57 protein-coding genes, 1 tRNA gene and 1 pseudogene (2 of these 59 cut by a window edge) are annotated in these 56,612 nt (G+C 59.4%); 25 read left to right on the forward strand and 34 right to left on the reverse strand.

The features are described from left to right. From C8264_RS03960 to fliF, 7 genes and pseudogenes are all read right to left on the reverse strand, one after another. Window positions 1–24: pseudogene (locus C8264_RS03960) on the reverse strand (putative quinol monooxygenase); its annotated part reaches 210 nt to the left of the window's first position; the annotation flags it as partial. A gap of 2 nt (window positions 25–26) precedes the next feature. Then, the gene (flhA, locus tag C8264_RS03965; RefSeq protein ID WP_108459665.1) at window positions 27–2,162 is read right to left on the reverse strand and encodes a flagellar biosynthesis protein FlhA; all 2,136 of its coding nucleotides are present in this window, start codon (window positions 2,160–2,162) and stop codon (window positions 27–29) included. Between the two features lie 119 nt (window positions 2,163–2,281). Further along, on the reverse strand, window positions 2,282–3,649 hold the full coding sequence (gene flbD / locus C8264_RS03970) for a sigma-54-dependent transcriptional regulator FlbD (RefSeq protein ID WP_108459666.1): 1,368 nt from the start codon (window positions 3,647–3,649) through the stop codon (window positions 2,282–2,284). Window positions 3,650–3,660: 11 nt separating this feature from the next. After that, window positions 3,661–3,951, reverse strand: coding sequence for a flagellar motor switch protein FliN (gene fliN, locus C8264_RS03975; RefSeq protein ID WP_245892949.1), 291 nt, complete (start codon window positions 3,949–3,951; stop codon window positions 3,661–3,663). 53 nt (window positions 3,952–4,004) lie between these two features. After that, window positions 4,005–4,661 carry a FliH/SctL family protein gene (locus tag C8264_RS03980; protein WP_108459667.1) on the reverse strand — a complete coding sequence of 219 codons (657 nt, stop codon included), beginning with the start codon at window positions 4,659–4,661 and terminating at the stop codon, window positions 4,005–4,007. Continuing rightward, window positions 4,658–5,734, reverse strand: coding sequence for a flagellar motor switch protein FliG (gene fliG / locus C8264_RS03985; RefSeq protein ID WP_108459668.1), 1,077 nt, complete (start codon window positions 5,732–5,734; stop codon window positions 4,658–4,660). Before fliG ends, C8264_RS03980 begins: the two co-directional genes overlap by 4 nt. 5 nt (window positions 5,735–5,739) lie before the next feature. Beyond that, complete coding sequence (gene fliF, locus C8264_RS03990) at window positions 5,740–7,368, reverse strand: flagellar basal-body MS-ring/collar protein FliF (protein WP_108459669.1); 1,629 nt, start codon at window positions 7,366–7,368, stop codon at window positions 5,740–5,742. A 158-nt stretch (window positions 7,369–7,526) separates the two neighbouring features. On the opposite strand from fliF, the gene C8264_RS03995 reads away from it, so the two are divergent. Then, window positions 7,527–8,144: a glutathione S-transferase family protein gene (locus C8264_RS03995; protein ID WP_108459670.1), complete on the forward strand. Its 618-nt coding sequence runs from the start codon at window positions 7,527–7,529 to the stop codon at window positions 8,142–8,144. A gap of 132 nt (window positions 8,145–8,276) precedes the next feature. On the opposite strand, the gene sciP is transcribed toward C8264_RS03995, so the two are convergent. The 3 genes from sciP to C8264_RS04010 form a co-directional block, all read right to left on the reverse strand. Further along, complete coding sequence (gene sciP, locus C8264_RS04000; RefSeq protein WP_035102845.1) at window positions 8,277–8,555, reverse strand: CtrA inhibitor SciP; 279 nt, start codon at window positions 8,553–8,555, stop codon at window positions 8,277–8,279. A gap of 368 nt (window positions 8,556–8,923) precedes the next feature. Beyond that, on the reverse strand, window positions 8,924–9,631 hold the full coding sequence (locus C8264_RS04005) for a flagellar hook assembly protein FlgD (RefSeq protein WP_108459671.1): 708 nt from the start codon (window positions 9,629–9,631) through the stop codon (window positions 8,924–8,926). Window positions 9,632–9,640: 9 nt separating this feature from the next. Then, the gene (locus tag C8264_RS04010; RefSeq protein WP_162783442.1) at window positions 9,641–11,128 is read right to left on the reverse strand and encodes a flagellar hook-length control protein FliK; all 1,488 of its coding nucleotides are present in this window, start codon (window positions 11,126–11,128) and stop codon (window positions 9,641–9,643) included. Between the two features lie 299 nt (window positions 11,129–11,427). On the opposite strand from C8264_RS04010, the gene mnmA reads away from it, so the two are divergent. After that, window positions 11,428–12,579, forward strand: coding sequence for a tRNA 2-thiouridine(34) synthase MnmA (mnmA, locus tag C8264_RS04015; RefSeq protein WP_108459673.1), 1,152 nt, complete (start codon window positions 11,428–11,430; stop codon window positions 12,577–12,579). 136 nt (window positions 12,580–12,715) lie between these two features. Here mnmA and C8264_RS04020 read toward each other — a convergent pair whose 3' ends face one another. After that, a complete protein-coding gene (locus tag C8264_RS04020; protein ID WP_108459674.1) occupies window positions 12,716–12,913 on the reverse strand; it encodes a hypothetical protein in 198 nt (65 codons plus the stop codon). A gap of 150 nt (window positions 12,914–13,063) precedes the next feature. Here C8264_RS04020 and C8264_RS04025 point away from each other — a divergent pair, with 150 nt between their 5' ends. Together C8264_RS04025 and C8264_RS04030 are read left to right on the forward strand one after the other, a co-directional pair. Continuing rightward, the gene (locus C8264_RS04025; RefSeq protein WP_108459982.1) at window positions 13,064–13,576 is read left to right on the forward strand and encodes an RNA polymerase sigma factor; all 513 of its coding nucleotides are present in this window, start codon (window positions 13,064–13,066) and stop codon (window positions 13,574–13,576) included. A gap of 203 nt (window positions 13,577–13,779) precedes the next feature. Further along, window positions 13,780–15,555 (forward strand): vWA domain-containing protein, encoded by a 1,776-nt coding sequence (locus tag C8264_RS04030; protein ID WP_245892927.1) that lies wholly within the window; start codon window positions 13,780–13,782, stop codon window positions 15,553–15,555. Between the two features lie 18 nt (window positions 15,556–15,573). On the opposite strand, the gene C8264_RS04035 is transcribed toward C8264_RS04030, so the two are convergent. Together C8264_RS04035 and C8264_RS04040 are read right to left on the reverse strand one after the other, a co-directional pair. After that, window positions 15,574–15,885 carry a hypothetical protein gene (locus tag C8264_RS04035; RefSeq protein WP_108459676.1) on the reverse strand — a complete coding sequence of 104 codons (312 nt, stop codon included), beginning with the start codon at window positions 15,883–15,885 and terminating at the stop codon, window positions 15,574–15,576. A gap of 66 nt (window positions 15,886–15,951) precedes the next feature. Continuing rightward, complete coding sequence (locus C8264_RS04040) at window positions 15,952–16,902, reverse strand: ring-cleaving dioxygenase (RefSeq protein WP_108459677.1); 951 nt, start codon at window positions 16,900–16,902, stop codon at window positions 15,952–15,954. A gap of 214 nt (window positions 16,903–17,116) precedes the next feature. Here C8264_RS04040 and C8264_RS04045 point away from each other — a divergent pair, with 214 nt between their 5' ends. From C8264_RS04045 to C8264_RS04060, 4 genes are all read left to right on the forward strand, one after another. Beyond that, window positions 17,117–18,352, forward strand: a complete 1,236-nt coding sequence (locus C8264_RS04045) for a putative DNA modification/repair radical SAM protein (protein ID WP_108459678.1) — start codon at window positions 17,117–17,119, stop codon at window positions 18,350–18,352. Further along, window positions 18,352–19,800: a UdgX family uracil-DNA binding protein gene (locus C8264_RS04050; RefSeq protein ID WP_108459679.1), complete on the forward strand. Its 1,449-nt coding sequence runs from the start codon at window positions 18,352–18,354 to the stop codon at window positions 19,798–19,800. The genes C8264_RS04045 and C8264_RS04050 overlap by 1 nt, the downstream gene beginning before the upstream one ends. A gap of 82 nt (window positions 19,801–19,882) precedes the next feature. Next, window positions 19,883–19,959, forward strand: a tRNA-Met gene (locus C8264_RS04055). Window positions 19,960–20,166: 207 nt separating this feature from the next. Continuing rightward, window positions 20,167–21,408 carry a tyrosine-type recombinase/integrase gene (locus C8264_RS04060; RefSeq protein ID WP_245892928.1) on the forward strand — a complete coding sequence of 414 codons (1,242 nt, stop codon included), beginning with the start codon at window positions 20,167–20,169 and terminating at the stop codon, window positions 21,406–21,408. On the opposite strand, the gene C8264_RS04065 is transcribed toward C8264_RS04060, so the two are convergent. Then, a complete protein-coding gene (locus tag C8264_RS04065) occupies window positions 21,405–22,487 on the reverse strand; it encodes a Shedu immune nuclease family protein (protein WP_108459681.1) in 1,083 nt (360 codons plus the stop codon). The two genes, C8264_RS04060 and C8264_RS04065, sit on opposite strands and share 4 nt — an antisense overlap. A gap of 142 nt (window positions 22,488–22,629) precedes the next feature. Here C8264_RS04065 and C8264_RS04070 point away from each other — a divergent pair, with 142 nt between their 5' ends. The 3 genes from C8264_RS04070 (at window position 22,630) to C8264_RS04080 (ending at window position 24,232) form a co-directional block, all read left to right on the forward strand. Next, the gene (locus C8264_RS04070) at window positions 22,630–23,076 is read left to right on the forward strand and encodes a hypothetical protein (RefSeq protein WP_108459682.1); all 447 of its coding nucleotides are present in this window, start codon (window positions 22,630–22,632) and stop codon (window positions 23,074–23,076) included. Window positions 23,077–23,111: 35 nt separating this feature from the next. Continuing rightward, a complete protein-coding gene (locus C8264_RS04075; protein WP_108459683.1) occupies window positions 23,112–23,483 on the forward strand; it encodes a hypothetical protein in 372 nt (123 codons plus the stop codon). A gap of 506 nt (window positions 23,484–23,989) precedes the next feature. Further along, window positions 23,990–24,232 carry a helix-turn-helix domain-containing protein gene (locus C8264_RS04080; protein ID WP_162783443.1) on the forward strand — a complete coding sequence of 81 codons (243 nt, stop codon included), beginning with the start codon at window positions 23,990–23,992 and terminating at the stop codon, window positions 24,230–24,232. A gap of 206 nt (window positions 24,233–24,438) precedes the next feature. Here the strand turns inward: C8264_RS04080 and C8264_RS04085 are convergent, their stop codons facing one another. Further along, the gene (locus C8264_RS04085; protein ID WP_108459685.1) at window positions 24,439–25,422 is read right to left on the reverse strand and encodes a hypothetical protein; all 984 of its coding nucleotides are present in this window, start codon (window positions 25,420–25,422) and stop codon (window positions 24,439–24,441) included. Window positions 25,423–25,693: 271 nt separating this feature from the next. Here C8264_RS04085 and C8264_RS22885 point away from each other — a divergent pair, with 271 nt between their 5' ends. Further along, window positions 25,694–25,999: a DUF6626 family protein gene (locus C8264_RS22885; RefSeq protein WP_108459686.1), complete on the forward strand. Its 306-nt coding sequence runs from the start codon at window positions 25,694–25,696 to the stop codon at window positions 25,997–25,999. Between the two features lie 438 nt (window positions 26,000–26,437). Here C8264_RS22885 and C8264_RS04095 read toward each other — a convergent pair whose 3' ends face one another. The 18 genes from C8264_RS04095 to C8264_RS04180 all read right to left on the reverse strand — a co-directional run bounded on the left by C8264_RS04095 (window position 26,438) and on the right by C8264_RS04180 (window position 41,872). Further along, complete coding sequence (locus C8264_RS04095; RefSeq protein WP_108459687.1) at window positions 26,438–27,166, reverse strand: glutathione S-transferase family protein; 729 nt, start codon at window positions 27,164–27,166, stop codon at window positions 26,438–26,440. Next, window positions 27,163–28,110: a 3-hydroxyacyl-CoA dehydrogenase NAD-binding domain-containing protein gene (locus C8264_RS04100; RefSeq protein WP_108459688.1), complete on the reverse strand. Its 948-nt coding sequence runs from the start codon at window positions 28,108–28,110 to the stop codon at window positions 27,163–27,165. Before C8264_RS04100 ends, C8264_RS04095 begins: the two co-directional genes overlap by 4 nt. A gap of 16 nt (window positions 28,111–28,126) precedes the next feature. Next, window positions 28,127–28,927, reverse strand: coding sequence for an IclR family transcriptional regulator (locus C8264_RS04105; RefSeq protein ID WP_108459689.1), 801 nt, complete (start codon window positions 28,925–28,927; stop codon window positions 28,127–28,129). A 20-nt stretch (window positions 28,928–28,947) separates the two neighbouring features. Further along, on the reverse strand, window positions 28,948–29,373 hold the full coding sequence (locus C8264_RS04110) for a cupin domain-containing protein (protein WP_108459690.1): 426 nt from the start codon (window positions 29,371–29,373) through the stop codon (window positions 28,948–28,950). 3 nt (window positions 29,374–29,376) lie between these two features. Next, entirely contained in the window at window positions 29,377–29,730 is a 354-nt protein-coding gene (locus C8264_RS04115; RefSeq protein ID WP_108459691.1) for an NIPSNAP family protein, read from the reverse strand. A gap of 16 nt (window positions 29,731–29,746) precedes the next feature. After that, a complete protein-coding gene (locus C8264_RS04120) occupies window positions 29,747–31,258 on the reverse strand; it encodes a tripartite tricarboxylate transporter permease (protein WP_108459692.1) in 1,512 nt (503 codons plus the stop codon). 3 nt (window positions 31,259–31,261) lie between these two features. After that, a complete protein-coding gene (locus tag C8264_RS04125) occupies window positions 31,262–31,711 on the reverse strand; it encodes a tripartite tricarboxylate transporter TctB family protein (RefSeq protein WP_108459693.1) in 450 nt (149 codons plus the stop codon). Window positions 31,712–31,767: 56 nt separating this feature from the next. Further along, on the reverse strand, window positions 31,768–32,745 hold the full coding sequence (locus C8264_RS04130; RefSeq protein WP_108459694.1) for a Bug family tripartite tricarboxylate transporter substrate binding protein: 978 nt from the start codon (window positions 32,743–32,745) through the stop codon (window positions 31,768–31,770). A gap of 36 nt (window positions 32,746–32,781) precedes the next feature. Then, a complete protein-coding gene (locus C8264_RS04135) occupies window positions 32,782–33,555 on the reverse strand; it encodes an SDR family NAD(P)-dependent oxidoreductase (RefSeq protein WP_342748682.1) in 774 nt (257 codons plus the stop codon). A 16-nt stretch (window positions 33,556–33,571) separates the two neighbouring features. After that, window positions 33,572–34,633, reverse strand: a complete 1,062-nt coding sequence (locus C8264_RS04140) for an SDR family oxidoreductase (protein ID WP_108459696.1) — start codon at window positions 34,631–34,633, stop codon at window positions 33,572–33,574. Window position 34,634: 1 nt separating this feature from the next. Next, on the reverse strand, window positions 34,635–35,267 hold the full coding sequence (locus tag C8264_RS04145) for a hypothetical protein (RefSeq protein WP_108459697.1): 633 nt from the start codon (window positions 35,265–35,267) through the stop codon (window positions 34,635–34,637). Window positions 35,268–35,693: 426 nt separating this feature from the next. Further along, window positions 35,694–36,737, reverse strand: coding sequence for a glycosyltransferase family protein (locus tag C8264_RS04150; protein WP_108459698.1), 1,044 nt, complete (start codon window positions 36,735–36,737; stop codon window positions 35,694–35,696). Beyond that, window positions 36,737–37,297, reverse strand: a complete 561-nt coding sequence (locus tag C8264_RS04155) for a hypothetical protein (protein WP_108459699.1) — start codon at window positions 37,295–37,297, stop codon at window positions 36,737–36,739. The genes C8264_RS04150 and C8264_RS04155 overlap by 1 nt, the downstream gene beginning before the upstream one ends. 97 nt (window positions 37,298–37,394) lie before the next feature. Then, window positions 37,395–38,657 carry a hypothetical protein gene (locus tag C8264_RS04160; RefSeq protein WP_108459700.1) on the reverse strand — a complete coding sequence of 421 codons (1,263 nt, stop codon included), beginning with the start codon at window positions 38,655–38,657 and terminating at the stop codon, window positions 37,395–37,397. Continuing rightward, complete coding sequence (locus tag C8264_RS04165) at window positions 38,650–39,783, reverse strand: hypothetical protein (protein ID WP_108459701.1); 1,134 nt, start codon at window positions 39,781–39,783, stop codon at window positions 38,650–38,652. Before C8264_RS04165 ends, C8264_RS04160 begins: the two co-directional genes overlap by 8 nt. A gap of 52 nt (window positions 39,784–39,835) precedes the next feature. Continuing rightward, complete coding sequence (locus C8264_RS04170) at window positions 39,836–40,810, reverse strand: hypothetical protein (RefSeq protein WP_162783444.1); 975 nt, start codon at window positions 40,808–40,810, stop codon at window positions 39,836–39,838. 90 nt (window positions 40,811–40,900) lie between these two features. Continuing rightward, complete coding sequence (locus C8264_RS04175; protein ID WP_108459703.1) at window positions 40,901–41,263, reverse strand: response regulator transcription factor; 363 nt, start codon at window positions 41,261–41,263, stop codon at window positions 40,901–40,903. Between the two features lie 66 nt (window positions 41,264–41,329). Continuing rightward, complete coding sequence (locus tag C8264_RS04180) at window positions 41,330–41,872, reverse strand: recombinase family protein (RefSeq protein WP_108459983.1); 543 nt, start codon at window positions 41,870–41,872, stop codon at window positions 41,330–41,332. 315 nt (window positions 41,873–42,187) lie between these two features. Here C8264_RS04180 and C8264_RS04185 point away from each other — a divergent pair, with 315 nt between their 5' ends. Both C8264_RS04185 and C8264_RS04190 read left to right on the forward strand, forming a co-directional pair. Next, window positions 42,188–42,616, forward strand: a complete 429-nt coding sequence (locus C8264_RS04185; RefSeq protein WP_108459704.1) for a fumarylacetoacetate hydrolase family protein — start codon at window positions 42,188–42,190, stop codon at window positions 42,614–42,616. Between the two features lie 18 nt (window positions 42,617–42,634). After that, window positions 42,635–44,254 carry a bifunctional 3-(3-hydroxy-phenyl)propionate/3-hydroxycinnamic acid hydroxylase gene (locus C8264_RS04190; RefSeq protein WP_108459705.1) on the forward strand — a complete coding sequence of 540 codons (1,620 nt, stop codon included), beginning with the start codon at window positions 42,635–42,637 and terminating at the stop codon, window positions 44,252–44,254. A gap of 18 nt (window positions 44,255–44,272) precedes the next feature. On the opposite strand, the gene C8264_RS04195 is transcribed toward C8264_RS04190, so the two are convergent. Continuing rightward, complete coding sequence (locus C8264_RS04195; protein ID WP_108459706.1) at window positions 44,273–45,397, reverse strand: NADH:flavin oxidoreductase/NADH oxidase; 1,125 nt, start codon at window positions 45,395–45,397, stop codon at window positions 44,273–44,275. Window positions 45,398–45,523: 126 nt separating this feature from the next. Here C8264_RS04195 and C8264_RS04200 point away from each other — a divergent pair, with 126 nt between their 5' ends. The 11 genes from C8264_RS04200 to C8264_RS04255 form a co-directional block, all read left to right on the forward strand. Then, window positions 45,524–46,300, forward strand: coding sequence for a GntR family transcriptional regulator (locus tag C8264_RS04200; RefSeq protein WP_108459707.1), 777 nt, complete (start codon window positions 45,524–45,526; stop codon window positions 46,298–46,300). 105 nt (window positions 46,301–46,405) lie between these two features. Then, window positions 46,406–47,635 (forward strand): CoA transferase, encoded by a 1,230-nt coding sequence (locus C8264_RS04205; RefSeq protein WP_108459708.1) that lies wholly within the window; start codon window positions 46,406–46,408, stop codon window positions 47,633–47,635. Next, window positions 47,632–48,693, forward strand: a complete 1,062-nt coding sequence (locus C8264_RS04210; RefSeq protein ID WP_108459709.1) for a TAXI family TRAP transporter solute-binding subunit — start codon at window positions 47,632–47,634, stop codon at window positions 48,691–48,693. The genes C8264_RS04205 and C8264_RS04210 overlap by 4 nt, the downstream gene beginning before the upstream one ends. A 57-nt stretch (window positions 48,694–48,750) precedes the next feature. Then, window positions 48,751–50,700, forward strand: a complete 1,950-nt coding sequence (locus C8264_RS04215) for a TRAP transporter permease (RefSeq protein WP_162783445.1) — start codon at window positions 48,751–48,753, stop codon at window positions 50,698–50,700. Continuing rightward, complete coding sequence (locus C8264_RS04220; RefSeq protein ID WP_108459711.1) at window positions 50,697–50,930, forward strand: hypothetical protein; 234 nt, start codon at window positions 50,697–50,699, stop codon at window positions 50,928–50,930. The genes C8264_RS04215 and C8264_RS04220 overlap by 4 nt, the downstream gene beginning before the upstream one ends. Next, window positions 50,917–51,834, forward strand: a complete 918-nt coding sequence (locus C8264_RS04225; RefSeq protein ID WP_162783446.1) for an HpcH/HpaI aldolase/citrate lyase family protein — start codon at window positions 50,917–50,919, stop codon at window positions 51,832–51,834. Before C8264_RS04220 ends, C8264_RS04225 begins: the two co-directional genes overlap by 14 nt. Further along, window positions 51,831–53,006 (forward strand): CaiB/BaiF CoA transferase family protein, encoded by a 1,176-nt coding sequence (locus C8264_RS04230; RefSeq protein WP_108459713.1) that lies wholly within the window; start codon window positions 51,831–51,833, stop codon window positions 53,004–53,006. Before C8264_RS04225 ends, C8264_RS04230 begins: the two co-directional genes overlap by 4 nt. Window positions 53,007–53,038: 32 nt before the next feature. After that, on the forward strand, window positions 53,039–53,464 hold the full coding sequence (locus tag C8264_RS04235) for a cupin domain-containing protein (RefSeq protein WP_108459714.1): 426 nt from the start codon (window positions 53,039–53,041) through the stop codon (window positions 53,462–53,464). Next, window positions 53,461–54,267 (forward strand): SDR family NAD(P)-dependent oxidoreductase, encoded by an 807-nt coding sequence (locus C8264_RS04240; RefSeq protein WP_108459715.1) that lies wholly within the window; start codon window positions 53,461–53,463, stop codon window positions 54,265–54,267. Before C8264_RS04235 ends, C8264_RS04240 begins: the two co-directional genes overlap by 4 nt. Window positions 54,268–55,623: 1,356 nt before the next feature. Then, the gene (locus C8264_RS04250; protein ID WP_162783447.1) at window positions 55,624–56,133 is read left to right on the forward strand and encodes a hypothetical protein; all 510 of its coding nucleotides are present in this window, start codon (window positions 55,624–55,626) and stop codon (window positions 56,131–56,133) included. 88 nt (window positions 56,134–56,221) lie between these two features. After that, window positions 56,222–56,612 carry the beginning of a FecR domain-containing protein gene (locus C8264_RS04255; protein WP_108459717.1) on the forward strand. 695 nt of this gene lie beyond the right edge of the window, so the window shows 391 of its 1,086 coding nt (coding positions 1–391); the start codon lies at window positions 56,222–56,224; its stop codon lies beyond the right edge, outside the window.

Here is a 56,612-nt window from a genome sequence, read left to right on the forward strand (position 1 = left end):
CTGACCCGTATTGGTCGATGCCATAGTCAGACGCTTCCCACGGTCTTGAGGCGGATGCGGGGGTGGACCTCGTTCTGGCTCATGACGACGGTTTGCGGGCGGAAACGCTCGATGATGGAGCGGACATGGGGGCGGATGCCGGGCGAGGTGATGAGCACGGGCAGTTCACCCATCTGGGCGGCGCGTTCGAAGGCTTGCTGCACGGCACCGATGAATTGCTGCAGGCGCGAGGGTGCCATGGCCAGGTGCCGGTGATCGCCTTCGCCCACCATGGCTTCGGCGAAATCGCGCTCCCATTGGGGCGACAGGGTCAGGAGCGGCAGATTGCCGTCGGGGCCAAGATTGGCGGCACACAACTGGCGGGCGAGGCGCGAGCGGACGTGCTCCGCAATGACCTGCACCGGGCGGCCGGGCGCCGCGATTTCGGCGACGGCTTCAAGGATGCTCGACAGGTCGCGGATCGAGATGCGCTCGTTGAGGAGGGTCTGGAGCACGCGCTGCAGGCCCGAGACGGTGATGAGGCCGGGGACGATGTCCTCGACGAGCTTTTGCTGTTCCTTGGAGAGGCCGGCGAGAAGGGACTGCACATTGGCGTAGCTGAGAAGGTCCGCAACGTTGGCTTTGAGCACCTCGGTCAAATGGGTGGAGATGACCGTGGATGGATCGATGATGGACAGGCCGCGCAGTTCGGCTTCGTCGCGCAGGGCGGGCTCGATCCACGTGGCGGGCAGCCCGAACGTGGGTTCAGTGGTGTGGTGGCCGGGCAGATCGATCTTGTTGCCGTAGGGGTCCATCACCATGAGCTGGTTGGCGTAGATCTCGCCGGCGCCGGCTTCGACTTCCTTGATGCGCACCTTGTAGGCATTGGGCTCGAGCTGCATGTTGTCGAGGATGCGCACGGGCGGCATGATGAAGCCCAGTTCGGCCGCAAGCTGGCGGCGCAGGGCCTTGATCTGCTCGGTGAGGCGGTCACTGCCGTTCTCGTCTTCCTTGACGAGGGCGAGGAGGCCGTAGCCCAGCTCGAGCTTGAGCTCGTCGATCTTGAGGCTATCGGTGATCGGGGCTTCCCCAGGCGGGGTGGCGCCGGGGGCGCCGGGTTGCGATGCGGCTTTGGTAAGGGCGGTGGCGGCTTCGGCCGTTTGCCTTGTGTCCTTGCTGCGCGCGGCGCGCCAGGCGACATAGCCAACGCCGCCGGCCAGCGCCATGAACGGGAGAAACGGCATGCCCGGCAGGAAGGCCAGCGCGCCCATGACGGCCGATGACATGCCAAGCGCACGGGGATAGCCGGTGAATTGGGCGGAGAGGGCCTTGTCGGCCGAGCCGGTGACGCCGGATTTGGACACGAGGATACCGGCGGCAGTGGAGACGATCAGCGCCGGGATCTGAGAGACAAGGCCATCGCCGATGGTGAGCAGGGTATAGACGTTGCCGGCTTCCTGGAAGGAGAGGCCCTCCTGCATCACGCCGATCAGAATGCCGGCAGATACGTTGATGAAGGTGATGATGAGGCCGGCAATGGCGTCGCCGCGCACGAATTTGGAGGCGCCGTCCATGTTGCCGAAGAAGGCGCTTTCGCCTTCCAGCTCGGCGCGGCGGCGCTTGGCGGTGTCTTCGTCGATCAGGCCGGCCGAGAGGTCGGCGTCGATGGCCATCTGCTTGCCGGGCATGGCGTCGAGGCTGAAGCGGGCGGCAACTTCAGCGATACGGCCAGAGCCCTTGGTGATGACGATGAAGTTCACGATCACGAGGATGATGAACACCACGAGGCCGATGACGAAATTGCCGCGCGTGACGAAATTTCCGAAGGCCTCGATGACGTGACCGGCGGCGTGGGTGCCTTCGTGACCATCGGAGAGGATCAGGCGGGTGGTGGCCAGGTTCAGGCCCAGCCGCAGCATGGTAGCGATCAAAAGGACGGTCGGGAAGGACGAGAATTCGAGCGGCTTCTGGATGAACAGGGCCGTCATCAGGATCATCACGGAGAAGACGATCGAGATGGCGAGCAGGCCGTCCACAAGCAGCGCCGGCATGGGCACGATGAGGATGACGATGAGCCCCATGACACCGGCGGCAAGCGCGATGTCGCCGGAACGCAGGAGGTCGACCACCGAAGATGGGGTGGGAATCTTGAACTTTGCGTGCTGGCTGGGGAGGTCGGTCATGGGGTGGTTGTCCGAGTAGACCTCATCCTGAGCCCGTCGAAGGACGGGGTCGTGGCACCATGGTGGGCACGACCTCGTGGTTCGACAGGCTCACCATGAGGTCTACGGGGGGATTTCATCTATGCCACGTTCCGCCGTTCGCCGGGGTCGGGCACGTTGGTGCCTTCGTCGGCGTATTGGTTGAGCTTATTGCGCAGGGTGCGGATGGAGATGCCCAGGATGTTGGCGGCATGGGTGCGGTTACCCAGGGTATGATCGAGGGTGTCGAGGATCAGGTCGCGCTCGACGTCGGCCACGGTGCGGCCGACAAGGGCCGCGGACATGGTTTGGGCAGTTTGCGCCAACTGCGCGGAGAGTGAACTGGCGGCGGCGACTTCGGTGAGGCCCATGCCGTCGGGCAGCACGATTGCGTCGGGGCCGATGACACTGCCGGAGGACAGGAGCACCGCGCGATGGAGGGTGTTTTCCAGTTCGCGCACATTGCCCGGCCAGGGCGCCTTGATGAGGGCATCGCAGGCGTCGGGAGAGAGCGTGCGGGTGGGCAGGCCGTTGGCCTTGGCGTATTTGGCGACGAAGTGCTCGGACAGCGCCAGGATGTCGCCGGGGCGATCGCGCAGGGCGGGAAGTTTCAGGTTGATGACGTTGAGGCGAAACAGCAGGTCCTCACGGAAACTGCCTTCGCGGACGGCTTCGCTGAGGTTGCGGTTGGAGGTGGCGAGGATGCGGATATCGACCGGCACGGGCTTGCCGCCGCCGACGCGATCGATCAGGCGCTCCTGGATGGCGCGCAGCAGCTTGGCCTGAAGGCGCACGTCCATTTCAGAAATTTCATCAAGCAGCAGGGTGCCGCCCGAGGCTTCCTCGAACTTGCCGATGCGGCGGGCGACGGCGCCGGTGAAGGCACCCTTTTCGTGGCCGAAGAGTTCGGATTCGAGCAGCGCTTCGGGGATGGCGGCGCAGTTGACCGAGATGAACGGCTTGTTGGCGCGCTTGGAGCGGGCGTGAACGTATTTGGCGATGACTTCCTTGCCGGTGCCGCTTTCGCCAGTGATCAGGATCGAGGCGTCGGATGGGGCGACCTGGTCGGCCATGCGGACGACACGCTGCATGGCTGGATCGCGGAACAGGAAATCGGAGCTTTCCCGGGCGACCGCGGCGATGACGGCTGCGATCAGTTCGGCGTCGGGGGGCAGGGGGATATATTCCTTGGCGCCGGCGCGGATGGCATTGACGGCGGCGGCGGCATTGGCTTCGACGCCACAGGCAACCACGGGAATGGCGATGCGCTCGGCTTCCAGCCCGGAGATCAGCCCGGCAATGTCCATCAGCACGTCGCACAGCAGGAGGTCGGCACCACGGCCGGCGCGCAGGGCGGCCAGCGCGATCTCGACCGACGGCGCATGGGCAACCTTGGCCCCGCCATTGATCGCCATCACGGTGGCTTCGCTCAATTGCCCCTCAAGGGCACCGATGATCAGCAGACGCATCCTCGCCTCCCTTATTGTGGTTTGATGATTTCAGTCATGGTGACGCCGAGCTTGCCATCGACCAGCACGATTTCGCCACGTGCCACGAGGCGCTCGTTGATGAAGATTTCCACCGCTTCGCCAACCTGGCGATCCAGTTCGATCACCGTGCCGGTATCGAGCTTGAGCAGGGCGCTGACAGGCATCTTGGTGCGGCCGAGCACGACCGATATGCGAACGGGGACGTCGAATACCGCTTCCAGATCGGCGGCGGTGCGTTCGATATAGCTGTCGGGACCGGCGCCCTTGCCGGCGGGGGACATTTCTTCAAAAGTCATGTTTTCACGGGTAGTGATGTCGTCGGGATCGGAAGCGCTCAATGGCCGCTCTCCTGTTGATTGTCCCGGCCGCGGGCGGCGGCCAGGAAGGCCATGATCTTGCGATCGATGTCCTTGGAAATTTCGCCGATGTCACGGACGAGGCCACCATCGACCCATTCGAGCTTGCCATCGCCCAGGCGCACATCGGGGTCGCCCATGACGATCAGCCGGCCGGAAAAGCCGGAGGTGTGCATGTGGGCGGTGGCGATGTCGCGGATCTCGTCGGCAATGGCGGGATTGCAGCGCACGACCAGGTGCGGTACCCCGCCCAGGCTTTGCATGCACTCGGCAATGAGGGCTTCAAGCTCGACGGTGGGATGGCGGGCGAGAAGGTGCAGTGCCAGCTTGCGTCCGATGCTGGCGGCCATTTCGATCGCCTCGCGCTTGGCGGCAAGGCTCGCATCATCGAGCGCTGCAACCATTTCCGCGGTCTGGGTCGCCAAGGTGCCTGCCGCCGCCGCAAGGGTCTGGGCGGCCATGGAGGCTGCGTTACGCTCACCGGCGGCCAGGCCTTCTGCGTAGGCATCCTCGCGGGCCTGGGCGACCAATTGGGCGACCAGTTCCTCGGGCACGGTCGGCGCTGGCGGCGCTGACGGGATGGTGCGCTGGCCCAGATCGAGATCGAAGGTGAAGCGGGCGGGTTGAGCCATCATGCCACCATCTGATCGTCGGCCTTGGACTTCATGATCATGATTTCGCCCTTGGCTGCCAGATCCTTGGCGGTCGAAACCATGCGCCCCTGGGCTTCGTCCACGTCCTTGAGGCGGACGGGGCCCATGGCCTCCATGTCATCCTTCAGCAGCTTGGCGGTGCGGGCCGACATGTTGCTGTAGAAGGTTTCCTTGAGGCCTTCATTGGCGCCCTTGAGCGCCAGGGCGAGTTCACGCTTGTCCATTCTGGTGAGCAGGGTCTGGATCGCCGAAGCTTCCAGCTTGCCCAGATCCTCGAAGGTGAACATCAGCGACTTGATGCGCTCGGCATCGTCGCGATTGTGTTCTTCGAGCGTAGTGATGAAGCGTGCTTCGGTTTGGCGGTCGAAGCTGTTGAAGATCTCCGCCATCTGCTCGTGACTGTCGCGGCGCTTGGAATGGTTGAGGGTCGACATGAATTCCGTGCGCAGCGTGGTCTCGATTTTTTCCAGAATCTCCTTTTGAACGGGATCGAGGCCCAGCATGCGCTGGACCACATCCATTGCGAGTTCCTCCGGCAGGACGGCCAGGACCTTGGAGGCATGATCGGTGGCGATCTTGGAGAGCACCACGGCGATGGTTTGGGGATATTCGTTCTTGAGATAGGCGGCGAGCACGTCGGCCTGCACGTTGGAAAGCTTTTCCCACATGTTGCGGCCTGCGGGACCACGGATCTCTTCCATGATGGAATCGACCTTTTCCTGAGACAGGAAGCTCAGGAGCAGGCGTTCAGTGCTGTCGGTATTGCCCGAGAGCGACCCATTGGAGGTGATGGTGGTGACGAACTCGATCATGAGATCGTCCAGCATTTCCTGGGTGATGGGCCCAAGGCGCACCATGGCGCGGCTGAGTTGCTTGACCTCGAGTTCGTCCAATTCGTCGAAGATGGGCTTGCCATAGTCGGGACCCAGGGCCAGCAGCAGGGCCGCGGCCTTTTCGTCGCCGGTCAAGACGCGCTGGTTGCTGGTATCGCCAACAATGAGTTGCTTGGGGGCGTTGGCGTCCGGAACCTGGGTGGATTGGGAAACGAGGGCCATGGCGGTTACGCTGCGTTACTGAGCCAGTCGCGCACGATCAGCGCGGCCTGGCGGGGGTTTTCTTCAACAAGGGTGCCGACGGTCTTGAGCGTCTGCAGCTGCGTTTCGCCCATGGATTTGGCATTGGCGACCCAAGCCGGGGTCTTGTCGCGGTCCTGCTCTTCCGGTTCGTCGCTGATAACCAGGCCATTGGCCGACAGAACGCCGTGATGGCCAAGCTCGGCGGCGCTGGGCAGGGCGAGCGGCTTGGTTTCGGGCGTCAGCACCTTCTTGAGCAGCGGGCGCATGACAAAGAACACCAGGGCCAGGGCGATCAGCAGGGTCACGGCCATTTCGGCGCCGTTCATCAGATCGTCGCGGGTGAAATCGAGCAGGCCGCCAGCGGCGTCAGTGCCCGGAACAGCCAGTTCGGGACGCTCGGCGAATTGCAGGTTTACCACCTGGACCGTGTCGCCACGCGCTTCCGAATAGCCGACGGCGGAGCGCACCAGCGTGAGGATTTGCGCCACTTCCTCAGCCGAACGCGGCGAATAGGTCGAATTGCCCTCGGCGTCGGTGGTGTAGACCCCATCGATCACTGCAGCGACCGAGAGGCGCTTGAGGGCGCCGGCTTCGGTGACGGCGGTCTGGGTGGTCTTGGAAATCTCGTAATTGGTGACTTCTTCGGTGGAGCTGCCCTGATCGGTGGGGCCGGTGCCGGCGTTTTGGGAAGCGCCGGGCAATTCGTTGGCAACGGTCACCTGGCCATCGGCGCCATTGGTGAGGTTCTGCGATTCGCGGGTCTGGGTGGAGCGGACGACCTGACCTTCGGGGTCGAAGGTTTCCTGCGTCGTGGTCGAGCGATTGTAATCGATCTCGGCAGCAACCTCGACGCGGACCCGGCCGGCACCGACGATATTGGCCAGCATGTCCTCGACGCGGGTGCGCAGGCGATTTTCGTAACCAAGGGTGCGCTCGTCGGCTGCACCGGCCAGCGCGCCTTGCTCGTTTTCGGTACCTGACGCGAGCAAATTGCCTTGGTCATCGACGATGGAGACGCGGTTCGGGGTCAGCCCTTCGATGGCGGAGGCCACGAGGTGCTGCACGGCGCGAATTTCGCTGGCGGAAAGCTGTCCGCGTACCGCCAGGACGATAGAGGCGGATGGGTCCTTGCGCTCGCGGCGGAACAATTCGCGCTCGGGCAGGACGAGGTGGACACGGGCCGACTTGATGCGGTTGAGCGAGGTGATGGTGCGGGCCAGTTCGCCCTCAAGTGCACGGACATTGTTGATGTTCTGCACGAAGCTGGTGGCGCCCAGCGTCGATTGCTCATCGAAAATCTCGTAGCCGACCTGGCCGCGCTGCGGCAGGCCGGAGCCGGCCAGGTTCATGCGCAGGGTGGTGATCTGGTCGCGCGGCACGAGGATGGTGTCACCTTCGCCGCGCAATTCGAACGGCACGTTCTGGGTCTGGAGTTCGGCGACGATGGCGGAAGAATCTTCCAGCGACAGGCCGCTATAGAGCGGGGCGAGGTTGGGCGTCTGCGCCCGCAGCATCAAAAAGCCGAAGAAGCCCAGCATCAGCACAGCAACGGTGGCCATGGCCGCGAGACGCGGCAGGCCTATGCGATTGATGAGCTGGGTAAGATTGTCCACGCTGCACTCGTTTCGGGTGTGGCCAAAGCGACGCAGGGAGCGTGGCAGCCGATGGGCAAAAATTACCTAGTAGATGGTAAACATTGTCTTAACTATCGGTTGCTGTTTGCAAAATGGCGGCAGAAAGTGCCGGGCGAGATGAAGGAAAGGTTAGCGCAGTGCTGAAGATTCTGGGACGGGTGACGTCGATCAATGTGCGCAAGGTGCTTTGGGCGCTGGATGAGTTGAGGCTGCAATACGAACGGGAGGACTGGGGTCTGCCTATTCGCGACCCGAAGGTGCCCGAGTTTCTCGCACTCAATCCGAACGGGCAGGTGCCGGTGCTGATCGAGGGCGATTTCGTGCTGTGGGAGAGCAACGCCATCCTGATCTATCTGGCCGAGCGTGAGGGTGTGCTGCTGCCGCAGCATCTGGAATCACGGGCGCTGGCGCTGCAATGGCTGGGCTGGCAGGCCTCGGAGCTCAATCCGCCGTGGGGCTATGCCGTCAATGCGCTGATCCGCAAGACGCCTGGCTATGACGATCCCGAACGGATCGCGCATTCGATTCGCCAATGGGGCGCCAAGATGGCGTTGCTGGAGGAGCGGCTGGCCAAGGGCACGGCGTTTGTGGCGGGGGATGAATTTACGATTGCCGATATTGCGCTGGGGCTTTCGGTGCATCGCTGGATGAGCGTGCCGGCGGACAAGCCGGAATTGCCGGCGGTGGGCGAGTATTACGAGCGGTTGATGAGCCGGGAGGCGGGGGCGAGATGGATGGGGGCGGAGACGCCTTAATTCCTAAGCTTCACCACCAAAGTGGGATTCCCGCATTCGCGGGAATGACGCTGTGGTGGAATTGACCATGCGCCGCAAAACACAAAGCCCGCCGGCTTGCGCTGGCGGGCTTTGATCTTGATGGAGGGCGCACTAGCCTTCGCGGTAGTGCTGTATCCATGTGGTCCGCAGACCGGCCAGACCATGTTTGTCGATAGCGGCTTGCCAGTTGAGGAATTCATCGACGCTCAGAGTGTAGCGATCGCAGGCCTCTTCGAGGCTGAGCAGACCGCCGCGCACTGCTGCGACGACTTCGGCTTTACGGCGGATGACCCACCTCCGCGTATTGGCGGGGGGAAGGTCTGCAATCGTGAGCGGACTTCCGTCCGGTCCGATAACGTACTTAACGCGAGGACGCATTTGTACGGTCATTTTACTCTCTACTCAACCTGACCATATGAGGAAGAGAGTAGGCCGTTGGCCTTAAAATTCAGCTAAGGGGAAACTTACAACAGGTTAAGAATGGTGTTGAATTTCAAGCGATTGGATTTGAGTTTGCTGGGGGGTTAATCCGGCCTGGGCGGGAATGACACTGTTAGAGTGGAAGCTGGCGAAGGGTTCGAATAACCCGCTTATGTCACCTTCTCACGATTGCTGCCCCCGGACGTGATCCGGGGGGCACTCTCGGCACGGCACAAGCGGGGAGAGGCCCTCGGATCAAGTCCGAGGGAAGTACGGTGGGGATGCAACGACTTGGAATCAGGGCCCTTGCATCCGGAAAACGTCAGCTGTCCACCCGGCTATGCTGCGTCTCCCTCAGACGGTTCTTCCTCGGCCGGTTCTTCCGTCGACGGCACGCGCACATCGGTGACGTCGGAGATCGCGACCTTGCGGCTGCCGATGGTCAGGATTGGGACATCGCCGGTGAAATCGACGCCGGTGACGACGCCCACCGATGAGGTGGTGACTTCGATGCTGGACCCGCTCAGGCTCGTGCCTTTGATGTCGATGGTATAGATGCCGTTGGGGGCGGTGGTGCCTGTGGTGGTTTTACCGTCCCAGAGGAATGTGCCCGGTCCGGCGTTGAGTGAGCCGGTTTCGGAATAGACCACGCTGCCCTTGGAGTCCTTGATGGTGACAACGGCGTTCGGCACGGTGGTTTCGGCGTTGAAGGCCCAGGTGGCCTTCTTTTCGTCGTTCAACTCGCCTGTCTTGCCGGAGGCGGTGACCTGCTTGCCGATATAGCTGACGGCCTCGGATTTTGCCGTGTTCTGGGTCGACAGCATCAGGGTTTCGAGAAATTCGTTGGTCTTGAGCTGCTGCTCGACGCCGGTGAACTGCACCAATTGCGCGGTGAACTGGTTGGTATCGAGGGGATCGAGCGGGTTCTGGTTCTTCAGCTGCGTCGTCAGGATGTTGAGGAAGGTATCGAAATTGTCCGCCATGGTTGCGCGGGAGGTTGCAACCTTGCTGGTGCCGGTGGCGGAAACGTTGTCGATGGCGGCCATGATCCGTCCCTATGCGATGATGTTGACGCCGCTGGCCGACAGGCTCGCGCGGTAGAGATTGATTGTTGGGGGCGGCTCGGATGGTTCGGAGCCATTGCCGTTCTGAGCGTTTCCGGCGTGCCAGGGACGGCCCTGCTGCTGGGCATCGCCGCCATTGTTCTGCTTGAGCGAAAATTCCAGATTGGTCTTGCTGCTGTCGAGACCGGCCTGGTGGAGGGCTTTTTCCAGGCCCCGCTGATCGCGCTGCATCAGGTCCAGCGTTTCGGCCTTTTCGACGATCAGGCGGGCATTGACCTGGCCTGATTTGTCGATATCGAGCTGCACATCGATGCGGCCCAGTTCGGCCGGATCGAGCCGGATCTGGAAGCGAGTATTACCATCGGTGGTCTGGCGGGCCAGCTCGAACGCGATCTGGGGCAGGTTCAGTTGTTGCTGGCTGGTCTGGTAACCGACCTGCACCACGCGGGGGGCGGCGACGGCGTCGGCGCGGGCCTGCTGCTGGGGTTGGGGGGCGGGGAATGGCGTCTCGGGCTTGGGTTCATTGCTGTTTGCGGCAATGGGAGTCGGCTTGGCATCGGTGGGCTTGCTGTCATCCTTGCGCTCCCCGGAGGTGCCGGGGTCGCTCTTTTGCTCCGAAGCAGGCTTCTCGATTGCTGCGAGTTCACTCGGGGCAAGCTCGGCTTTTGCTGCAGGTTCGGCCTGTGCCTTGCCGGTGAGAACGGGTTCGTCCAGTTGCAGCGTCGGCTTGGCCAATATCGGGGTGGCAACTTCCACCTTGGGGGGTGAGACGAGCAGCTTGGCGATGGCGGCTTCGATCTCGGGATCGAGTTCGGCATCGGTGAGGCTGAGTTCGGCCAGCTTGCTGGTGCCCAGTTCGCCATTGTTGATGGAGCCGAGGAGAGCCGCCAGCTTTTCGCCGACGCTCTTTTGCAGGGCCGCGGTATCGGCCGGAGCGTTGGCGGCGCCGGTCAGGAGCTTGTCGGCAAGCGGGCCGAGGCTGCCGGCTAGCTTTTCGGATGGGCTTGCAGTGTCTGGCACAGGAGTGGCGACCAGGGCCTCGAGTTCCTCAAGGTCGGGCATGTTGGCGAGGTCGATGCCAAGGGCTTCGCCCAGACTGTCGAGTTGCGCGTTGAGCTTAGCCAATAGCTCGGGATCGAGCGGCTCGCCGTTCTCGAGCTTGATCTTGAGGTCGGAAAGGCTCGCGAGCACATCCTCGAGCAGCGGCTTCGCCTCGACGGGCGCCGGAGTCTCGAAGGGGAGGGTGGCGTTGAGCGCTGCCGCAACCGGGTCGGAATTGCCTTGCGCCTGCTGGTCCGAACCGGCGGTGTCGGAATTCTCCGCTGGCGGCGCGTGAACCTCGGGAGCGTCGGACTTGGTGCTGGACGCGCCAAGCAGGGCGGCGAACGCATCGGGTTTGTCGCTGGGCTGGTTGTTGAGCGGACGGGGGGCCGGGACGCCAGCCACCGCATTGCTCGAAACCGTCAGATGTGATGCCAATTGCGCGGACCCGTCGTAAGGATATTTCCCATGCGGCGTTGCAAGCGCAATGCCAATTTTGCCCCGGGCGGAAAAGCTGTGCAATTGCAGCGGTTTGCCGGATTATGGTCGCTGCAGGTGAAAGCCAGCCATCCTTTTTGCGGCGGCAAGAAATGGCTCGGGCGGCAAGTCTTGCCGGGTTGAATGCAGGGGCCTGTTGCGAGAGGCGCACAGCCAGGCCGTTGCAGGCTCCTCCGGTTCGGCGTAAAAGCCCGCCATTCGTCCGCTGGCCCTTGAACCCAACCGGATCAAAAGGAAAAATGCTGAACTCGCTTGATATTGCCAAGCGCCCCGAAGACACGCGCGTCGTTGTCGCGATGTCCGGAGGCGTTGATTCATCGGTCGTTGCCGGCCTGCTTGCCCGCCAGGGCTATGACGTGGTGGGGGTAACGCTCCAGCTTTACGATCATGGCGAGGCGACATTTCGCAAGGGCGCCTGTTGCGCGGGCCAGGACATTCATGACGCGCGCCGCGTGGCGGCTACGCTGGGCATTCCCCATTACGTGCTCGACTATGAAGAGCGTTTCAAGAAGTCGGTGATCGCGCCGTTCGCCAATGCCTACCAGCAGGGCGAAACGCCGGTGCCGTGCATCGCCTGCAACCAGAGCGTCAAGTTCGTGGACCTGATGGCGGTGGCACAGGACCTTGGTGCCGATGCGCTGGCGACTGGGCACTATGTGCAGAGCCGCCTGGGTGAAGACGGACGTCGGCAATTGTTTCGCCCGGTGGATGGGGATCGCGACCAGACCTATTTCCTGTTTGCGACAACGCAGGCGCAGCTCGATTATTTGCGGTTTCCGCTTGGCGGCATGAGCAAGACGGAAGTGCGTGATCTTGCGCGCGAGATGGGGCTGGAGATTGCTGAAAAGCACGATTCCCAGGACATCTGCTTCGTGCCGCAGGGGAAGTACGCCGATATCATCCGCAAGATGCACCCCGAAGCGGTGGCTACGGGGGAGATCGTGCACCTGGATGGGCGTGTGCTGGGCACGCATAACGGGATCGTCAATTACACGATTGGCCAGCGCAAGGGCCTGGGTGTGGCGGCGGCGGAACCGCTTTATGTGATCAAGTTGGAGCACAAAACGGGGCGGGTTATCGTGGGGCCGCGCGAGGCGTTGAAAACGCATACGGTGCGGCTGCGGGATGTGAACTGGCTGGGGGCACGGCCGCTCGCTGAACTATCGGCGGGGAATGGGGCGCCGGTCGAGGTCAAGGTGCGCTCCACGCGTGGGCCGCAGCCGGCGGTGATCCATAGCCAAAACGGCGAGGTGTTCGTGACGCTGGTGTCCGGCGAGTATGGAATTTCGCCGGGGCAGGCTTGCGTGTTCTATGCGGATGATAGTGCGACGTCGGAAGTGTGGGGCGGCGGGTTTATTGCCGAGGCCGTGCCGCAGGTGTTTGCGGCTTAGGGGCGCTCCGCAGTTGCAACAGACCTCATCCTGACCCTTCGACAAGCTCAGGATGTCAAAGGACGAGGTCGTGGCGTGATTTGAGTGCCCGATCTCGTGGTTCGACAGGCTCACCATGAGGGCTCCACGGAGAGGGCTACTGCGCCTCGCCGGGCAGCGGCTTGGGGAGGGGGATGGCGTCTTCGGGGGCGATGTGTTTTTCGGTCTCGATGGTGTCGTAGTTGCGCCACATGACGAAGTTCGAAATGAACGTGCCGGCTATCGTCACGATGCCGATGACGATGAAGATCATGAGGACCCAGCGGCCGTTTTTGTTTTCGGGTTCTTCGCTCATGGCAGCCTTCTTGCAAATAATTGTCTGAGCCAGCCAAAGGACTGCCCCGGTCGGCGCGTCTTATCACTAAGATGGCGCCGAGGGTAACGCAGAGTGCATTTGCCGGTGATGGGACCGACTGCCGCAGAAGAGCTGGGTCACACGCAGGCGATGACGCAGGCGCTGGTGGTGCGTGCCCGCAATGGCGATGCGCAAGCCTTTGGCGAACTGCTGGAAGATCATTTTGAGCTGATCTTTCGCACCGCATGGAAGTGGTGCGGCAATCGCCATGATGCCGAGGATATTGCGCAAGAGGTTTGCGTCAAGCTGGGGCAGGCAATCGGCGGGTTCGATGGGCGCAGCGCGTTTTCGAGCTGGATTTACCGGATCACGCTCAATGCGGTGCGCGACTGGCAGCGGGCCGGACGCAGGCGCGGGCGCCATGCCGATCGGTATGCCGAGATCGCGCCAGACGAGCACCCGGCCGACCAAGAGGATGCGGCGACCAGCGGGCAGCTCTGGGCTGCGGTGCGGCGCCTGCCGGAAAAGCAGCGGGACGCCGTGCTGCTGGTTTACGCGGAGGAACTGAGCCATGCGGCGGCGGCCGACATCATGGGCATCAAGGAAGCCACGGTTTCCTTCCATGTGCACGAGGCCCGCAAGACCCTCCGAGGATTGCTATGAGCAATGACATGCAGAACGATCCGCTGAACCGGCTTAAGAATGTTGCGGCCCCTGACGCTCGGAGCGAGGCGAAACAGCGTGCCGTCAGTGCTGGCATGGCGGCGTTTGAAGCGGCGAACACGAAATCTGCCACGGCGCCCAAAGGAAGCTCCTGGGGCCGGCGTCTTACGTCCATCATCACCTCCTGGAAAAGGAAAACGATCATGGACATGCGCCTTCCCATCGGAACCGCCGCGATTGCGCTGCTGGTGCTGCCGCTCGGCTATCAACTTTATACGACGACATCGATGACCGGCTTGCCCGAGGCGTCGACGCGCGCGGTTGCTCCCGTTGCCGAACCTGCGCCAGTCGACGAAGCTTTGTCGCCACCGCCGCCGGCCAAGGTCGCTCAGGAGAGGGCTGCGCCCGCTCCGGTTGCGCCGGCTCCGGCAGAGATGGAGATGAGCGCTGGGGACAGGGTGATGATGGAGACCATGCCAGAACCTCTGGCGGCGCAGAACTCCATGTTGACGCGAGCGCCGGCTGCGGGCTTTGCAACTCCGATGGGCGAGGCGATGCCGATGCAGGCGCAGCCTAGCGGAGACGAATTCATCAGTTTTGACGAGCAGCGGTTGAAAGTGGTGGCAGAACAGCCGGTTTCCACGTTCTCGATCGACGTGGATACGGCAAGCTACTCCTATGTCCGGCGCATGCTGGAGGATGGGTTTGTGCCCGAGCCCGACGCGGTGCGCATCGAGGAACTGGTCAACTACTTCCCTTATGACTACCCGGCCGCGCCGAGCGCCGAGGTGCCATTCCAGCCAACGCTGGCGGTTTTCCCGACACCATGGAACCCTAAGACGCAGCTGCTGCAGATCGGGATCAAGGGCTATGTGCCGCCCGCAGGGCAGGACAAGCCGGCAAATCTGGTGTTTTTGATTGATACCTCCGGCTCGATGGACGAGCCGGACAAGCTGCCGCTGCTCAAGCGGGCCTTTGCGCTACTGGTCGAGCAGCTGTCGGGCAATGACACGGTGTCCATCGTTGCCTATGCGGGTTCGGCTGGCGTGGTGCTGGAGCCCACCATTGCGACCAATAAAACAGCGATCCTGGGTGCACTTGATAATCTTTGGGCTGGCGGCAGTACGGCAGGCGCCGAGGGGATCGAACTGGCTTATCGGTTGGCCGAAGAGGCTCGGGTCGACGGCACCAATCGAGTGATCCTGGCGACGGATGGCGACTTCAATGTGGGGATCGATGATCCAGAGAAGCTTGAGGGCTTCATCAAGGCCAAGCGCGATGGGGGCGTGACCCTGTCGGTGCTGGGCTTTGGGCGGGGCAATCTGGACGATGCCACGATGCAGGCGCTGGCGCAGAACGGCAATGGCAATGCCAGCTATATTTCCAGCTTCCGCGAGGCACAGAAAGTGTTGGTGGAGGAAGTCGGCGGCACGCTGGAAGTGATTGCCAAGGATGTCAAGATCCAGGTGGAGTTCAACCCCGCAGCGGTCAGCGAATACCGGTTGATCGGGTATGAAACGCGGGCGCTCAACCGCGAGGACTTCAACAATGATGCGGTAGACGCCGGGGATATCGGCGCGGGGCACACGGTGACGGCGCTGTATGAAATTACCCCGGTCGGCTCGGGTGGCGAGCTGGTCGATCCGCTGCGGTATGGGGCGGAGGCCGCGCGGGCGGGCAGTGAGGAGATTGCGTTTTTGCGCATGCGCTACAAGCTGCCCGATAGTGATGTCAGCCAGTTGATCGAGCAGCCGGTGACGCCGGAGGTGGTTTATGCCGATATCGGGCAGGCCAGCGATGACGCACGGTTTGCGGCGGCGGTGGCGGCGTTCGGGCAGAAGTTGCGGGGGAGCGATTATGGGGCGGGCATGAGCTGGGACGCGATTGCGGAGCTGGCGCGGTCAGGGCGGGGGGCGGATGAGAGCGGGTATCGGAGTGAGTTCGTGCAGTTGGTGAAGGCGGCTGCGGGGCTGAAGTAGGAGGGGCAAGGTAAGGCGTCAATTGAGGATGGCGTAGATGGCTATTGTCATCGCAACGGCGAAGGCGCCGGCGCTGCACCAGAGCGCTATCCTGATCCAGCCAAACGGAATGGGCAGCCAGCCGAAGCGGGAGATGACGCCGACCACGCCCAGTATGGCATAGACGGGGATAAACGCGTTGATGGCGGCATATCCGATATACCAGCCATCCGCATAGTCGGCAGTGGACGTACCGGGAATGCCCAGGATCCAAGGCACGTAGAGCAGCAACGCCCCTGCCAGCAGAAGGTGGGGAACCCAGCCGAGGACGGTTTTGACGAAGCTGGCCATGATCCTCCCCAAACATGAACGGCGCCGGGGTGGCGCCGTTCACAAGTTCTAGGAAATCGGCTCGCCCTAAGCCAGCGGTTTGAGATTGGCCTCAATGCTGGCGCGGCGGCTTTCGAGGAATGGTGGCAAGGCCAGGCTCTCGCCCAGCGATTCCATTGGTTCATCGGCAGCGAAGCCGGGGACGTCGGTGGCGATTTCGAACAGGATGCCGTTGGGCTCGCGGAAATAGAGCGAGGTGAAGTAGAAGCGCTCGACTTCTCCGCTGGAGCGGATGCCGAACTGGCGGGTGCGGGCGATCCATTCGCGCAGGGTGTCCTGGTCGGGCGTGCGGAAGGCGACGTGGTGTACGCCACCGGCACCGGGCCGAGCCGGCTTGAGGCTTGGATCGACCACGACATGCAGTTCAGCCGCCGGACCGCCGGGGCCCATCTCGAAGACATGGGTTTCCGCCACGCCATTGGCCGCGGCGTAGGAGCGAACCTTTCGCATGTTCATCACCTGCGTCAGCATGGCTTCAGTGCCATCGAGCTTCGGCACGGCCATGGAGATGGGGCCCAGCCCGATGATCTGGCGCTCGGCTGGAACGGGCGACTTGGCCCAGGGCACAACCTTGTTGGCCCCATCGATCACCATGCGGAAGCGCTGGCCTTCGAAATCCTCGAAATCGAGGGAGAGATGGCCGTTGCGCTCCTTGATGGCGGAGGTGCCCACATTGTGGGTCTGCAGATGGCTCTTCCACCAGTTCAGGCTGTCCTCGCTATCGACGCGCAGACCTGTGCGGCTCACCGTATGGTTGCCGCGCTGCTCGCGCGCTGCGTCGAAGTCAAAGAAGGTCAGGTCGGCGCCGGGAGAGGCCACGCCGTCACCATAGAACAGGTGGTAGGCTGTGGTGTCGTCCTGGTTGACCGTCTTCTTGATCAGCCGCATGCCCAGGGTCTGGGTGTAGAAAGCCAGGTTCTTCTTGGCCTCGGCGGTGACGGCGGTGAGGTGGTGAATGCCTCCAAGTTCGAGCGTCATGATTGTTCTCCTGCCAAGCGCGGGTGCGCTGTTGTTGGCTCAAGATGTAGTGCAAGCGCGCGGGCTTGGGGAGCTAGACAATGCCGACAGACTGATGCGTTTTGTTGAACGGTGGCGTGAGGTGGTTTGTTCACAATGCGCTCAGTTGTGTCTTTTTGACATGCGGGGGGAGGCGCTATGGGCTAGTGTCGCGGTGAACATAAAGGGAACGTATATGGCCGTCCTGACACTGCGCCGGAAGCTCGCGATCCTCTCCGATGCTGCAAAATATGACGCCTCATGCGCTTCGAGCGGCACCGAAAAGCGCAATTCAGCGGGTACCGGCGGCATCGGTTCGACCGAAGGCAGCGGCATCTGCCACTCCTATGCGCCGGACGGGCGTTGCATCAGCCTGCTCAAGATCCTGCTGACCAATTTCTGTGTTTATGACTGCATCTATTGCGTCAACCGATCCTCGTCCAACGTCGCGCGAGCGCGGTTTTCAGTGGAGGAAGTGGTCCGGCTGACGCTGGACTTCTACAAGCGCAATTATATCGAGGGGCTGTTCCTGTCCTCGGGGATCATCCAATCGCCCGACTACACCATGGAGGAAATGGTGCGCGTCGCGCGCTCGCTGCGGCAAGAGCACAAGTTCGCCGGCTATATCCACCTCAAGGTCATCCCCAATGCCGCGCCGGACCTGCTGGCGGAGGCGGGGCGGTGGGCGGATCGGCTATCCACTAATATCGAAATGCCCACCGATGTCGGTCTGGCTTCGCTGGCGCCGGAAAAAAGTCCCAGCGAAATCCGCACCGCCATGGCCCGCGTGCGCGGCAAGCTCGATGAGGCAGCGCCCGACAAGAAGGCCAAGACCAAGCCGGAGAAGTTTGCGCCGGCTGGGCAATCGACGCAGATGATCATCGGGGCGGATGCGGCCGACGATGGGGCGATCCTGCATCGGGCGGCGGGGCTTTATTCCGGGTACAAGCTGCGGCGGGTTTATTATTCGGCGTTTTCGCCCATCCCCGATGCCAGTTCGCGCCTGCCCCTCAAGCCGCCACCTCTGATGCGTGAGCATCGGCTCTACCAGGCAGATTGGCTGATCCGGTTTTATGGCTTCGATGTGCCCGAGATCGTGTCGGGTGGCGAGGATGGATTGCTCGATCTGCAGATCGATCCAAAGCTCGCCTGGGCGCTCAAAAACCGGCATCTGTTTCCGGTCAACGTCAACCGTGTCGATCGAGAACTGCTGTTGCGCGTGCCGGGATTGGGGACCAAAAGCATCGACCGGATGATCCAGACCCGGCGGCACCACAGCCTGCGGCTTGATGATGTGGCGCGGATTGCGGGATCGATCGACAAGGTTCGCCCGTTCATCGAGGCGGTGGATTGGACGCCGGGCGGGCTCACCGACCATGCTCGCCTGCGCGCCAAGCTGACGCCGCAACCCGAACAACTCAGTCTTTTTTGATGCACAGCGTAACCCTTCAGGCGCTGAACGATTTCGATGAATGGCGCCGGGCGGCGCGCGGGCTGCTGCAGGCCGGCATTGTGCCGGAGGACGTCGCCTGGCGCGATCCCCTCACCGAGGCCGGGCTCTTTGGTGCCGAAGATGTAGCCGAAGGCGATCGCCCGGTGGGGTCCGTGCCGCCGGCGTTTATCGAGTTGGCCAGAACCGCCATTGCCAATGCCGATCCCGAGCGCTTTGCCCTGCTATATCGGCTGCTGTGGCGGCTGCAGGCGGATCGCTCCTTGCTCGAGGTGTCCTCCGACCCCGATGTGACGCGCCTGGTGCGGCTCGCCAGCGCCGTGCGCCGGGACAGCCACAAGATGAAGGCCTTCGTTCGTTTTCGCTCGATTCTCGATGATAGCGGGCTTGAGCGCTTTGCCGCCTGGTTCGAGCCGGAGCATTATAGCCTCGAGATGACCGCGCCGTTTTTCGTGCGTCGCTTCGATGGCATGATCTGGGCGATCGTCACCCCCTATGCCTCCGCCTTTTGGGATGGCGAGAGCCTGGCATCCGGGCCCGGCGGCAAGAAAACCGATGTGCCCCAGGAAGACGCGATTGAGGGCGATTGGAAGACCTATTTCTCCTCCATCTTTAATCCAGCCCGGCTCAAGGTTGCGATGATGAAATCGGAGATGCCGGTGAAATACTGGCGCAACCTGCCCGAGGCTGAACTCATTGCTCCCCTTATTCGCGGCGCAAGGGAAGCGGAGCAGGAGATGATCGAGCGAGTAGCCAGTCTGCCGCCATCGCGGCATGTGCGAAAAAAGGCGCGCGAAGAGATTGTACCGGAAGCCGAGACCGAGATCGTTTCACTCGCCGATGCACGGGCGGCCGTACAGGGCTGCAGGCGCTGTCCGCTTTATGAGCACGCGACGCAAGCGGTGTTCGGCGAAGGCCCGAAACATGCCCAGGTGATGTTTGTCGGTGAGCAGCCGGGCGATCAAGAGGACTTGGCCGGCAAGCCGTTCGTGGGCCCCGCCGGCAAGGTGCTGGACGCGGCGGTGGAAAAAGTGGGCATCGACCGCTCGCGGGTCTATGTCACCAATGCGGTCAAGCACTTCAAGTTCGAGCCCCGCGGCAAGCGGCGCATCCACCAGAAACCCGATGGAGGGGAAATCGCTGCCTGCAAATTCTGGCTTAATCTGGAGATCGAATTCGTCAAGCCCAAGGTGATCGTGGCGCTGGGCGCAACGGCGGCGCAGAGCCTGTTGGGGCGTAGTGCCACAATTAGCAAGCTTCGGGGCGCGCCCATCACCATGGATGACGGCACGACCCTTTACGTGACCAATCACCCTTCCTATCTGCTGCGTATCCCAGACCGGGAAAAACAAGCGCTGGAGCGGGAAAAATTCGAAGCCGATCTCGTGCTGGTGCGCGATGCGATCGAGGCTTTGGAGGCAAGGCACTGAAACAGTTTCTCTGGCGACTTGACAGCCAGCCGTGCTAAACTTAGTAAGTCGCGTCGCCGGGGAAACCCAGCCAGCCCCTTGGGGCGGAGTAGCTCAGTTGGTTAGAGCAGCGGAATCATAATCCGTGTGTCCCCAGTTCAAATCTGGGCTTCGCTACCAAAAAAACCTAGTGAAATCAATCTGTTAACATACAGGTTGATTTCACTGGGACCTAGTCGCAAGCTAGCACAGTCTAGCACAGCGACTGAGCATCCCCATTGAAATCACTGACAATTCTCCTGCGCTGGCCAAGCGTGGTAGCACATTTTCAACACAGCCCGGATACCTCCATAACGGGAGGTGCGCGCTATGACTGAAGCATCAGACTTGCCCTACAAGCTGTTTCAGCGATCGGGCACTAGCAATTGGTGGGTTCGTTTTTCCATCAAGGGCGAAGGTCAGGTCCGCAAATCACTGGAAACCTCCGATGCTGCGTTGGCACAGCGCAAGGCTCATGAAGTCTGGTTCGAGGCCAACTATCGCACGCGCAACGGCTTGAAATCCGGTGCCACGTCATTCACCAAAGCAGCAGAAGCGTTCATCGCCGTGGTGGAACGAGAAGTTGAGCGTGGAGACCGCCCCGCTTACCACAAGCGAGACATTCCACCTGTGATTAGGCGGTACTTCATCCCGTTCTTCGCCAAGAAGGACGTTGATGCGGTCACAGAGCGTGACATCGCCAGCTACATCGAGTGGCGTAGAGATTATTGGGTATCCGGACCAGGCAAGGATATCACCGAAATTCGCTATGAAAGGGAAGGGCGGTCCATCAGGCGACCGCTAGCCCAGAAGCGCGTTCCCACGGTGAGCCGTCAACGCGGTGAACTGGTCATCTTGCGCCAGATATTTCGCTATTCAGTTGGTCAGGGTTTTCTCAACAATGGGCAGGTTCCCGAAATTGCTGTTCCACGCGCCAAGGTCCCAAACAATCGCCCTAGCTTCGCACCCGAGGAATTTAGCAGGCTTGAGGCTGCCAGTTTAGCGCGGCTGTCTGATCCTGCCATTCACGAGCATCTGCGCTGGGATCGCACTATTCTGCACGCGCAGATCATGATCGCTGCATTCTCGGGCATGCGGCCAACCGAAATGAAGAACCTGAACTGGGGCGATGTGCTTGACTACCGAGCAGGGCGAACGAAGCCGCTCAAAGATCGCGACATCAAACTGCGCGTTCATGGCAAGGCCAAAAGCCGTACCTTTGTGCCACAGAGAGCCGCACTCTCGTGGTTCGACGTGCTTTGGGACTTCTGGGTAGCCAATCAGGGCAGTGCGCCTCCCAACGATGCCCCCGTATTCTCCACACGAGATGGAAAGCGGCTGGGCTCCAGCAACAACGCACTCACCGAGCTATTCAAGCATTGTGGGCTGCTAACGGACTATCGCGGGATCAGAAGAACGCTCTATTCGTTCCGGCATTTCTACATCAGCCAGCAGCTGGCCCATAATGTCGAGGTGTTCCACTTGGCGGTCAACACCGGCACGAGCTCGGGCATGATCGACAAGTTCTATGGTCAGGTAACCAGCGATCGCATGAAAGAACACCTGCGGCCCGAGTGGGGTGAAAGCTAAAGCGTGTCATCCGAGGCTGCCTGGCTGACATTTTCAACAATGCATCGGGCACGATAGAACAGTTCATCGAAGGTGAGGATCTCTGGCGAACGCGTGTTGCGCCTGTACAGCTCAAAGCAAGCAATTTTATCGCTGTTGTCGGCGATCTGCGCGAGGTTTCCAACGACTAAGTATGACTTAGGCTCAATGGAATAAACGAAGTCGTCGAGATGGGTCCCAGCTGCATCTCGCATTTGGTCTCGGAAGCGATTTCGGGCAAAATCGAAGGTTGTCTTTTGTATCTGCGTCACTGCATCAGACAGTTCGTGGCCGACCGACCAGCAGCCCGATCGGTAGGGCTTGAGTTGAAGGAGCGGAGTTGTCGACCGCTTAATCTCCACTAGAACGTACTGGCTCACCTCCGCGCGAGTACGCAGCAGGGCATCCGTCCGCTTGCCTGCGTGATCGAAGCTGGCGCCAGTAGTCACGGCCTCAAGCTTGGATTGAACTCCATCGAGAAAAACGTAATTCAAGCCGTGCCCAAATATCCAACGGTTTGCTTCGAAAAATTCTTGCCACTCAGGTTCGGTGGCATCGGCGTCTAGAAGCGTTTTGAATTGGGTTAGTGATTTACGCTTGTGCGCAACTGCATAGATGTCGTGATGCAGGTCTGTCGAACCCGAGAGTTCCCGCATTAGTTCAGTGCCTTTGCTGCTGCCTAGCAACGTGGCCAATGCGTCGAGTTGCACCTCTCCAAGAGCGATTTTAGTTTTCCTGCTGTCTGCAAGGTTTAAAGCCGACAGGATCGAGACCAGTTCACGAATGCGCGCTAAACCAAAGTGGTTTACTTGCACCTGCCCGTCGGCGTACCAGCCCCGAGTTTTATGGAATTTTAGCTTCGTAAGCTTGAAAGTACCAAAATCTGCCTTGTCGTTGACAAAGAAGGCCGACACCGCGAGCCGCGCTCGGTCAGTCACCTCGATTTCGTGCAGTAGCGTCTCGCCATCAGCCAGCAACGTAGCGTACGCCCCATTCGCGCCTGGGTGGATGTACAGCGTCTCCGTTTTATAGTTCTGCAGGTATTCGACGTCGGCGGACATTGGCGTCTCGTTTTGCTTGTGGAGCAAGAGACTAGCTCGTTCACGCGGAACATCAACGTGCGATGTGGAAAGAACTCTTTGGTCGCTCTTTTGGCTGCTGGCTGTAGTCGGGAATGGAGATCAACCGTTTCCGGAGAACAGAATGAGCATCCTGAAGTCCCTGAAGCTGACTACGGCCCAGCCGGTTCGCGCCAGCAGCGATCCTATCGAACGCGCCCGCAACAAGGTCATTTCGGCTCTTGCCGAACAGCGGTCTATGGCCGAGGCCAAGATTGCCGGGCAGCATTATGCGCCGACCCAGATGGTGTGGCGCAAGAACGAAGTTGGCCAGCGTGTGCAGGTCGAAACTCCGAAGCGACTGCGCGCTGGTTGGTTCGTTGACGCCAGCGGTCAGACCTTCTTCGGTATTCGCTATGCGGGCAAGCCCATCGAATTCGCCAAGGACAAGAATGCGATTGCAGTGGGCGAGCTTTCGGCACTCCCTGCGATCCTCGACACCCTGACAGAAGCCGTGCGCGCTGGTGAACTCGATACCCAGCTTGCCGCTGCCGCAGCTGAACGCGGGCTTATGCTACGCAAGGCAGGTTGATCCCGGCTATCGTGAAATACCGCCGAGTGCCGGGAATGGCAGTCATGCTGTTCCTAGCATTTCTGTCTTTGATTGCTCCAGCCCATGCTGACTGGCAGCAGGGCCAGCGCGATTGCGCCAGCCTTCGAATTGTTGTGCTGCAATTGGTCGGGGATTGGTCGAAGGAACTGCTATTTGCCAGCCGTGACATGAACGCGAATGGCTGGCTCGATGTCAATGTGGCAAACACTGCCTTCAAGGACGTGCAGATTGCGGTGATGCATTTCGATCATGCCTATGAGGATGTGCCGAAGAACCGCGACGCCTGCCGGGAACTGGCTATGCAGTTCGGGATGACTGTCGGCACCTATATCGAGTGGGTCATGGGAACCGGGATGCGCTCAGAGCGGGGCGCAGCGGGCAGATAGCCCTAAGCATAGCGCCGGTCTTGCAGTGATACTGCGAGCCCGGCCATCGGGCATAGCAGATTAAGGCCTGCCAGCTGCATCCCCTTGCACGTGTTACTGGGGACCTTTGCGGCGAAAAGCTTGGGAGCTGGTGTCGGCGTCGGAACCGGCATTGGGCTGATTTTTTGGTGGGGCTCGCACGGGTCGTGGCCAGGGCCGATGCCCCAAGAGCAGTATGGACTCTATAGAGCCATCCACCCCGTTAGCGGGCATCGTAGGGCATCAGTGACACCCGGCATTGTTCCGTCATCCCTACAGGTTGGAGTTGGACGCGCGAATGCGCACGTGCCACCCGCAGAGCTATAGCCATCGGCTATAGCTCTGTGGCCTTACACTCGGGTGCGGAGTGGCCGAAGCGCCTTCCTAACCTATTGTTTGGGTTGAGTTTTTTTCACTCATTCCGGGGTCTTTGGGCCTTTAATCCATCGGCTGTATACCGAGGCATCGACACGGCAATGGAGGTGCGCTTGCGACCACGACTGAAACATCCAGAAGTCCCGCGTGTGCTAGCCCGCAATGTGTGGCGGTTCCGTGAACAGCGCAGGATGACTGCCGGAGCATTGGCTGAACATCTCGATTGGCCATTGGTCGAAATAGACAAGATTGAGAACGGCGACAAACTGGACATGAGCCTCGACGATCTGGAACGGATCGCCCTGGCTTTATTCGTATCGCCCGCTGACCTCCTTAGCAGAAATACGACCAGCTAATCTGCTGCCCGTCGGAGATCAAAAAATTTAGTCAATAAACTTTTTTGATCTCCTGGGTGCGGGCGAGTGGGTTGGGCTATCCAGTTCGTATCCAGTACCGAATTATTGTTAATGCTCGAAAGCCAGTAGTCTCACCATTGCATCTGACACCAATGTCACTTGGTTAAATCCCACCAACACAGCCACAGACACCACAACCAATTGCATCACCTGTCCTTCCGTTTCGGTCCGATACGGAAACGCATCGCTCTGAACGCTCCGTGCTGATTGCACAGCCATTTGGCATAAGCAGCAACATCTGCTTTGGGCCACCAAGCTCGTTCCTCACACGGCAAGAACTCCAGTTCCTCATCACCACCAAAGGCATCGCGGCGCTTGAAGTTGTGTTCGATACGAAACTTCATGCAGTAGCGCGTGACAGTCTGCAGATTGCGTTCCACGGGTCGCTGGACATCAAACGGCTGAAGGTCCACCTGATATGGCTGATTAAAGGCCTCATTCCGAAATAGGTCTGTGATCTCTGCCAGGGAGACTTCACCACGTGCGACGATTGCGTGGAAATGCGGATGCCAAACCGTGCCACCGTTAGCGGCCAGTGGCCAGTTGAGCTTGTCCATGGCCATTTGCGTCAGGCGGCCAAACTCAAGATAGTCGAGATCCGAATATCTGTTGAGTTCCCAGTAGCCGACCATATGCACCGACTTCCAGCGGGCGTCCTCACGGCGTTTCACCGCCAGCATGTTGATGATCTTCTGCTTATGGTAGGCCATGGATTTACGCACCGTGCCAAGGTCTGTTGTCACGGGCAACAGCACGCTCAGAAGTCCAAGGTCTGTGTTTTCGCAGCCCTTGAAGAACTTGCGGATGTTTTTTCCAGTTTCTCGGCCACGGCGCAGCATGAAACAGCGCGGGCACAGGGGAACCCGGCATTCCTGATAGTTGCCCTGTGAACGAAGAATGCCGCAGTTGTCCATTCGGTTGGCGATGTCGCTGTGCCTGCCAACCGCAAGCTTGACGGCCCACCGGTGCTGTTCGAAGCCCGGAGCGAGTGTGAGAATGCGGTCCTTCTCCCACCACGAGAATGCTGTAGCGAGTAGGGCTTTGCGGAATTGGATCATCTTGGGGCTTTGTCCCTTGATGTCCTCCCCATAAATTGTCCAGATCGTTGGGGCTTTGTTTTGGTCTTCCATGTGTTGCTTCCAAAAAATGACCCAGGCGCTGCAACACCTGGTGCCTATGGTGCGCGGAAGCTGGCAGCACATGAATTTCTCGGTCAGCAAAACAGCATGATCCAGCTCCCGGCATCGGCCTGTTCGCAGCAGGTTCAAGATGTTCAGGGTATTATATCCCCGAGGGGATGACCGATCTTGTCGCCAGTGGCAGTTGAGCTAATTGCCCTGCGACATGCTATTTATGCAGCACCACCAAAGCCGCCCTTAAATACGGGAACAGGAGGTGCAAATGAAAATCCAGAACGTCTACCAAATTCTCCAGGAGCTTGGCTTAGTCCGCTCGCAGATGGAGTTTTCGCGGCTTTGGCTTTGTAAAAGTCCCCGATATTATTCCAGTTTGTTGGCGCGGCGGCAGGAGCCCAGCATTGGAACTTTGACTGGTCTAATATTTCGCCTACGCAACATCCTTGTGCACACTAACAAAGGCGGGGACTGGTCCGCAATATTCACGTTGATCCAGCATCTTGAGCTCCACGTGGGAAACCGAGTGGTTATGGATACTGCTTTGCGGCAGATGCCAGATCGAAGCCGCTGACGAATGTGGCTGTGGCACCCTATCCAAGGGGATACTGAGCCAGTAGCATCCTTGGGTCGTAAAACCCCGATATACCCGTGCTTAGCTTCGCAGGGGCGGGACGGCTGCGATCAAAGCTGATCTCGCAGACGGGTACATTGCAAGTTGCAATGTGCGCGTAGTGTTCAAGAATGATGATCGATGGTCCAGGCGGAACTCAGCTCTTGTGGTTGGGGCTGCTATCGACCCCAATCCGGTCAATCGAGCCTAACTCATGAAATCTTGAAAGCTGCCATTCGCTGTGGCAGGCAAGATCGGCTTTGCCCCCTTCCGGTCACAAGAATCTCGATAGGAGCTCCAGAAGCTGACGTTTGGATATACTGAGATGAGCATCTGTTTGGCTGTTACTAGCAAGGTCGTCAGGCCGCGAAGTGACTGGCGCAAATCGTCTCGCAGCACTTACCTATCCAGCGTCTGCGCGTATTGCCCTCGCGCAAAGTAGCGGTCTCTCTCTTCTTGGGTGGCTTCATGCTGGTGGGATGGTAAGTTTTCGCTAATGGAGAACGCTCTCTTGGCTGCCGGGCGCTCGAGGATCGCTTCGAACCAACGACGAAGGTGTGGGTGTTCCGGCCAGCCGAAATTAAGGACTCGGTGGGTCGCCCCGAAGAGTTTTGCCTGGACGCGGATCCAAGGCACCGTGGCGACATCAGCAATGCTATAGGCATAGCCACCGAGGAATCTCGCCTCACCTAGCCGCGCATCGAGGAGGTCATAAAGGCGTCTCACTTCGCTGGTGAACCGATCGACTGAATATTGCTCCTTGGCGGCATAGCGGACGAAGTGATTGAACTGCCCGAAATTGGGACCCACGCCGGCCATTTGGATCATTAACCACTGTACAACCTGATAGCGCTCCATTGGTTCTACGGTCAGCAAATGCCCCGTTTTTTCCGCCAGATACATGAGGATCGCGCCCGATTCGAAGATGGTCATCGTAGCGCCGCCAGCGGCGTCGTGGTCGGCAATCACGGGCACTTTGCCGTTGGGGTTGAGAGCCTGAAAAACTTGCCCATATTGCTCGCCCCGATGCACATCGACCGGCGTGATCTTATAGTCTAGCCCGGTCTCCTCCAACATGAGAATGACCTTGGTCACATTGGGACTCGTGCTCGCGAAAAGTTCGATCATGTGAGCTGGCGTCCTTCGAGCGCTCCCAACACGGCGATAAGATCAGCGTCGCGCGCATCGGCCAATTGCTTGATCGGCACATCTCCGACAGCGCGATTGACGCCCAGAACCAGAGCTTCAATCAGCGCGTCGTTGATCTCGGGCGCGCCGAGATCTCCGGCCCACACCTTGAGTGGCTCCTTGGCCCAGGCGAAGAATCCTGCAAGGCCATTCTCGCCACCGCCCATATGATAACTGAGATGCGGGCCCGCAATGGCGGAGCGCAGCCCCGGGCCATAGACGACCGCCGCGTCCACATCCTCCGCCGAGGCAACACCGCTCGCCACGAGAAAGGCCGCTTCGCGCCAAAGTGCGACGGTTAGGCGGGTGGCAAGGTGCCCAATGACCGGCTTGTTCAGGACCACGGCGCGCTTGCCAATGGCGTTATAGAAATTGGTCGCTTCGCGCACAGCTTCGGGATCGGTTTGGTCCCCCCCGACGATTTCCACCAGCGGGATCAGGTGCGGCGGGTTCATGGGATGGCCGATCAGCACACGCGCCGCATGGGTCAGCCCCTGCTGCATATCCGACACCAGAAGTCCCGACGTACTGGAGGAAATGATCACATCAGCTGGCAGCACAGCGTCCAGCTCACGCAACGCCTGCCGCTTGACTTCAAGCTTTTCGAAGACGCTTTCCTGGACAAAATCTACACCGGTAAGCTCGGCAAAGCTGGTGTGAAAATTCAGTCTGTCCAACCCCGCCCCAGCCGCAATCCAACCGAGTCGTTCGAACTTAGGCCAGGCTGCCTCTACTAGTGCATTCACGCGCGCCTCGACGCCTGCATCTGAGTCGGCAACATGGACGTCAAAACCCTTGGCAAGGAAATAGGCGGCCCAGGCGCCACCGATAGTTCCGGCGCCAGCGATGCCTATGGAGTTGATCTTGTCGAAACCACGAAACACTTAAACTATTCCCATCTCAATGCTTGCTCTTGCGAGGCCGGGCCGCTCGCACATCGCCGCCGGCATGCTCCGGCGAGAGCTTGGCGATGTCATTGGTAATCTCTTCGGCCAGCGCCAGAATTTCCTCGGACAGTGATTCCTGCCGGGCAGCATCCAGAGTGGTTTCATCGACGATAAAGACGATGCTCCCCAGCACCCGGGTTTCCGCGTCAAAGATAGGCGCGCCTATCCCGACGAGCTTGGGAAATACCTCGCCCCGCGTGATGCAGACACGCTGGTCACGCAGCTTGGCCATGGTTTTGCGGAATTCATCCCAGTCTGTCCCCAATCCGCTCTCGCGGATCTGGTCAGCGTGCCAGAGCATCATGTTACGCATCTGATAGGGGGTCAGATTGGCAAGGATGGTTTTGGCCATGGCACCCCTGAACATGGGCATGGATTTGCCTCGCTCATAGAGCTGGGCCATGCGGCTATCGATCCAGAACTGGTCCGAGCACATGACCTTGTCGCCATAATAGGCGCAGAGCATCACATTCACCGAAAGCCGTGTGCCAAAGTCCTTGATCTTGCCGTGTGCCGAGCGAAGCAGCGGATCATTTCGGCGCAATAGCCGGTCAAACTCTATGATACGCGTACCCAGCACATAGCGGCCTCCATTGGCTGGCGAAAGCAGGCCGCTTTGGCAGAGCGACTGCAGATACCGGTAAGCGGTGGCCTGAGATAAGTCCGCCTGTGACATAGCTTCCTCAAGCCCAATGCTCATGCAGCTCTCGTCAAAAAGATCGAGCAGAGAAAGCATCTTGTCGAGGCTGCTCATACCACCTGCCTCAATTCCCACTATGCCCTGGCAAACCCGACCAAGGTCGAGTCATCAACATCGGCCAAATTGACAACGATGTTATCTGGTGTCCTGCAAGTCAGCCAGATAAGCTCTTCAGTTATGCTCATATTGACTTCAACATGGTGCATATGGGGCGGCACGAAGACAAAGTCACCCTCGCTCATGTCGACGTATTCGGCATAGTTCTCGCCGAAATAAATGCGGCCCTTTCCCTTGAGCAGATAACCGCCGGTTTCCGCATCGCCGTGGTGGTGCGGCAGCGAACGGTAGCCGGGCTCATTGCTCACCCTGCCGAACCATATGCGGGTCGCAGGCGTATGGGCGGGACCCACGCCCGACACGCGGATGCAGCCACCGGACTGTTCGGTGTTGGTGTCTTCCTGGTCCTTGCGGGTAACGACGGGAACAACTGGGGACGTCAAAATCTATCTCCGTTCATAATTATTGCTGGAAACCGGGCCGAGCGGCACCGGTGAAAAGGAAGTGGGCAGCATGATGCGGTTCGACATGTTGGCCAGCATCGGGCGCACCTGCCGCAGGAAGGCACGCCATTGTGGCTTGGCGGCCAGTTCCCGCCGCCGTGCCGCGCGGTCGTCGAAGCTCTCATAGCCCCACATGTGCACGATCTGATTGAGCTGGCCGATCTCAACGACGTAATAGCCGAGCATGGTGCCGAGCGCTGCCCGCTGCAATTCCAGCCCGTCCCGCTCATAGAGGCTAAGATAGTCCTGCACTGTGTGCTCGGGATGGAGCGTGTATTCGCGTAGTTCAACGATCATGGGAAAATCCTGAGCCTCAATCCGAGCCGGCGAAGTTTTCCCGCTGCTTGCGGAAGCTTGGCAGGGCGGTCATCAGCAGGAGGAGTATCGAGATGCTCAGCACCGTTGCTGAGATCGGGCGCTGGAAGAGCGAGAAGAGGTCACCCTGGGAAATCACCATGGCGCGGCGCAGGTTCTCTTCCAGCATCGGCCCGAGGATGAAGCCTAGCAGAAGTGGGATTGCCTGGAAACCTGCTCGATAGAAAAGGACGCCTATCGCTGCAAACGCGGCGAGCGCCACAAGGTCATAGACAGACCCGCTTAGCGTATAGATGCCGATACAGCAGAAGACGACGATCGCCGGAAAGAGAATGCGCTGTGGCACGGCGAGTAGACGCACCCAGACCCCGATCATGGGCAGGTTGATGATCACCAGCATGAGGTTGCCGATGAACATACTGGCAATGAGGCCCCAGACCACCTCGGGACGGGTGACCATGACGTTTGGCCCAGGCTGAATGCCCTGGATGACCATGGCGCCTAGCATCAGGGCGATCACCGGGTTGGCGGGAATGCCCAGAGCCAGCAGCGGAATGAACGAGGTCTGCGCTGCAGCATTATTAGCCGCCTCGGGGCCTGCCAAGCCTTCCACGGCCCCCTCGCCAAACTGCCCAGGCTTCTTGGAAAGACGACGCTCGATCATGTAGGAGGCGAAGGGGCTCAACACCTGGCCGGCGCCGGGCAGAATACCCAACAGAGCGCCGATAAAAGTGCCGCGCAGCGCAGCCGGCGTACCGGCCCGGAACTCGGCCTTGCTCGGCCAGAGATCGCGCATTTTGTATTTGAGGTCGAGCACCGACATCTTGTTGCCGTTGGCCAGATTGACCACAATCTCGGAGAGACCAAAAAGGCCCATTGCCACGGCGACAATGGTGATCCCTTCGGAGAGCTGCAGCACACCAAAGGTGTAGCGCTGCGCGCCCGTTTCAACGTCGGTACCGATGCAACCCAGCAGCACGCCAAAAGCGGCCATGATGAAGGCGTTGAGCACCGAGCCATTGCTGAAGACCACACAGGCAACGAGCCCGAGCACCATCAATGAGAAATATTCAGGCGCATTGAAGTTGAGCGCGAAGCGGGCGATCGGGGGCGTAAACAACCCGATGATGATGGTGGCGATGATGCCAGCCAGAAGCGAGCTCAGCGCCGCAATGGCGAGTGCCTGCCCTGCCCGGCCCTTGCGGGCCATTTGGTGTCCATCAAGACAGGTGACTACCGAGGCGGCGTCGCCGGGGATGTTGCAGAGAATGGCGGTGGTGGAGCTACCATACTGCGCACCATAGAAAATGCCGGCCATCATAATGAGCGAGGTGACCGCGTCCAACTGGCTCGAGAACGAGAGCAGCATGGAGATGGTCGCGAGCGAACCGATGCCCGGTAGCACACCTATCATGGTGCCAAGCACGCAACCGATCAGGGCGTAAAGGAGGTTCACCGGCGTGATAGCGACGGTGAAGCCCATGATCAGAGAGTCAAAAATGCTCGTCATGATTTAGTACCAAAAGAGGGGGAGCGGCTGGCCCAGAAGACCAATGAAAATAGCGCACACCACAACGGCTAGAATGAACGGCGCTAAAAAGGCCTCGACACTGAACTGCTTGGTGCAGGCAACTCGAACGAGCGAAAAAACAGCAAAGGCGGTGATGAAAAGACCTGCCGGCTTGATCAGAATAGCGAACAGAACCGGCGCCAGAACGATGCTGAGAAAGGGTACAAGCTGGAAGCTAGGCGGCATCTCGCCGGTGACCCGCAGGCCTCGCAGCACCACCAGTGCCGACAAGACGACGATACAGACTCCGACCACCCGGGGCATAAAGCCCGGGCCCATTCGTGCCATGGAGCCGAAATTCAGGTCCTTGCCGAAATAGAGCGCACTGATGCCAACAATGAGCAGAAAGCTGCCACTCATTACATCCAGTGGATTCCTGATGGCGAGTTTCAAGCGGTCCTCCCTTCGCAAGTAAGGGGCGGGGACTGAAGCCCCGCCCTTGCTTCCTGCTATTCGATGCGAACGCCGGCTGTGGCGATGACTTCCTCGAGCACATTGCTTTCGTTCACGAGGCGTTCGGTGAATTCCTCCGGCGAATAGTCGACAACGATCAGGCCAAGTTCGTCCCAACGCTGGGACAGTTCCGGCGTCGCCAGTGCGTTCTTGATAGCCTGGTTGAGCTTTTCGACGATCTCGGTCGGCGTGCCAGCGGGGGCATGCAGGCCGTACCAGTTCGACATCACGTTGATCTCCGGCACGCCGATTTCGGTGGCGGTCGGGACGTCCGGCAGCACGTCGTAGCGCTCCGGAGCAACCACGAACAGCGGCTTGAGATCGCCGGATTCAAAGTAGGGCATGAACGTCGCGATACCGTCGACATGCATCTGGATCTGATTGGCGATGAGTTCCGGCAGCGCCGCGCCGGTGCCGCGATAGTGCACGGCGTTCATCTGCAGGCCTGCCTTCTGCTGGAACAGTTCCGAAGCGATGTGCAGGAGGTTGCCGGCGCCCGGAGTGCCGAAGTTGATCTCGCCGGGACGGGCACGGACCATTTCGATAAATTTTTCCGCGTTGGCGGCCGGGACCTGCGCGTTGGTGGCGAAGAACAGGTGAGCGTCAGCAACCATGGCAACATGGGCAAGATCGTTCATCGGATCTGCCGGCATCGATGCGTAGGTGAAGGGGTTGGCGACGATCTGCGTCGCGGCCGACAGCAGCAGCGTATGGCCATCGGGCTCGGCTGCGGCGACCGAGGCCATGCCAACGTTACCAGCAGCGCCGGTGCGGTTTTCAACGATGACGCGCTGCCCGAGCTCGCTTTCCAGGGCCGGTCCGATCAGGCGCGCGATGATGTCGGTAGTGCCGCCTGGAGCGAAGCCTAGGATTAGGTTAATTGGCTTGCTCGGATAGTCCTGCGCGAGAACGCCGGTGACTGAGGTCACGGCCAGAAGCGCTGTGGCCAGGCCCAGAATACGTTTCTTCATCATTTACTCCTCCATTATGATTCTGTGAGTTGGGTCGTTTTAGTGAATGTGCATACCGCCATTCACGTCGATGGATGCGCCGGTGATGTAGGATGACAGCGAAGAGACCAAAAACAGGCATGCACCTGCTACTTCTTTGGCCTCCCCGAAGCGCCCGAGCAGGGTCGAGTCACAGACCGCCTTGCGCGCTTCATCGGAATAGCCGTTCTCAGTCATCGGCGAATGGATGACGCCGGGATTGACGATATTAGAGCGAATGCCGCGGCCGCCGAGTTCGCGCGCCATTGTGCGGGCGAGCGCCGTGAGTCCGCCCTTTGAGGCAGCGTAATGCGCCCCGCCCATCAGCCCGCCGCCGCGCTGCGCGGCAATGGAAGCGATGGTAACGATGGCAGACCCGCTCTGCATGTGAGGGATGGCGGCCTGATTCATGTAGAAGGCCCCCTTGAGGTTGGTATCCAGCACGAAGGACAGATCGTCTTCGCTGATCTCCAGCAGCGCTCGCTTCTGAACAACGCCAGCATTGTTCACCAGCGCATCAATGTGCCCCCACCGGGCCACGACCTCGTCAACCGCTTCCCCGCAGCGCGCGTTGTCGCGCACATCGCAGGCGATCGCATGGGCATTTTCGCCAATCGATTGCGCGACGGCGGTCACGAGGTCCAGATCAAGGTCCAGAAGCGCGATTTTCGCCCCCGCGTCTGCAAAGATCTGCGCCACGGCGTGTCCAATGCCACCGAATGCGCCTGCACCGGTAACAATCGCGACCTTGCCAACCAGGAGCCCCCCTACGGAAAGCGTCATATCATTACCCATTCAGCCAAAACCAACATCATGGCAGCACGCGCTGCCGGCGATAAATTTCAATGAGGTCCAGAATGTCCTGTTCGGTGTTGCGACACTGCTGAAACCCCAAGCTGCGCGCCTTGGTACTGTCGCTCATGTCATCCCAATCGCCGCGGAACATGAAGTCCGCCCAGGACCAACTGACGAGCTTGTCAAATGGCACGGGTTTAAGACCGCTCTCTGCCGTGATCGCCGACCACACGCCACTCTTGTCAGCCATGGTTTCGTCGAGCCTGACGGTCCGCACTTCCCCAACTTGCATGGCAAATGCTTCCGCTAGCTGCGGCCAGAGATTGCACCAGCGGAAATAGTCTCCATTGGTTACGTTGAAATCTTCGAAATGGCAGCGGCGATCCGTTGCCATCCAGACCATGGCATCAGCCAGTAGGCTCGCATTTGTCATGGTCGAAAGTGAGTTAAAGCAGGCTACCGTGCCCGGGAAGTGAAGGGGCTCGCCCGCAGACTTCTGGATGGCCGCGTAGACGCCAAGGGCCATGATTAGATTGTTTGGATTGCCGGTATTGAAGCCGCCGATGAAGTGAGGCCGAGCCGTGGACCAGCTATTGCCGGTCTCCCGAGCCTTGGCACTTAGCCAGTCATGTTGGACATGGTAGAAGTTCTCGACCATATCGCGCGCATCTGTCTCGCGCGCAGGCGTCTTGTATGGCCCACGATGACTGCCGTACCACTTGGTGCCCTGCACCACACAAACATGGGTGCCGCTTGAACGCTCCAGCAGCGGTCCAACGCTGTTCTCTAGAAGCTGGAGGTTCGGCTGGATCTGCTCCTGCGGCGTAGGACGCACAGCCAGAGCGGTAAAGAAAACGGTGTCGATGGAACCGATGCCGGCAAGGGCGGCCCGGCTTTCCGTAGCGCTTTCAAGATCGACCGTCACCGTCTGAACGCCCGGCTGTACATTGGCATGGCCGCGCGCCAGAACGGTGACGCCCACGCCGCCGCGTTGAAGGACTTTCTCGACCAAGTTGCGACCAACAATGCCGTTCGAACCTACGACCAGCGCCGATTTGATGGGGCGAATGAAGGACATTTCAGAAGTCACGATCAGTGCCGTGATATTTGGTGGAGATGTGCTGATAAATCCCCGTCTCGAATCGCAGGTGGGCGGCAGCGAGCATCCTTTCCAGCGTCTGCGCCTCGCGCTCTACGCTCACCCTATCGAGCCCTTCCAGCACGATGACAGCAGCGCATCGACCATCCTCTGTGCCACGGAGCACCATCTCGGTATTGGTCAGACCGGACACATCGGCGTCTTCCTTAAAGACTGTCGCGCCAACCATTCCCGGCCGCAGCGTAAGGCACTTGCAATCGACCGCGGGCAGTTCGCCGCCGGCAGCAATGCGGACAGTCGCGATGCAGCCGCCGTCGTCGCCATAACGCTGCGCCGTCCGGTGAATGGTCCGAACGGTATCACTGAACCCTGACACCACTTCTGCTGTCCTCGGAGCCGGATTGTTGACTGATCTTAGATATTCCTCCCCAGCAAAAACGGATGCGCTCACAGCCTCGTAGATGACGAGAAAGCGGATGGCGGCTCGATCTGACAGGAAGCGGCGACCGCGAAGGACACCGGCAATGCTCGAGCGCTCGAACAAATGCTGGCGTGTGTACCAGTCATTAAGTTCAGCTTCGTCCTCAGAGCGGACGTTTGCCCAGATCAGCATTGCCCCTAGCGTTTGCGAAAGCATCCAACAAACCGTCATTCGAGAAAAGCATGTTTTCTTATATGGCGATAAATTTAGTTGGTCAACGCTCGTTTTGCCTTCGGCACTGCCGCATGGGACGGAGATTTTTGTCGGTGGGGCAGGTTGGCGATGTTCGCCACTTTTAGATTACTGGGCAGCTGCCTTATCGGTGCGGCCAGCTCCTAGCAGTGCCGGTCAGTGCCCACTCTGACTTCGGCAATGCAGACTACGCGGGTCTGCAGTCAACCGGATTCACCTGGGAGCTGACCGACAGCTCGGGCCCAAGTTCGCGGTCGTCGGTTTTACCCATCCACCGGGCTGAAAGCAGACCTTCCGCTTGCCACCCCACAATTGCCCTGTGGCATGCCCCAGCTTCTTCGCATGACCTGAATCGTTCTGAACCTGTTAGCCATCAACAAGTGCCTTCATCAGAACGTCGGCTGAGAAGAAATTTGAGCCGAGATCGACAGCTGGAACCACTGGAGGCGTACTGAGCGCCTGCTCCATGGCCTGTACAAGCTCTGGCTTGTATCGAATGTAATTGTCCCAGCTCTCAGTCCACGCACTCGGGTACAAGCACTCGGCAGGGTACATCTCCTTGTAGGAGAGCCGATCAGGTGCAAACGGAGTTGCCCCGCAGAGAAGTCCCTCATAGAGCCCGATGCCGAGGGTTTCTTGAAGGCTGGCAGAGAACACCATTTTGGCCTTGCCGAGGAGCTGATGGTATTCGGCTTTGGTCAAGGGCGTGTCCTGGCACACCCGGAATTCATAGTCCGGAAACGACCCGGCTAGATCCCGAAAAATCTCGACCTGTTTTTCAGGCGCGATCCGATGCGGGAACAGCACCAGATTTCGCTTGGGCAGGTTCCGGTAAGGCGCAAGCTTGGTTTCGAGATAATCCATAGGCCAGCCGGTCAGCAAAATGCGGCTGTCGTCGTCCACTCCCAGAACCGACTTGAACAAGTCAATGTGGAACTGTGTTGCGAAACAATTGACATCGAGTGCATGGAACAGAGATCGCTCGAAATGGCGCGCCCAGGTCGTATCAGGTATGCGGCCCAGATAATCATGCTGGTCGTAAGAGCCCGCGTGCCACAGGCCGATGAGCCTTACCGAATTGCCTAGCAGATCACTCATATAGCGGGTGTTAATCACGCCGGGATGCCAAGCATCCGCGAAGATGATCTTGTCGCCGGGCACAATCGTACCTTGGGTGAAAAGGTCCGCGATCTGGCCAATCTGTGCGGCCTTGAAGATATTGGTCTCGGCGAAATTGAGGAAAGCGCCTCGGGTGGGCGGCTGTTTCGCGTGGTGGCCCTCCACCACGCGAATTTGCTCGGTCGAACCAATAGCCTTGAGGAACTTGGCGATGCTCTTGGGCAGCTCCGTGACCCATTCGCTCGTATAGCGCTGCTCATAAGGTTCGAGGCTAATGACGAAGAAGGTCATCACACGGCCTCCCGCACGGCTTCCACGCATTTTAGCACGATCCAGAAGACCAGTGTGCCCAGGAGCTTGATGGCGATCCCGAGGGCTAGGGCGAGCGGGTCTAGGATGCCGAGCAGCGCATAAAAGACCGTCGTATCCAGGGGCACGCTGATCAGCGATGAAATCAGGACACGATCCGACATGGGGCGCTTGGTCACTGAATAGATAATCCAGTCGACCAATTCTGCGATTAGGAAGGCGGACGAACTCGCCACGGCAACCTCTGGCCCAGCGAGCCAGAAGGTGGCCACGGCGGCGGCCACAATCGCTATTAGCACGAAATGGCCAAGTTCCCGCTGTGCGAAGTCCCGCAGCACGAAGACGAAACCCGAGGCGAAGATGGCCGGGGGGATGGCTGATCCGGCCAGGAAGATCGGCTCGAACCAGATCAGCAGCATATTGGCGAACACGATGATGCCGAAGTAGCCGAGGGTCCAGTAGGGCACAAAATACTTCGGACCGGGCAGCCTTAGCCGGTCTTGGCGTGGTTTGCGGCTGATCAAATGTGCAAAATCACTCACGGTTCTCTCCTTGGTTGAGTGTTTTTCGGACGCACCAAACCTTCCCGCCTGAAGGGCAGGTTGGATTTGGTCGTGCGGTGGTCAGATGGGCTAGCGGCTAGCGCCGGTCGTCGTAGAAGACGTCGGACAGGGTCGTGTTGCGTCCCCTGCGGGCGAGCTGATCAAGCTCTGGCGCGTGCTTGCGGACGAAGCTCACAGAAGCTGTGCGGAAAGCCTCACGGATAATCTCGGCCATGGTGACGATCGAGTTTGGGAGACAGCAACGTCCCCAACCGTACGGCAGCCGCAATCGGTTGATTGCGACGGCAACCGCATGTGACATTATCCAAATATTGTGGAGCGCAAGGATTGTGTCCGAGGCCCTGTCCCAAGGATTGTTGCCGGGTTTGGTGTTCAGGTCACCTAAGGTGAAGCGATCTGCCACTGGGCTGCTAACAGGCCACGGGTGATCGGACCTCAGGAGGCGATCATCTTCTGGCATTGCAAACACGGGGACCCTCAGCTCTTTTTCCGTGAGGATCGGTCGGTCGTATGCTCTGCGATATCTCCCTGCCAGCAGGAACGGTGTGGCACTATCGAATGTCACCATCACGCCGGGTCCGAGAATATCGCGAAGGCAGTCTTGAATCACCGTGAGGATGCAGGCAATTTCGGGGTGGCTCGTTCCCAGGAAGTGAAACCGATCCGTTCCATTCAAAAGCCGCTGCTGCAAAAAAAGCAGCAAAAGCTCCAAGACGATGGAAAAATGCAGGCGAGTAGCACCTGCGAACGCAACACCCCTGAGCGCCCGTTGCCCATAGATACGCTGATCATTGAACGACGCCATGGTTCTGAACCAGACAAGGGCCTCATAGCGGTTCCGGCCCTGGATGACGTTCAAAAACTCAGTGGCTTCCGACGTTGAGTTATCAACGACGTATTGGGCGTTCTCCTTGGTGAATCTCATGCATTGCGCAAAACTGAACAGACCTGTGTTCGGTTGTCCAATGGCAGAGGTCGGGGCGTCCAGAATGATCGCGTACTTGAACTGCGAGGAACTGCGATACAATTTTCGCCTCACGCCAGCACTGAACCTGAGGTTGCCTGTTGAGATCTGATAGCCACCACTATCAATAAGCTCTCGATCCACGTTGGCGCTTCGCTCGCGAATTATGCGCGGAGTTCCCTTCGCCAGGTATGGCGCCGTCACAAGAAAACTCAGGGCTGTAAAGAGGCCTGTACCACTCAGTATGTTGGCTCTTGCGAGCGGAAGCTTGCGTTCTAAGCGCCAGCTTGGGTTGGCGTCATCAAACAGGGCAAACAGGTTTGGTTGAAGTGCCGGGCAAAATGAAGAGCCGTTGTGCGCAAGCAAATCACGCATGCTCTGGTTCTCCTAGCTGCAGGTCGAAAGCCGCATCGCGAAGATGGCACATCTCTTCCTCGCCATGCGCAAAGGGGCCATACAGCTCGAACTTGCTTCCGGTTCTTTTCCCGATTAGCGCTACATATTCGACGTCGTTGGCCAGAGCGGGTAGTTCGACTTCACCGATCAGCTCCAGACCATCGGCTGGCTTGTTCACTAGAGGCCGGTCAAGCATTTCGGATGCGGTTTGCTGGGGTGCAGCACCCACGGGCGCCGCTACGGTCTGGCCGCTGACTACAGGAGTGTGCTGGACTGAAGCAGGTAGGCTCTGCACCGATCCTGATTGTGACTCCTCGCGTGGCTCTGGGCCTGCCTGGATCGGGCCAGTACCATTGCAAGTGCCAATAAGCTCATGCCGCAGTGTGTTGACTGCTTCGGATCGCGAAGTGTCTTCCGTTGATGTAGTGAATGGACCCTTATTTGCCTTCGGACTATCACCTTTAACTAGCCCAATTAGCTCCCCCTGCGTTCGGTTGCGGATCAGCATCCATACCTGCTCGGAATTGGCAGCGTTTGCCTGCAGTGAGTGGAGTCTGCTCAGCTCAAGGATGCCCTGGATCTCGTTACAGAGCCTGTTGACGCGGGTCGCGTCGAAACTGCTGCGGGATAAATACGATGCATATACGCGCACTAGCGCACCGATCTCGGCCTGCTCAGGTGTTTTGGTGTTATGCGCTATCTTCACCTTGGTGCTGTCTGCTAGCTTCTGGATTTCACCCTTGTACTGTCGCAGTTCGACGTAGATGATGCAGAGCCGCACAGCTGTGAGTTGATCCTGACGGTAAAAACGCTCCTCGATGTCGGTCAGGAATTGTCGGTCATCCTCTAGAGCGTGCCCGATCAGCTCGTTCAACGCACCCCGACTGAGCCGCTGCTGAGTCAGTTCATGGAGCGATCCCCACACGAACGAAGTTGATGAAGGGTCGGCCTCTCCCGGCTGAAGTTCAGTCCTAGGATCTTGTTCAGCGCCCAGCTCTGCCGCATCGCTTTGCCGTGGCCCGTCTGCTGGATTGGAGATTAGCTTCGGCCGGAATAACGTCTCTTGCCCTGCAAACTCATGCTCTTTGGCTCTGCTTTCGTCCATGTGTGTCGCGCTCCTTGTGGTAACCCAAGGAGATTACTGTGCGAGTGGACGCTTACCGTAGCCGATAGCGCGCCAAAAAATGCCTTAATATCAATCGTCTAGCGGGATTTCGGGTTTGCTTTAGAGCTGTAGCCACGGCATCCAGATAAAGCAAATAGACCTGCAACACTCGGAACGCCGGAGCAACATCAAGTTGGAAAGTTCCATTCCGATCTTCGTATCGTGCAGCGGCAGCTACGCAGGAGGCGGCGATTTGATGATTGGTGGCACCCGTCAGCTTAGCAAATTTGGTCTGGATGCGGTCAGTTCCTCCATAGTAGCGGAACCAACGATCCACCTCGGCATCTGACAAAGTTTGCATAGCCTCGTCGACTTTCGCCACCATCTCACAGGCGGACATCACATCCTCTTTTTTCCACGTGATCCTGCTTGCGTACATCCGCTCAAGCCCTTGCGCCACGCGACTGCAGGCTGATCCGGTGCTCGCATCAGAATTCACCCCCGCAAACAGCTTGAAGCGCTGATCAGGTTGCCTACTTTTGAAAAATCGACGAGCTTCTAACGACACACCCGCGATGTCTCTGAGGGTTGGGTCTAGCGCTCTGGAATACTCATCTGCGATGAACTGTAACTTTCTTAGCCCTAGAGCCCGCTTCCATGGTTCTAGAAACTTACCACCAGGTGCGCCAACCTTTTCCCTTACTCCGGGCCTGGCGAGTATCTCTGCAACGCTTTCCATGCCCAAGCTGTTGATGTCCGATAAGCGCAGCAACATGCGCTTGCCGTTCCCGTCAGGGTCCGAAGGATCATCCACAAGAAGTCTTGTTTGCATGCGGCCTGTTTGCATGCTCGCAGCAAAGATCGGCCAAGAGGCAGCCGCTGCATTGCGCATACTGGTCAGAGATTTCGGCCTGGTTTCAGGTTGTAAACGATGCCGTTCCCGCCTGAGTGCTGCTACCTCTGGGAACAGCCGCTGCGAGAAGTCGCTCTGATCGTTTTTTACCGGAAATTTCCGTTTGTGAGCCACGAGTGTACTTTACAATCCGTAAAGTGCACATAGTTCGATCGTCATGGCATCGAGTCAAGCCTTGCCGTTGGCTCTGCGCGTGCGAATGCCTTAAGCCATCACAGCAGCGATGAGAGTTTGAGGTTGAACGGGTTTCTGCAAGAATACCGTGTCGGCGGGCAGATCATCCATGTCTGCGGTCCTATCCGACGTAACGATGACCTTCAGCGTGTGGGGCCGCTTTTTCAGCAGATCCAACAACTCACTCAAAGACGGTCCCAGGTGCAAGCCAACGTCTAACACTAGATGCGTGATTCCTTGCTCAGCACCAAGCACGGTGGATGCAGCCTCGAAACTACCGGCGCTGCGTACTTCGACGCCAGCCTCCTCTAGTATCCGCATCCAGTCGATGATGATGATAGGGTCCTGTAGGAGCAAAACGACGGGGCTGATTTCTGCGGATTGGTGAGCCAATCAATGAGTTCCTCTGTTGCAGTCAATTCAGCTACGCTAGTCGCCCAATCTTCATCAACCCTTGCTCTACGTTATCCGCGAAATGGTGCTGGCGCTCACATTATAGCTGCGAGCGATTTCCCTTACGGGCTCCCCGGCCAGTTTGCGGCTGCGCACCTCATCCTGTTGATGTCGGGTGAGGGTGGGCCGCCGACCCAAGCTCTGCCCCCGAGCCTTGGCGCGGGCGCGCCCCTCTCCCGTTCTGGCGCGGATCAGCTCGCGCTCGAACTCCGCCACGCCGCCCACGATTGTCACGGTTAGACGGCCATGCGGGGTAGTTGTATCGGCCCATCCTTCGGTGAGCGAGCGGAACATAGCGCCCTTGTGGGAGAGGCTGTCCAAAATGTTGAGCAGGTTAACCGTGGACCGCGCTAGCCGATCCAGCCGCGTTACCAGCAGGGTATCCCCTTGGCCGACGAGAGCCAGCACCTTGGCCAGTTCCGCTCGGTCGGATTTGGCTCCGCTGGCGGTTTCGGCAAAGATCTTTTTAGATCCAGCTGAGGTCAGCGCCTCGCGCTGCGCATCAAGCGTTTGGCCGTCAGTGGATACGCGAGCATACCCATAAATCATGCCATCGCTCTGCAACGGACTTTTGCAACGCGCAAGCCATTGAATTCCTGCGCCCGCCAAGTCGTTGCACAAGTTGTAACTTCCGCAACGCCCTATACGGGATCATGACCGATATCTTGGATGATGGGCACCAAGCCCGCTTTGGCTCTGGATTATCCGTGCAAAGCAAGAATATGGCCGTGTGCATAAAAATCTGTAGCGCGACGATCAGGATGAGAAGACGCATCCAGATTGCCGCGCTACAAAAATCATCGGTACGGGACTTGGGGCCGCGCAAAGCCAAATCGGGAAATACGAAAACTCGGGTGCGTAAGTATGACGACCCGGCAGCGCCACACCTTTCAGTTTACTCCTGGCAAGAACTTTCCCTCAACGGGCGCCTTTGGTCCACATATGGTCACGCCGGAAGAGGTCGGTGATCTTTCCCTCGTGAAGATTCAGGGTCGCCTCAATGGCGAGGTCATGCAGTGTGCAACCCTTTCGGACTTGCTGTTCCCTATCGACGTGCTGATTTCCTATTGCTCGCAGTTCACACCGCTGCAGTCGGGCGACGTCATCCTGACCGGCACGCCGGGCGGCGTGGGTGACCGGCGGGAGCCGCCGATATTCATGAAGCCGGGGGACGTTTTCGAGGTCGAGATTGACGGGGTCGGCACGCTGTCCAACCCGATAATACTCGAGCCCCAACATCCTAGCCTGACGGACCCTGGGAGACATGAATATCGTGGACGACACAGCCGATAAGCATGCGCAGCAGACGTCGTGATCGTGGGTGCGGGGCCAACGGGCCTTACTGTCGGCAATTTTCTGGGACGGATGGGCCTGTCAGTACTGCTTATCGAGCGCAACCTGATGACCGTTCAAGAACCGCGCGCCGTTTCGATCGATGACGAGTCAATGCGTACAATGCAGGCAATCGGCCTGCATGAAGTAGTTCGGGGGATCGTGGCGTCGGGCTCCGGGTCCCATTATCTCTCGCCTAGCGGCAGGACGTTTCTTACGGTCGAGCCGACGAGCCAAGTCTATGGCTTTAACCAACGAAACGCCTTTCAACAGCCAGAGCTAGAACAAGTGCTGCGCGATGGGCTTACGCGATATCCAAACGTCCAGCAGTTCTTCGGCTGGGAATTCGACGGGCTTGGCCAGGACGAAAATTATGCCCGGGGAACCATCCGGAAGACCGAGACAGGAGAGACAAGACAAGTCGCGGGACGTTATCTGGTTGCATCGGATGGCGGTCGCTCGCCGATTCGGACGAGTCTGGGCATTGAGATGAAGGGCTCGACCTTCGCCGAGCGGTGGCTGATCATTGATCTGTTCAAGACTGATAATCGTTTCAGGCACACGCAGGTCTACTGCGATCCGGCCAGACCCTGTCTTGCCCTGCCCCGGCCCGCCGGCATTCGCCGCTACGAGTTCATGCTCTTTCCCGGAGAGGACGAGCGGACAGTGACCGACCACGGCTTTGTGCGCAGTCTTCTGGCCCGGGTCGGTCCTGATGCGGACGGGGAATTCCGGAGGATCGCCGTCTACACGTTCCATGCGCGGCTGGCCGAACGCTGGCGTAGTGGCAGGGTCTTCTTGGCCGGCGACGCAGCGCATCTCACCCCTCCCTTTGCGGGACAAGGGATGAATTCGGGGCTACGGGATGCGCACAATCTAGCGTGGAAGCTCGCAGAGGCTGTTCGCGGCAGCGTGTCCAACGAGTTCCTTGACAGCTATATGGCAGAACGTGGGCCGCATGCTTGGGACATGATCAAGCTGGCGCTGCGAATGGGCACGGTCATAATGCCCCGGAACAGGTTCAAGGCCTGGTTGATACGCAGCGCCTTCCAGATCCTAAAGGTCTATCCTGCCGCGCGCGACTACTTCGGGCAGATGAAGTATAAGCTCAAGCCTAGGTTGCGTGCCGGACTGATCTGGCCTGATGGCTGCAAGGAGCGCCGGTCCGTCGTGGGCGAACTGATGCCCCAGCCGATAGTTGAGGACATCGACGGCAAGCGCTCGCTTTTGGACGAACGGCTGGAGGATGGACCAGCAGTGATCGTTTACGACGCGTTCCCGGACCGGGCGCTGTCGTCGGAGTCGCTGAGCGCTCTGCGCGAGGCAGGCGTGCAGGTAATCGGCATAACGCCGGAGTGGAACAACGTCGTTCTGGCCAACTTCCCAGTCTATCGGGATGCATCGGGCCTGTTGAGCCATTCAGGCTTCAAATGCTATCTGGGCTCAGCGCTGCTTCTCCGCCGTGATCGCTATATCGCAGGCGTCACGCCTGCAGGCGAGGCTGACAAGTTGATGCCGTGGGTACACCTGCTTCGTGCCTCTCCTTCCCCTCTTGGAGCAACACCAGCATTGGAACCCCATCAACTAGCCTTGAAGTAATTGATTGCAGATTCAAGTCTATGCGGGCCTCACTGTCTCGCCCGACTTCAGGCCTCCTTTCCACCGCTCGTGCGCTCCTGGCCAAACTGAGAAGTGGCTACGGCTATATGGTTCGGGATACGGGATTGAGATGCCCATTGCCTCTGCCGCATGCCAAGGCCAGCGCGGGTCGTCAAGGATCGCACGGCCGAGACAAATGAAATCGCTTGCTCGTTGGGCCAGGATTTCCTCTGCCTGATGAGGCGAAACGATCATTCCCACGGCCCAGGTTGGAATTCCGACAGCCGTACGCACCGCCGCGGCAAACGGGACCTGGTAGCTCGACGTTACCTGGGGCGGCCTTGAGCCCGTGGCAATGCCGCCGCTGGAAACGTCGACGAAGTCGCATCCGATTACCTTAAGTTCCGTTGCAAACGCGATTGCGTCTTCAATGGAAGCGCCACCTTCGATCCAGTCTGAGCCGCTGATCCGGACCCCCAGCGGACGGGACGTGGGCCAAACCTCACGCACAGCCTGGAAGACATCGAGCGGAAATCGCATCCTCTTTTTTGCGGATCCGCCGAACGAATCCTCTCGGCGATTGGTAAGGGGGGAGAGGAACTGATGCAGGAGATAGCCATGGGCGGCGTGCAGTTCGACGACATCAAGGCCAATCTCCTCGGCCCGGCGCGCCGCCGCAGCGAAGCTATGCCGGATTCGCTTGAGGTCCTGCATCGTGCAGTCTGCTGGGACTGGCCAATCCGGACCGACAGCTATGGCGCTGGGGGCGTAGGTCCGCCAGCCACCCTCTCGAAGCGCTACGCGGCCGCGCACGCTCGACCCCTTCCGGCCGGCATGCGATAGCTGTACTCCGAAACGCGCATCCCCATACTTGCGCACCCTATCGAGAACATTGCCGAGTTGATGTGCGGTTTCATCGGAATATAGACCCAGGCAATGCGGCCCTATCCTGCCGTTCGCCTCTACCGCAGTTGACTCGATCATGATGAGCGCGGCTCCCGAAAGCGCAAGATGACCCCAATGCATCAGGTGCCAGTCGCTTGGCTGACCATCGTTTGCCATATGCTGGCACATGGGAGAGACGACGATCCGATTGGGAAAGGTGATACCCGCGAGTTCAAACGGGGAGAAAAGCTGCGACATGGCCTAATTCCTACCGACATCTTCATTTGGCGCTGAGCGTCCGGCCATGAGAAAATCTCATTGCCGGGCCTCCACCCTGGATCCATTATAAGCCGGAGTCATATATATGATAGGGAAAAAATATCGATGAAAGAGGATGACAATAGGGACGAATCGGAGCCGGCGGCGCCTGCGTCCCGGCTATCCCTCTACCAAGTGGTTCGGGATGACCTGTTGGTGAGATTGGCTGCTGGAGAATGGCGGTCCGGCGACAGTCTTCCCAGCGAGGGAGAGCTTGCCCGGCAGTACAAGGTCTCCACCGGCACCTTGCGAAAGGCGATCGACCATTTGGTGGACAAGCATCTGCTTGATCGTCGCCAAGGCAAGGGTACCTTTGTGCTGTCGCGGGGCGGTGCCAAGATTGCGCTCCACCTATTCTTCCATCTAATCGGCAAGGACGGCTCGCGAGAGCTTCCCCATTTCCGAAAACTTCTCTCAATCAAGCACCGCCGCTGCCTGGATGATGAGGCGAAATTTCTCGATATACGCGGTAATTCCCGCGTTATCGAGATGCGGCGGCTGCGAGGTTTCAGTGATGGCGGCCTCATGCTTGAGCAAGTGATCCTGGCGGAGCGCCTTTTTCCTGACTTTGACAAGAAACTGTCTCGTGCCCTGCCTGTGTTTCTCTACGAATTCTACGACCGGGAATTCCGGGTTTCCGTGTTGGAGACTGTCGAAACGGTGGGGGCGGTCAGCGCGACCAGAGAGCAGGCGATGCTGCTGAATTGCGAGCAAGGGGCAGCCCTGCTCGAGATCGAACGCGTTAGCTTTTCCTTCGCTGGCGTTCCTGTCGAGCTGCGAAGGAGTTGGTGCCAAAGCCTTGATCGCCGCTACTCCATCGCTTCACCAAAAGTCGAAGTATAGAAGACTTGACACGACGCCGAAAAGCGATCCAATTTAAGGAAACATATATATGACTTGAGTGAGAAGCCAAATAATGCCGACCTTTAGAGAACCTAGCGGCCAAGCATGACAGACCAGGTAAACACAGATCCGTCCAAGTCGGGACTGTCGGGATTGCTGGTTCTCGAGGCCGTATCATCGCCTGGTGCCAGCTTCGCGGCGTCGCTTCTCGCCGATTTTGGGGCCACCGTTTATGTCTGCGAACCTCCCGGAACGGGCTCGCCACTGCGTCGCCTGGCCGGAGCGGATGGCCGCTGGTGGCAGGTTCTTGGGCGAAACAAACGCTCCGTCGCCATCGATGCAACCGATCCGGCGGCAGAGGATTCCATGAGGCGGCTGCTTGGTATCGCAGACTTGCTGATCGTCGATGCGGGACCCTTGGCCGAGGACGGCTGGCGCCGGCTGGCGAAAACCGTCGATTCCCCGCCCATCGTCGTCGACCTATTTGCCACCGGGGCAGATGACCCGCACGGTTGGGGATGGAGTTCGCGAGCGGAGCTGACTTCAGCTGCAACCGGAATGATGGCTTTGACGGGGCTTGCCGGCGACAATCCAGTGCTGCCGGAAGTCCCGATTGCGGAATATCTCGCGGGCACCCTCGCGGCTATGAGGGCGCTTGCGGCGCTCCGGCAACGGAGCCTCAATAGTTCGGGTGCCGTAGACCTGTCGATAGGGCTGCATGAAGCGGTGCAGCGGATGATCGAGTGGCAGGTTCCGGTAGCCAGCGCACTCGGGCGAGCCGAGACCCGCAACGGCAATAGCTTTCCTATGAATGCCGGAATATCCAACATGCATCGCACCCGCGACGGCAAGTACGTCGCCATTTCCGCAGCTACGCAGGCCACGGCGGTTCGCGTGCTGGAGATGGTGGGCGGCGCGGAACTGCGCAACCATCCGCGCTTTGCGACCGTCGCGGCGCGCTCCAACGGCATGAAAGAGCTGTACGCGCTGATGGACAAGTGGTTCGAGGAGCGCACTCTCGCCGAGGCTCTTGCGTTGGCGGAACAGTACGGGGTCGTCGCCGGGGCGATATACTCGGTCGACGACATACTCGCCGACCCGCACATGAACGCGCGAGGCAATATCATCACCATCACGGGTCCTGCCGGGCCTGTCAGCATGCCAAACGTTGTGCCGAATATATCTGGACTGCAGCACATCATCGGGCATGTCGGTCCATCACTGGGGGAGCATACGGAGGAGGCCCTGTGCAAAGCCGGAATTGGCTCGGCGAGCAGATCGGCAGCGATGGGCGGTGTCACCAATACAGCAGACTATAACCGGAGGAGAAAATGAAAACTCAAATATCGACACTTTTCGGGGCCGCCGCCATGGCCATTACAATGGTTGGGGCAGGTCAGGTTGGACCAGCCGCCGCGCAAGAACGCGCCGCGCCCACCGACATCGTCCTGATTGGTCGTGGTTCGACAGGATCGACCAGCGACCTTGTGATGGCCGTATTGGAAGAGTCCATCACGCGTTCTTTCCCCGATATTCGTTTGCGGCGTCTACCTGGGTCGGCGACGGCCGTGCCGCCAAAAATCGAAGCGGGCGAGGCTGAGATCGGGCACGGCGTCGGGGAGACGCTGGTTCAGGCCTGGCTTGGCAATGGCGAATTCGAGGGTGATAAGCCCATGAAGAACCTGCGCTATCTGGGAGGCTATCTAGGCTTCTTGGTGCGGCCGTCCGCTGGGCCCACTCTGGTCGTACCGGCTGATTCGAGCATCCAGAGCTGGCACGACCTTTCGGACAAGCGAATTGGCGTTGGCGTGCCGACCTCCCTAAATTCGACCTTGGTGGATGTCGCTCTTCACGGCATCGATCTCTCATATGAAAAGATCGAGCAGAACGGTGGTTTGGTCGTGAAGGGCGATTGGAACCAGCAGTTTGAGGCCATGGGGGATGGGCAACTCGACGGGGTTTTTGTGCTGGGCGATCAGCCATCGGCGCTAGTGACGCAGTACGCAGCCAACAATCAGGCGCGCCTGATTTCGGTTCCTGAAGAGGCGATTGACGCGATCATTGCGGACTACCCGACCACTACGCGCAACAGCATGCAGCCTGGGACCTACGAGTGGCAGGCCGAGGAGGTCCGAGGGATTCGCCTCACCCTTGGTTTTGTCGTGCACAAGGATCTGCCAGAAGAGTTCGTCTACCAGATCTGCAAGCAGCTCTATACCGGCGAAAGTGCAAACATCTGGGGCGAGGTGGTGCCAAGCTGGCGTGGCGCCGAGGCCATGAAAGAGGAAGCGGCTGCGGCTGTTCCCATTCCGCTGCATCCGGGTGCACAGCGCTGCTTCGAGGAAGCGGGAATTCCAATCACCTATGTCGGCAGCGGCGGCGACGCCGTTTGAGCCAACGTCGGGAAGGGTCGCATGACCCTTCCCATACAATTGTGAATGGAGGGGCGTATGGGCAGCCAGGTTGAACAGGTCGAAGCGGTCAACTCCGGATCTAATTTTGTGCGGGCAGCGCGTGGCACGGGTTTACAGCAATCGCTGGCCCTGCTGATATGCTTTCTCAGTATATATCTCGCGACCTTCATTCTCTACTCGGCCTCGTTCGGTTCGACAACGGCCTTTCTGCAGCGGCTGTTATTCGCGTTCGTGATGCTGACTTTGGCGCTTCTGGTGAAGTCTCCAAGCGGCCTGAATTGGCATGAACGCACGGCAAAGGGCCTGGTCCCAGACCTCATTGCAATCGGCGTGTTATTCGCCGGGATGTTGCATGTTTTTATGGATATCGACGGCTTCATGGGCCGGCTTGGCAGCCCGAACGCATACGACCTGTTCTATGGTGTCGCCTATATCGCGCTCGCGCTGGAGACCACCCGACGGGTTCTGGGTTGGCCGATCGTCATTATCGTCTGCTTCTTTCTGGTTCAGGCCCTATTGGGCAGTTACCTGCCCGGACCGCTCAATGCACCCAGTGTGCGGTGGCAGACGCTGGTCGAGATCCTGTTCATGGAAGACCAGGGGCTTTTTGGCCCAACCACCGCCGTGGCGGTAAGTTACCTGATGCTGTTCCTCATGTTCGGAGCCATGCTCACCAAGACCAATGCCGTTGTGTTCTTCGAAAAATTCTCACTGGCGCTCCTCGGACGCCGGCCGGGCGGTCCCGCTCATGTCGCGATAATGTCCAGCGCACTGCTTGGAACTGCCTCGGGAAGTGTGGTCGGAAATGTGGCGGGCAGCGGCGCGTTCACTATTCCCCTGATGATCCGAAGCGGCTTCAAGCGTGATTTCGCCGGCGGCGTTGAGGCGGCGGCTTCCTCGGGCGCGCAGATCATGCCACCAATCATGGGCAGTGCGGCTTTCCTGATGGCGGCCTTTCTCGGTATCAGCTATTGGACTGTTGTCGTTGCCGCCATTATTCCCGCTGCCCTCTATTTCATCAGCCTTTTTCTTCAGGTGGAATTGCGTGCCCGCAAGGAGAATATGGCCGCATTTTCAGGTGATCTGCCGAAGCTGACATCCGTACTGCTTTCCCAGGGGCACCTGCTGATCGCCATCGCCGCGCTCATCGTGCCGTTCTTTTTCGGACTTTCGGCACAGCGCGCCGGCTTGATCGGACTTGCGACGCTGTTCGTGCTCAGCCTGATGAAACGGGAAACTCGGGTCAGTGGAGGACGGTACCTTGAAGGCGTGGTGGAAGCATTCGTCGACAACGTCGCCGTCGGCGTGGCGGTGATAGCGGCGGGGGTGCTGGTTGGAACCGTCTGGGTGTCCGGCGCGGGAAGCTTGCTTGCGCATCTGGTTATTGATGTCAGCCAGGGTCACTTGCCGGTGGCGTTGGTGCTGACTGCCGCTATCGCGCTGGTGCTCGGGATGGGCCTGCCGACGCCGGCCGTGTACCTCACCCTGGCAGTATTGATCGTGCCGGCGCTGGTGAAGATGGGCGCGCCCGAACTGAATGCGCACATGTTTGCGTTCTACTTTGGCATTCTGGCCAATGTGACCCCGCCGGTTGCTCTTGCTGCCTATGCGGCAGCGTCCATCGCTGGCGGTGATCTCAATCGAACCGGCCTTGCTGCCTTCAAGCTGGCCCTCGCGGGATTCTTTATCCCCTTCGCGATGATTTACTCCAATGGCCTCATGCTTACCGGTACGCCACTTGAGATCATAATAGACGTCGCCACGGCGCTGGCGGGGATCTTCGTGCTCGCCATAGCGGTAGAGGGATGGTTCGTCCGCTCGCTCGGCATAGTCGAACGTGTGATCTGTATCGTCGGATCGGTCCTGCTGATCTTTCCGCACGGGGTCGCTTCGCTGATCGGCCTGGCCCTAGGTGCTTGCGTTCTCGTTCCGAAATTCATCGCCCAGCGGCGCCAGGCGGCGACACCTTTAGGAAAAGCCAGATGAGCAAAAATCAGCAAACCATGATCGTCGTGTTTGCCGTGCTCAGCAGTATGGGCCTGCTTTACTTCTTCGCGGCCCAACATCAGATGCAGGCCCGGTCGCCTCTGCTGTTCCTTGGCTTGGTGGGAATCTGTGCGGCAATGATCACCGGCTCGTTTTGGAATTACCTGCGCTGCGGCGGAAGCAACAGAGACCGCCCCGACGAAACGGAGACTAGCAGTGACGACACCTGACTCTATATGGCCGATACGCTCCTTTCTATTTGTCCCGGCACACCGGGAAGGCTGGGTCGAAAAGGCGATCAGGCACGCTCCCGAGGCCGTCATACTGGACATCGAGGATTCGGTTCCAGTCGCGGAAAAAGACATGGCACGAGGGCTGCTGCAGGCCGCAGTCAACCTTCTCAACGCCAGCGGCGTGGCAGCATTCATTCGCGTCAATGAATTTGGCGACAGCACTGTCGCCGATGTGCGAGCGGCCGTTGTCCCCGGCCTGACGGGCCTGGTGTTGCCCAAGGCGACGGATGCAGAGCAGACGCGACGGCTGCACGATCTGGTGAGCTACGCCGAAGGCGCTGCGGGGATGACGCACGGTTCCGTGGCGCTGCTTCCTTTACCCGAAACGGCGGAGGGGCTGCAGGGAGCAGCTGAGATCGCCAGTGCAAGCCCCAGAGTGAAGGGGTTGTTCGGCGCTGTTGGCGGTCCGATCTCGGGCGACGTAGCACGCGGTTTCGGCTTCAGGCCCACGGCCGTGGGCACTGAGCAGATATACATGAACTCCAAGATCGTCCTGGATAGTCGGGCGGCCGGTTCCCACTATCCAATAGCTGGGATAATCGGCACTCAAATCGATGATCTGGAGGTCGTTGAGAGCCTTGTTCGGCGGGCCAAGGCCTTCGGTTATACCGGTGTGGCGCTGATCCATCCCAGTCACATCAAGATCGCGCACCAAGTCTTTCGGCCAACGGACGAGGAATTCCTGTATTTCCAAGGCATGTTAAGCGCATTTAGCAACGCGGAGCAGCGGGGACTGGGGGCCATTCGCTATGAAGGTCAGATGATCGATTACGCGATGTTGCCGCTCGCCCGAGAGGTCGTCGCCGAATATGAGCGTGTGCGGACGAGGACAGCACTTTGAGTAAGACGAAGGAACCACCGTTCAAGGGCCTCAGGGTCCTTGAGCTCGGTACGGTGATCGCCGGACCTTTTGCGACCAGTCTGCTGGCCGATATGGGAGCCTCGGTCATCAAGGTTGAGGCCCCGGGCGCCGGTGACGCGCTGCGCAATATGGGGCCGAAAAAGAACGGGGTTCCCATTTGGTGGGGCGTTTCCGCACGCGAAAAAAGATGCATCACGCTCAACCTCAAGAGCGATGAGGGTAAAGAGCTGTTTCGCAAACTGGTCGCCAAGGCAGACGTTCTGGTCGAGAATTTCCGGCCGGGGACTCTGGAGCGCCTGGATCTGGGTTGGCAGGCCCTCCAGCAGATGAACCCCAAACTCGTGCTGCTCAGTATCAGCGGTTTTGGCAATAGTGGGCCAAATGCCCATCGGCCAGGTTTCGGCAAGATTGCCGAAAGCATGTCCGGCCTTGTATCGCTCACGGGCAATAGTGACGATCGTCCGCTTTTTGTAGGCTACTCGCTGGCGGACACTAGTGCCGGATTGTTCGGCGCTCTCGGGGTCGCAATAGCGCTCTACAACCGTGACGTACTTGGCGGTACCGGCGCGCGCATTGATCTGGCCCTCTATGAGCCCATCCTCAGGATGGTCGACCGCCAGTTTGTCGAGCGCGCGGCACGGGGAGCGTCGCCAAACCGCGCCGGTAGTGAGGACCCGTACAGCTATGGATACAATGACGGGTCCCGTCCTGTGTTCAGAACATTGCGGACCCTGGATGCCGACTGGGTGATGGTCATGATTGATCGCTCCATCCTGCCGGAGGTGAGCAAGCTTGTCGGATCGGCCGATTTGGAGCGGGACGATGCGTTGGCTGCGTGGGCAGCAACCCGCTCCACCGATACCGTTCGCGAGGCACTGATTACCACCGGGGCTTCAATCGTTCCGGTTCTCGATGCTGCCGGCATCGCAACCTCGCCGTACTTCCGCAAAAGAGGGGATGTCCAGGATACCGAACCGGCATCGCTCGGACCAATTCAGGTTCCCGGACACCTCGGGTACGGCGCAGGGGAGCGGCACCGGCATGCATTTCGGGCCCCAACGGATGGGGAGGACACGGTTGCCGTGCTCAGTGGCGAGCTCGGAATTCCGAGTGCGGAAATTATGCGCATGCGAGATGGCGGAGTCATTTGAACAGCTCTGTGCGGAAGTAATCCGAAAGGTAAGTGAACGTGGACATCAGACCAATTGTAACAGAAGCGGGCCAAGAGCCCCTCAATACCAGTCACTCGGGGGGCGCGATACGCCTGTCGGGTGTAAGTCCGCAGCATACGCCGGCCACCAGGATCTGGTTTGGCAAAGTCAAGAACGAGCCAGGCTTCCGCTCCGTGCCACATCATCATGGCGAAGCGGAGACGGGCGGGTACGTTCTGAACGGGCATGGGCGCATTTACTTCGGCCCCGGATATGCTGACTTCGTGGATATGCAGGAAGGAGATTTCGTATTCGTGCCGCCGCATATGCCTCATGTTGAAGCGAATATGAGTACAACGGAACAGCTCGTATGGCTGACCTGCCGGACCCCCGATAACATCGTGGTCAATCTCGAAGATGTGCCTGACAATTCACTATCTGGGTATAAGCGGACATGACGGACCACGAGAACATCGTAGAAAAGCTTGCCGGAAAAACTGCCGTAGTGACCGGTGCATCTCGCGGCATAGGTCGAGCGATCGCTGCAGATATTGCCAGACAGGGGGCGAGCCTTCTGCTTGTCGCGCGCGATGAGGCCCGGCTTGCAGCCGTTGCCGACCAGATCAAAAACGATACCGGCACACTACCGGCCATTTTGGCCGTTGACCTGAGGGAGACCAGTGCCGGCGAGACGGTGAAACAGGCGCTGGCTGCTGCATATGGCGCATGCGACATTCTGGTAAACTGCGCCGGAGCAACCAAGGGGGGGATATGGCCGGTCCAATCGGATGACGATTGGACCGACGGCTTCGCGCTGAAATTCTTTGGCACGGTTCGCGTCACCCGGATCTTGTGGCCACTTCTGACTCAGTCTCATGGCGTAGTCGTCAATGTGGTGGGCGGTTTTGCAAGGACGCCATCGGCAGATTTCATGGTGGGCGGAACTGTAAATGCGGCTTTGGCGAACTTCTCCAAAGCGCTTGCGGCGCAAGGGCTTCGCGACGATGTCAACGTGAACTGGGTGCATCCGGGTCTTATCGAAACGGAGCGCTATGAGGAGATTTCCGCCCGGCGTGCTGCACAGACCGGCATCTCTGTTGAAGACGTCAAGCGACAGCAGCTTCAAACGGATGGTACGCGGCGATTGGGCCGGGCCGAAGATGTGAGCAATACTGTCACGTTCCTGTGCTTGCCTGAGTCACGCCACATCCACGGCACTGCCATTACAATAGACGGTGGTGCCAGCAAGTCAGTGTTTTGATCGGGTGCGGCGGCTGCTAACGAAATTTCTGCCGGGCCTTGCCAAAGCCTGTTCATCACATCCGGGCGGCCCATAACTGCGCCCCCAGGTGCCGAAGTTTTTCTCGATTTGCCGCGCACACGGTGGATGGGCTGGTTCCAGGCCTTGAGGCGGGCCTGCGTTTCGGTCTGGTCTCGCCCCCCACAGGCCGCTCGCCACGATGCGGTGTGTAGCATCTTTGGCCCGGACGGCATTGCCGAAATGGCCGCCCCGATAGTCGCTGTCGGCAAACACCTCGCCCGGATTGTCCGGCAAAGCGCCAAGCTCGCTTCACCATCGACCTATGGGCGGAGGTTAATTCCGGCGGTCGTGGTGGCACCGGCGATCATCTCCGCACCATAGCGCGTGTGGCGCGCGCAAAGAATACGACGCCATTCTGCAGGGCAGGGGGTGGTGCTATGGCCGCCCTGATGATGCGGGCTATCAAGGGGCTTGGCAGCGTTGTAACTGACCCGCAATGGCCTTGAAGCTGCGCATAGCACATCTAGCACAGACGTAGCACAGGCCGATTTTACGCTGTGTTGAAACAATAGATTAAGACGTGGCGCTGCCTTATCATAATCCGTGTGTCCCCAGTTCAAATCTGGGCTTCGCTACCATTTAAACCCCCGGGAAACCGGGGGTTTTTGTTACTCACTTCAAGCGCGGCCGACAAGGTTAACAGCGGCCAGGTAGCACATAGGTATCAATGCGTTCGCTGGCTAGGATCGCTTCCTTCCTGTATGAGGCGGCTACTAAGGTGGAAAACGCAGAAGGACCTTTAATCCTTAATGCCGAAGCTTCAGCAATAGCATGCTGGGAGTCCAAGTAGTCCGGGCTAAGCGGCTTAAACGGGGTGGAGCGCGGACAGGCAGGTTTTGTTCGCGGAACCGCTAAAGCGGAGATCGCACAGCTAAATTGGCAGCCCGCTGATCGTCAGCCCAAGATCCAAGGAGAACCCCTAACGGTCCGCCTTTAGGCTACCCTGATCTTTCTTGAAAAGCTCACAGTCGCCCTCGAGAGGGTGCCGACGCCGGTCGGTGTTGTAGATTGGCCGATCCGAGAGCGCTGGAGGAGAGCACCTCAGTCGCTTCCATCTTAAAGACCGTTACCGCATATGCTGAGGCACTCGACTTCCGAAGCGCTGGAAGTTGCCAGTCATCGGGTGTGGCTTTCCAAGGCGCCATAACCAACTATGCTCTCCTGTGCTCCTTAATAGGGATGCCCACAAGGAGCTTGAACTGCGGCTCTGGCAAAGGGCGGCTGCCTTTATCTGCCAATGTTAAGACAAGGTTAACCATGATCGAGGAGACTGCAGCCAATCCTTAAGGTGTTTCCATGCTGCGCTTTGCTGTGTCGTCGTCCTGTCTGTCGCTCGCGTTTGTGGGAGCGGCAGCTGCAGGACCCATGCCGAACTTGCCAGAGCTTCCGCCATTGCCGATCCACTATGAAAGCCAGGGCCACGGTGGGCCATATGCCGGTATCTTGTCCGGCTATGCTGATGGGGTAGAAACCGGGCTGGGCATTGCGCTGGTGGTGGGCAACACCTTTGCAGCAGCAGACTTGTTGGTGGGGTTCGAAGGCATGGCATTTGCAGCATCACATGGCGAAGTCACGCTTGAAGGAAGCATGAGGGCAGGTTTCAGTTTGACGGACACGGTCAGCGTCTTTGGCATCGCGGGTCTGGGCCACAGCTTTGACACAGACGCCTTTGTCTCAGTTGGCGCCAGCTTGGAAGCCGATGTGAGCAACGGTTGGCTGGTTCGTGCAGACTACCAGTACAATCATGACCTGAACGGGGGCATCGACACCCACAGGGTTCTGACTGGCCTGCTGCACAGCTTTTGATCAACTTCCATCTGCTGCATTAAAGTTTTTGAAGGTCAACACTGGCAGAGTTCCCCGGCGTCAAGAATGACGGTTCCGGGAGCATGAAGTGCGTAAACCTGCTGTATCAATCGTTTTTTTGTGGTTGGCCGTTTTGGGCGTTTCTACCGCCGTGGCAGACGATTGGACTGCGGTGCGGCTGCGCGGCGGCGTTTTCGCTTTGGAAAATGGCGCCTGGACCCAGCTCGTTCGCGGTAGCGTGGTATCCGATGACCGGGTCATCAAAAGCGCACCTGGTGGACGCATCACCTTGGTGCGGGGCTCGGAAACAATCGAGCTTGGCTCAGATACAACCGCTCAGATATCGGACCGCTCAGGCTTTACCACGGTCTACAATCATGAGGGCACCGTGGGCATTGATGCCGAAGCCCGCAATGTCAAACATTTCGCAGTGCAAACGCCATTCCTGGCTGCTGTTGTAAAAGGCACGGCCTTCACCG

Source organism: Devosia naphthalenivorans (genome assembly GCF_003056355.1).
GTDB classification, from domain to species: domain Bacteria; phylum Pseudomonadota; class Alphaproteobacteria; order Rhizobiales; family Devosiaceae; genus Devosia; species Devosia naphthalenivorans.

Coding starts and splice junctions, on each gene's coding strand:
- flhA (WP_108459665.1), bottom strand. CDS start 2,162: ATGACCGACCTCCCCAGCCAGCACGCAAAGTTCAAGATTCCCACCCCA.
- flbD (WP_108459666.1), bottom strand. CDS start 3,649: ATGCGTCTGCTGATCATCGGTGCCCTTGAGGGGCAATTGAGCGAAGCC.
- fliN (WP_245892949.1), bottom strand. CDS start 3,951: ATGTCCCCCGCCGGCAAGGGCGCCGGTCCCGACAGCTATATCGAACGC.
- C8264_RS03980 (WP_108459667.1), bottom strand. CDS start 4,661: ATGATGGCTCAACCCGCCCGCTTCACCTTCGATCTCGATCTGGGCCAG.
- fliG (WP_108459668.1), bottom strand. CDS start 5,734: ATGGCCCTCGTTTCCCAATCCACCCAGGTTCCGGACGCCAACGCCCCC.
- sciP (WP_035102845.1), bottom strand. CDS start 8,555: ATGACCGTACAAATGCGTCCTCGCGTTAAGTACGTTATCGGACCGGAC.
- C8264_RS04005 (WP_108459671.1), bottom strand. CDS start 9,631: ATGGCCGCCATCGACAACGTTTCCGCCACCGGCACCAGCAAGGTTGCA.
- mnmA (WP_108459673.1), top strand. CDS start 11,428: ATGCTGAACTCGCTTGATATTGCCAAGCGCCCCGAAGACACGCGCGTC.
- C8264_RS04020 (WP_108459674.1), bottom strand. CDS start 12,913: ATGAGCGAAGAACCCGAAAACAAAAACGGCCGCTGGGTCCTCATGATC.
- C8264_RS04025 (WP_108459982.1), top strand. CDS start 13,064: ATGACGCAGGCGCTGGTGGTGCGTGCCCGCAATGGCGATGCGCAAGCC.
- C8264_RS04030 (WP_245892927.1), top strand. CDS start 13,780: ATGGACATGCGCCTTCCCATCGGAACCGCCGCGATTGCGCTGCTGGTG.
- C8264_RS04035 (WP_108459676.1), bottom strand. CDS start 15,885: ATGGCCAGCTTCGTCAAAACCGTCCTCGGCTGGGTTCCCCACCTTCTG.
- C8264_RS04040 (WP_108459677.1), bottom strand. CDS start 16,902: ATGACGCTCGAACTTGGAGGCATTCACCACCTCACCGCCGTCACCGCC.
- C8264_RS04045 (WP_108459678.1), top strand. CDS start 17,117: ATGGCCGTCCTGACACTGCGCCGGAAGCTCGCGATCCTCTCCGATGCT.
- C8264_RS04050 (WP_108459679.1), top strand. CDS start 18,352: ATGCACAGCGTAACCCTTCAGGCGCTGAACGATTTCGATGAATGGCGC.
- C8264_RS04065 (WP_108459681.1), bottom strand. CDS start 22,487: ATGTCCGCCGACGTCGAATACCTGCAGAACTATAAAACGGAGACGCTG.
- C8264_RS04070 (WP_108459682.1), top strand. CDS start 22,630: ATGAGCATCCTGAAGTCCCTGAAGCTGACTACGGCCCAGCCGGTTCGC.
- C8264_RS04075 (WP_108459683.1), top strand. CDS start 23,112: ATGGCAGTCATGCTGTTCCTAGCATTTCTGTCTTTGATTGCTCCAGCC.
- C8264_RS04085 (WP_108459685.1), bottom strand. CDS start 25,422: ATGGAAGACCAAAACAAAGCCCCAACGATCTGGACAATTTATGGGGAG.
- C8264_RS22885 (WP_108459686.1), top strand. CDS start 25,694: ATGAAAATCCAGAACGTCTACCAAATTCTCCAGGAGCTTGGCTTAGTC.
- C8264_RS04095 (WP_108459687.1), bottom strand. CDS start 27,166: ATGATCGAACTTTTCGCGAGCACGAGTCCCAATGTGACCAAGGTCATT.
- C8264_RS04105 (WP_108459689.1), bottom strand. CDS start 28,927: ATGAGCAGCCTCGACAAGATGCTTTCTCTGCTCGATCTTTTTGACGAG.
- C8264_RS04115 (WP_108459691.1), bottom strand. CDS start 29,730: ATGATCGTTGAACTACGCGAATACACGCTCCATCCCGAGCACACAGTG.
- C8264_RS04120 (WP_108459692.1), bottom strand. CDS start 31,258: ATGACGAGCATTTTTGACTCTCTGATCATGGGCTTCACCGTCGCTATC.
- C8264_RS04130 (WP_108459694.1), bottom strand. CDS start 32,745: ATGATGAAGAAACGTATTCTGGGCCTGGCCACAGCGCTTCTGGCCGTG.
- C8264_RS04135 (WP_342748682.1), bottom strand. CDS start 33,555: ATGGGTAATGATATGACGCTTTCCGTAGGGGGGCTCCTGGTTGGCAAG.
- C8264_RS04140 (WP_108459696.1), bottom strand. CDS start 34,633: ATGTCCTTCATTCGCCCCATCAAATCGGCGCTGGTCGTAGGTTCGAAC.
- C8264_RS04145 (WP_108459697.1), bottom strand. CDS start 35,267: ATGCTGATCTGGGCAAACGTCCGCTCTGAGGACGAAGCTGAACTTAAT.
- C8264_RS04150 (WP_108459698.1), bottom strand. CDS start 36,737: ATGACCTTCTTCGTCATTAGCCTCGAACCTTATGAGCAGCGCTATACG.
- C8264_RS04160 (WP_108459700.1), bottom strand. CDS start 38,657: ATGCGTGATTTGCTTGCGCACAACGGCTCTTCATTTTGCCCGGCACTT.
- C8264_RS04165 (WP_108459701.1), bottom strand. CDS start 39,783: ATGGACGAAAGCAGAGCCAAAGAGCATGAGTTTGCAGGGCAAGAGACG.
- C8264_RS04180 (WP_108459983.1), bottom strand. CDS start 41,872: ATGATTTATGGGTATGCTCGCGTATCCACTGACGGCCAAACGCTTGAT.
- C8264_RS04185 (WP_108459704.1), top strand. CDS start 42,188: ATGACGACCCGGCAGCGCCACACCTTTCAGTTTACTCCTGGCAAGAAC.
- C8264_RS04195 (WP_108459706.1), bottom strand. CDS start 45,397: ATGTCGCAGCTTTTCTCCCCGTTTGAACTCGCGGGTATCACCTTTCCC.
- C8264_RS04200 (WP_108459707.1), top strand. CDS start 45,524: ATGAAAGAGGATGACAATAGGGACGAATCGGAGCCGGCGGCGCCTGCG.
- C8264_RS04205 (WP_108459708.1), top strand. CDS start 46,406: ATGACAGACCAGGTAAACACAGATCCGTCCAAGTCGGGACTGTCGGGA.
- C8264_RS04210 (WP_108459709.1), top strand. CDS start 47,632: ATGAAAACTCAAATATCGACACTTTTCGGGGCCGCCGCCATGGCCATT.
- C8264_RS04215 (WP_162783445.1), top strand. CDS start 48,751: ATGGGCAGCCAGGTTGAACAGGTCGAAGCGGTCAACTCCGGATCTAAT.
- C8264_RS04220 (WP_108459711.1), top strand. CDS start 50,697: ATGAGCAAAAATCAGCAAACCATGATCGTCGTGTTTGCCGTGCTCAGC.
- C8264_RS04240 (WP_108459715.1), top strand. CDS start 53,461: ATGACGGACCACGAGAACATCGTAGAAAAGCTTGCCGGAAAAACTGCC.
- C8264_RS04250 (WP_162783447.1), top strand. CDS start 55,624: ATGCTGCGCTTTGCTGTGTCGTCGTCCTGTCTGTCGCTCGCGTTTGTG.